General features: G+C 70.8%; 52 protein-coding genes (2 of these 52 only partly in view). 23 read left to right on the top strand and 29 right to left on the bottom strand.

The features are described from left to right. Both SANBI_RS00775 and SANBI_RS00770 read right to left on the bottom strand, forming a co-directional pair. Positions 1-236: the 5' portion of a GNAT family N-acetyltransferase gene (locus SANBI_RS00775; protein WP_056135101.1), read on the bottom strand. The gene continues 85 nt to the left of window position 1, outside the view; 236 of the gene's 321 nt are visible here — the first part of the coding sequence; its start codon is at positions 234-236; the stop codon falls past the left edge of the window. A gap of 58 nt (positions 237-294) precedes the next feature. Next, on the bottom strand, positions 295-1026 hold the full coding sequence (locus SANBI_RS00770; protein ID WP_319158026.1) for a hypothetical protein: 732 nt from the start codon (positions 1024-1026) through the stop codon (positions 295-297). A gap of 213 nt (positions 1027-1239) precedes the next feature. Here SANBI_RS00770 and SANBI_RS00765 point away from each other — a divergent pair, with 213 nt between their 5' ends. After that, positions 1240-2685: a glycosyltransferase family 2 protein gene (locus SANBI_RS00765; protein WP_319158024.1), complete on the top strand. Its 1446-nt coding sequence runs from the start codon at positions 1240-1242 to the stop codon at positions 2683-2685. Then, positions 2685-3095 (top strand): hypothetical protein, encoded by a 411-nt coding sequence (locus SANBI_RS00760; RefSeq protein WP_319158022.1) that lies wholly within the window; start codon positions 2685-2687, stop codon positions 3093-3095. The genes SANBI_RS00765 and SANBI_RS00760 overlap by 1 nt, the downstream gene beginning before the upstream one ends. A gap of 45 nt (positions 3096-3140) precedes the next feature. Here the strand turns inward: SANBI_RS00760 and SANBI_RS00755 are convergent, their stop codons facing one another. Together SANBI_RS00755 and SANBI_RS00750 are read right to left on the bottom strand one after the other, a co-directional pair. Next, a complete protein-coding gene (locus SANBI_RS00755) occupies positions 3141-4058 on the bottom strand; it encodes a response regulator transcription factor (RefSeq protein WP_319158020.1) in 918 nt (305 codons plus the stop codon). A 70-nt stretch (positions 4059-4128) separates the two neighbouring features. After that, a complete protein-coding gene (locus SANBI_RS00750; protein ID WP_319158017.1) occupies positions 4129-5376 on the bottom strand; it encodes a glycoside hydrolase family 6 protein in 1248 nt (415 codons plus the stop codon). 112 nt (positions 5377-5488) lie between these two features. On the opposite strand from SANBI_RS00750, the gene SANBI_RS00745 reads away from it, so the two are divergent. Next, positions 5489-6751 (top strand): MFS transporter, encoded by a 1263-nt coding sequence (locus SANBI_RS00745; RefSeq protein ID WP_056135085.1) that lies wholly within the window; start codon positions 5489-5491, stop codon positions 6749-6751. Positions 6752-6796: 45 nt separating this feature from the next. Here the strand turns inward: SANBI_RS00745 and SANBI_RS00740 are convergent, their stop codons facing one another. Then, complete coding sequence (locus SANBI_RS00740; RefSeq protein WP_319158014.1) at positions 6797-7582, bottom strand: putative protein N(5)-glutamine methyltransferase; 786 nt, start codon at positions 7580-7582, stop codon at positions 6797-6799. A gap of 231 nt (positions 7583-7813) precedes the next feature. Between SANBI_RS00740 and SANBI_RS00735 the strand changes: the two genes are divergently transcribed. Continuing rightward, entirely contained in the window at positions 7814-9589 is a 1776-nt protein-coding gene (locus SANBI_RS00735) for a pyruvate dehydrogenase (RefSeq protein WP_319158012.1), read from the top strand. Between the two features lie 95 nt (positions 9590-9684). Further along, a complete protein-coding gene (locus SANBI_RS00730) occupies positions 9685-10767 on the top strand; it encodes a phosphotransferase family protein (RefSeq protein WP_319158010.1) in 1083 nt (360 codons plus the stop codon). 106 nt (positions 10768-10873) lie between these two features. Here SANBI_RS00730 and SANBI_RS00725 read toward each other — a convergent pair whose 3' ends face one another. Continuing rightward, positions 10874-12295 carry an MFS transporter gene (locus SANBI_RS00725; protein WP_319158008.1) on the bottom strand — a complete coding sequence of 474 codons (1422 nt, stop codon included), beginning with the start codon at positions 12293-12295 and terminating at the stop codon, positions 10874-10876. Positions 12296-12372: 77 nt separating this feature from the next. On the opposite strand from SANBI_RS00725, the gene SANBI_RS00720 reads away from it, so the two are divergent. Then, entirely contained in the window at positions 12373-13011 is a 639-nt protein-coding gene (locus tag SANBI_RS00720) for a TetR-like C-terminal domain-containing protein (RefSeq protein ID WP_319158006.1), read from the top strand. 166 nt (positions 13012-13177) lie between these two features. Here SANBI_RS00720 and SANBI_RS00715 read toward each other — a convergent pair whose 3' ends face one another. Continuing rightward, on the bottom strand, positions 13178-13615 hold the full coding sequence (locus SANBI_RS00715) for a DoxX family protein (protein ID WP_319158004.1): 438 nt from the start codon (positions 13613-13615) through the stop codon (positions 13178-13180). 139 nt (positions 13616-13754) lie between these two features. On the opposite strand from SANBI_RS00715, the gene SANBI_RS00710 reads away from it, so the two are divergent. From SANBI_RS00710 to SANBI_RS00700, 3 genes are all read left to right on the top strand, one after another. Then, a complete protein-coding gene (locus SANBI_RS00710; protein WP_179912079.1) occupies positions 13755-14255 on the top strand; it encodes an NfeD family protein in 501 nt (166 codons plus the stop codon). Positions 14256-14361: 106 nt separating this feature from the next. Continuing rightward, the gene (locus SANBI_RS00705; protein ID WP_319158001.1) at positions 14362-15840 is read left to right on the top strand and encodes a flotillin family protein; all 1479 of its coding nucleotides are present in this window, start codon (positions 14362-14364) and stop codon (positions 15838-15840) included. A 413-nt stretch (positions 15841-16253) separates the two neighbouring features. After that, positions 16254-17219 carry an alpha/beta hydrolase gene (locus SANBI_RS00700; RefSeq protein ID WP_319157999.1) on the top strand — a complete coding sequence of 322 codons (966 nt, stop codon included), beginning with the start codon at positions 16254-16256 and terminating at the stop codon, positions 17217-17219. Here the strand turns inward: SANBI_RS00700 and SANBI_RS00695 are convergent. Further along, complete coding sequence (locus SANBI_RS00695; protein WP_319157997.1) at positions 17176-18186, bottom strand: EamA family transporter; 1011 nt, start codon at positions 18184-18186, stop codon at positions 17176-17178. The two genes, SANBI_RS00700 and SANBI_RS00695, sit on opposite strands and share 44 nt — an antisense overlap. A gap of 231 nt (positions 18187-18417) precedes the next feature. Between SANBI_RS00695 and SANBI_RS00690 the strand changes: the two genes are divergently transcribed. After that, on the top strand, positions 18418-18732 hold the full coding sequence (locus SANBI_RS00690; RefSeq protein WP_319157995.1) for a DivIVA domain-containing protein: 315 nt from the start codon (positions 18418-18420) through the stop codon (positions 18730-18732). 112 nt (positions 18733-18844) lie between these two features. On the opposite strand, the gene SANBI_RS00685 is transcribed toward SANBI_RS00690, so the two are convergent. Beyond that, complete coding sequence (locus tag SANBI_RS00685; RefSeq protein WP_319157993.1) at positions 18845-19468, bottom strand: superoxide dismutase; 624 nt, start codon at positions 19466-19468, stop codon at positions 18845-18847. 199 nt (positions 19469-19667) lie between these two features. Between SANBI_RS00685 and SANBI_RS00680 the strand changes: the two genes are divergently transcribed. Further along, on the top strand, positions 19668-21161 hold the full coding sequence (locus tag SANBI_RS00680) for an FAD-dependent oxidoreductase (RefSeq protein WP_319157991.1): 1494 nt from the start codon (positions 19668-19670) through the stop codon (positions 21159-21161). Here SANBI_RS00680 and SANBI_RS00675 read toward each other — a convergent pair. Continuing rightward, positions 21063-22157, bottom strand: a complete 1095-nt coding sequence (locus tag SANBI_RS00675; RefSeq protein ID WP_319157989.1) for a VIT1/CCC1 transporter family protein — start codon at positions 22155-22157, stop codon at positions 21063-21065. The two genes, SANBI_RS00680 and SANBI_RS00675, sit on opposite strands and share 99 nt — an antisense overlap. A 157-nt stretch (positions 22158-22314) precedes the next feature. Here SANBI_RS00675 and SANBI_RS00670 point away from each other — a divergent pair, with 157 nt between their 5' ends. Continuing rightward, on the top strand, positions 22315-22920 hold the full coding sequence (locus SANBI_RS00670; RefSeq protein ID WP_056135045.1) for a class I SAM-dependent methyltransferase: 606 nt from the start codon (positions 22315-22317) through the stop codon (positions 22918-22920). A gap of 39 nt (positions 22921-22959) precedes the next feature. On the opposite strand, the gene SANBI_RS00665 is transcribed toward SANBI_RS00670, so the two are convergent. The 6 genes from SANBI_RS00665 to SANBI_RS00640 form a co-directional block, all read right to left on the bottom strand. After that, positions 22960-23130 carry a methionine/alanine import family NSS transporter small subunit gene (locus SANBI_RS00665; RefSeq protein ID WP_319157986.1) on the bottom strand — a complete coding sequence of 57 codons (171 nt, stop codon included), beginning with the start codon at positions 23128-23130 and terminating at the stop codon, positions 22960-22962. After that, positions 23127-24689 carry a sodium-dependent transporter gene (locus tag SANBI_RS00660; RefSeq protein ID WP_319157985.1) on the bottom strand — a complete coding sequence of 521 codons (1563 nt, stop codon included), beginning with the start codon at positions 24687-24689 and terminating at the stop codon, positions 23127-23129. Before SANBI_RS00660 ends, SANBI_RS00665 begins: the two co-directional genes overlap by 4 nt. 220 nt (positions 24690-24909) lie before the next feature. Next, complete coding sequence (locus SANBI_RS00655; protein ID WP_319157983.1) at positions 24910-25488, bottom strand: CG0192-related protein; 579 nt, start codon at positions 25486-25488, stop codon at positions 24910-24912. A 25-nt stretch (positions 25489-25513) separates the two neighbouring features. Continuing rightward, positions 25514-28702 (bottom strand): AAA family ATPase, encoded by a 3189-nt coding sequence (locus tag SANBI_RS00650; RefSeq protein ID WP_319157980.1) that lies wholly within the window; start codon positions 28700-28702, stop codon positions 25514-25516. Between the two features lies 1 nt (position 28703). Continuing rightward, positions 28704-29888, bottom strand: a complete 1185-nt coding sequence (locus SANBI_RS00645) for an exonuclease SbcCD subunit D (protein WP_319157978.1) — start codon at positions 29886-29888, stop codon at positions 28704-28706. Positions 29889-29975: 87 nt separating this feature from the next. Then, positions 29976-30353 carry an STAS domain-containing protein gene (locus tag SANBI_RS00640; protein ID WP_056135029.1) on the bottom strand — a complete coding sequence of 126 codons (378 nt, stop codon included), beginning with the start codon at positions 30351-30353 and terminating at the stop codon, positions 29976-29978. 260 nt (positions 30354-30613) lie between these two features. Between SANBI_RS00640 and SANBI_RS00635 the strand changes: the two genes are divergently transcribed. Next, positions 30614-31111: a hypothetical protein gene (locus tag SANBI_RS00635; protein ID WP_179912067.1), complete on the top strand. Its 498-nt coding sequence runs from the start codon at positions 30614-30616 to the stop codon at positions 31109-31111. A 71-nt stretch (positions 31112-31182) separates the two neighbouring features. Here the strand turns inward: SANBI_RS00635 and SANBI_RS00630 are convergent, their stop codons facing one another. Then, positions 31183-32139: an acetylxylan esterase gene (locus SANBI_RS00630; protein ID WP_319157974.1), complete on the bottom strand. Its 957-nt coding sequence runs from the start codon at positions 32137-32139 to the stop codon at positions 31183-31185. 188 nt (positions 32140-32327) lie between these two features. Continuing rightward, positions 32328-33008: an NUDIX domain-containing protein gene (locus tag SANBI_RS00625; RefSeq protein ID WP_319157973.1), complete on the bottom strand. Its 681-nt coding sequence runs from the start codon at positions 33006-33008 to the stop codon at positions 32328-32330. 48 nt (positions 33009-33056) lie between these two features. Between SANBI_RS00625 and SANBI_RS00620 the strand changes: the two genes are divergently transcribed. After that, positions 33057-33809, top strand: coding sequence for a DeoR/GlpR family DNA-binding transcription regulator (locus SANBI_RS00620; RefSeq protein ID WP_319157971.1), 753 nt, complete (start codon positions 33057-33059; stop codon positions 33807-33809). A 552-nt stretch (positions 33810-34361) separates the two neighbouring features. After that, positions 34362-34742, top strand: coding sequence for a DUF4913 domain-containing protein (locus SANBI_RS18780; RefSeq protein ID WP_408669749.1), 381 nt, complete (start codon positions 34362-34364; stop codon positions 34740-34742). Positions 34743-34849: 107 nt separating this feature from the next. On the opposite strand, the gene SANBI_RS00615 is transcribed toward SANBI_RS18780, so the two are convergent. The 4 genes from SANBI_RS00615 to SANBI_RS00600 form a co-directional block, all read right to left on the bottom strand. Next, on the bottom strand, positions 34850-35167 hold the full coding sequence (locus tag SANBI_RS00615) for a hypothetical protein (protein ID WP_319157969.1): 318 nt from the start codon (positions 35165-35167) through the stop codon (positions 34850-34852). Beyond that, a complete protein-coding gene (locus SANBI_RS00610; protein ID WP_319157967.1) occupies positions 35164-41136 on the bottom strand; it encodes a DUF6531 domain-containing protein in 5973 nt (1990 codons plus the stop codon). Before SANBI_RS00610 ends, SANBI_RS00615 begins: the two co-directional genes overlap by 4 nt. Before the next feature lie 1054 nt (positions 41137-42190). Continuing rightward, positions 42191-42712 (bottom strand): hypothetical protein, encoded by a 522-nt coding sequence (locus SANBI_RS00605; protein WP_319157965.1) that lies wholly within the window; start codon positions 42710-42712, stop codon positions 42191-42193. Between the two features lie 171 nt (positions 42713-42883). Then, the gene (locus SANBI_RS00600) at positions 42884-44653 is read right to left on the bottom strand and encodes an ABC-F family ATP-binding cassette domain-containing protein (protein ID WP_319157963.1); all 1770 of its coding nucleotides are present in this window, start codon (positions 44651-44653) and stop codon (positions 42884-42886) included. A gap of 449 nt (positions 44654-45102) precedes the next feature. Here SANBI_RS00600 and SANBI_RS00595 point away from each other — a divergent pair, with 449 nt between their 5' ends. The 4 genes from SANBI_RS00595 to SANBI_RS00580 all read left to right on the top strand — a co-directional run bounded on the left by SANBI_RS00595 (position 45103) and on the right by SANBI_RS00580 (position 47227). After that, positions 45103-45468 carry a hypothetical protein gene (locus SANBI_RS00595; RefSeq protein WP_056134996.1) on the top strand — a complete coding sequence of 122 codons (366 nt, stop codon included), beginning with the start codon at positions 45103-45105 and terminating at the stop codon, positions 45466-45468. 85 nt (positions 45469-45553) lie between these two features. Beyond that, entirely contained in the window at positions 45554-46129 is a 576-nt protein-coding gene (locus SANBI_RS00590; protein WP_179912058.1) for a GTP-binding protein, read from the top strand. After that, on the top strand, positions 46126-46575 hold the full coding sequence (locus tag SANBI_RS00585) for a roadblock/LC7 domain-containing protein (protein WP_319157959.1): 450 nt from the start codon (positions 46126-46128) through the stop codon (positions 46573-46575). The genes SANBI_RS00590 and SANBI_RS00585 overlap by 4 nt, the downstream gene beginning before the upstream one ends. A gap of 172 nt (positions 46576-46747) precedes the next feature. Then, complete coding sequence (locus tag SANBI_RS00580) at positions 46748-47227, top strand: hypothetical protein (protein ID WP_319157958.1); 480 nt, start codon at positions 46748-46750, stop codon at positions 47225-47227. Between the two features lie 11 nt (positions 47228-47238). Here the strand turns inward: SANBI_RS00580 and SANBI_RS00575 are convergent, their stop codons facing one another. Further along, positions 47239-47700 (bottom strand): aminoacyl-tRNA deacylase, encoded by a 462-nt coding sequence (locus SANBI_RS00575; RefSeq protein ID WP_319157956.1) that lies wholly within the window; start codon positions 47698-47700, stop codon positions 47239-47241. Positions 47701-47899: 199 nt separating this feature from the next. Here SANBI_RS00575 and SANBI_RS00570 point away from each other — a divergent pair, with 199 nt between their 5' ends. Further along, entirely contained in the window at positions 47900-48445 is a 546-nt protein-coding gene (locus SANBI_RS00570) for a DUF1990 family protein (protein ID WP_319157954.1), read from the top strand. A gap of 25 nt (positions 48446-48470) precedes the next feature. On the opposite strand, the gene rbsD is transcribed toward SANBI_RS00570, so the two are convergent. From rbsD to SANBI_RS00540, 6 genes are all read right to left on the bottom strand, one after another. Beyond that, positions 48471-48854: a D-ribose pyranase gene (gene rbsD / locus SANBI_RS00565; protein WP_056134982.1), complete on the bottom strand. Its 384-nt coding sequence runs from the start codon at positions 48852-48854 to the stop codon at positions 48471-48473. After that, on the bottom strand, positions 48851-50086 hold the full coding sequence (locus SANBI_RS00560; RefSeq protein ID WP_319157950.1) for a ribokinase: 1236 nt from the start codon (positions 50084-50086) through the stop codon (positions 48851-48853). Before SANBI_RS00560 ends, rbsD begins: the two co-directional genes overlap by 4 nt. Then, complete coding sequence (locus tag SANBI_RS00555; protein WP_319157947.1) at positions 50083-51042, bottom strand: substrate-binding domain-containing protein; 960 nt, start codon at positions 51040-51042, stop codon at positions 50083-50085. Before SANBI_RS00555 ends, SANBI_RS00560 begins: the two co-directional genes overlap by 4 nt. Positions 51043-51148: 106 nt before the next feature. Continuing rightward, positions 51149-52150 (bottom strand): ABC transporter permease, encoded by a 1002-nt coding sequence (locus SANBI_RS00550; RefSeq protein WP_179912053.1) that lies wholly within the window; start codon positions 52148-52150, stop codon positions 51149-51151. Further along, positions 52147-53745 (bottom strand): sugar ABC transporter ATP-binding protein, encoded by a 1599-nt coding sequence (locus SANBI_RS00545; RefSeq protein WP_156382825.1) that lies wholly within the window; start codon positions 53743-53745, stop codon positions 52147-52149. The genes SANBI_RS00550 and SANBI_RS00545 overlap by 4 nt, the downstream gene beginning before the upstream one ends. Further along, the gene (locus SANBI_RS00540) at positions 53742-54752 is read right to left on the bottom strand and encodes a LacI family DNA-binding transcriptional regulator (RefSeq protein WP_179912051.1); all 1011 of its coding nucleotides are present in this window, start codon (positions 54750-54752) and stop codon (positions 53742-53744) included. Before SANBI_RS00540 ends, SANBI_RS00545 begins: the two co-directional genes overlap by 4 nt. A gap of 208 nt (positions 54753-54960) precedes the next feature. Between SANBI_RS00540 and SANBI_RS00535 the strand changes: the two genes are divergently transcribed. The 3 genes from SANBI_RS00535 to SANBI_RS00525 form a co-directional block, all read left to right on the top strand. Continuing rightward, positions 54961-55338, top strand: coding sequence for a hypothetical protein (locus SANBI_RS00535; RefSeq protein ID WP_319157942.1), 378 nt, complete (start codon positions 54961-54963; stop codon positions 55336-55338). A 122-nt stretch (positions 55339-55460) separates the two neighbouring features. Continuing rightward, positions 55461-55625, top strand: coding sequence for a hypothetical protein (locus tag SANBI_RS00530; RefSeq protein ID WP_179912050.1), 165 nt, complete (start codon positions 55461-55463; stop codon positions 55623-55625). A 201-nt stretch (positions 55626-55826) separates the two neighbouring features. Continuing rightward, positions 55827-57500: the start of a DUF3418 domain-containing protein gene (locus SANBI_RS00525; protein WP_319157940.1), read on the top strand. Its footprint extends 3159 nt past the window's final position; the window shows 1674 of its 4833 coding nt (coding positions 1-1674); the start codon lies at positions 55827-55829; its stop codon lies off the right edge, out of view.

Raw genomic sequence — 57500 nt, 5'->3', positions numbered from 1 at the left:
TCCTGGGCGTAGTCGAGGAACACCCGGGCGAGGCTCGACCCCACGCCGCGGCCCTCGAAGTGCGGCTGGACGATGGTGTGGGTCGCGACGAGGGTGCCGCGGCCGCCGGCACTCTTGGCCTCGACCCGGTCGTAGGTGAGGAAGCCTGCCAGCTCGCCGTCGGGCGTCGTCGCCTCGAGGCGGTGCCCCTCCTCGTCGTGGGTGACCTGGGGCTCGGGTGCGGTGTCGTCGCTCATCTCTTCATCATGCACCCGGTCCTCCGTAGCGGCTCGGGGACCGGTCAGGACCAGGCCCTCACGACGTCGCGGTCACGTTTGCGGCCGGCTCCCCGGAGGCGTCGGGCGTCGCCGCGTCGGTCGCCTCCGCCGGGGGCTGCGCGATCGCGACGGTGAGCGTGTCCACGGCCGACTGCTTGGCGTAGTCCTCAGACGTCGGGGTCGTCTGGATGAGCACCTCGTAGGTGAGCGTGAAGGTCACCGAGGCGGCACGGTCGTCGACGGGGGGCACCACGAAGGTCTGGTTGTAGCTGTAGGGCGCGGTGATCGCGTAGCCCGGCTCGACGCTCGCGTCGTCCGTGACGACGGCGGGGCTCGGCAGCGCGTTGCCGTCGGCGTCCTTGACGTCGGCCGAGAGGCTGACGCGCGACAGGTACAGACCCTGGCCGTCGTCGGGGACGAGGGAGCCGGAGATCGACAGGCTGAGCGGCTTGCTCGCACCCGAGACCCACTGGTCCATGCTGAGCGTCGACCAGTACGTGACGCCGAGCGACGCCGCGCCCGCCGTGAGCGTGCGCTGGGCGTTGCCGGCGGCGAGGTCGTTCTGGATCACCTGGATCGTCTCGACGGGGGCGGGCTGGGGCTCGGTCGTCGGGGTGGCCTGGGCTGCATCCGCGGCTGAGGCGTCGGCAGCCGCGCTCGACCCTGTCGTCTCGGGGTCGTCCCAGGGCGCCGTGCCGCACGCGGTCAGCGCGAAGAGCATCCCGGCGGCGAGCAGCGCGGCTGGTCGGAAGGGTCGGCGGGCAGTCATGGGTTCCCCCTGGGTCGTGGTGATGGCACGACACTAGGGCCCAGATCCGCCGGATCAAGGCGATCTTGAGGGACCGACGACATCCTGAGCACATCTTGAGGTGATGCTGAGGCTGCGCTGCGCCGACGCTGCGGGAGGCCGGGAAGACTGCTCTCAGACACAGCAGACGCCGGTCCGACCGGCCGACCCGCACGATCCTCCAGGAGGCACACCGTGGCACATTTCGACGACGACGTGATCATCGACCACGAGACCTTCGGGGAGATCGAGAAGTACGCGAACGAGTTCATCGAGAGCGTCGAGGCGCTCACGACGGCCCGCCCGACGATCGGCTGCATCATCCCGGCGTACAACGAAGAAGAGTCGATCGGCTCGGTCATCGAGTCGCTGCTCGCCCAGACGCGACTGCCTGACGTCATCCACGTGATCGTCAACAACACGACCGACAAGACCGTCGAGGTCGCGGCCGGCTATGCCGGGGCGCACTCCTCGGTGGTCGACGGTGTCGAGCAGTTCACCGAGGTCTACGTCCACGACATCGGCAAGAACCCCGACAAGAAGGTCGGTGCGCTCAACTACGGCTTCACGCTCATCGAGGGCATGGACTACCTGCTCGGCGTCGACGGCGACACCGTCGCGAGCGAGAAGGCCGTCGAGCAGCTCGAGGAGGAGATCGTCTCGGACAGCCGCATCGGCGGCATCTCCGCGATCTACACGATCGACCCGGACCCGATCCAGGGCACGGTCGCCAAGTTCCTCATCTCCGGGCAGCGGGCGCAGTTCGCGGCCTTCAACATGCAGAACATGCTCCGCGGCCGGAACATGGCGGTCCTCGGCGGCCAGTACTCGATCTTCGCGACCAAGGCGCTGCGCGACGCGATGACCCAGAACCACCAGACCACGCCGTGGGTCAAGGACTCCGAGGTCGAGGACTCGCTCCTGTCGCTGCAGATCAAGAGCGCCGGGTACCTCACCAAGATCAGCGCCCGGGCCCGCGCCGACGTCGGCGGCATGACCACCCTGCGCGGCCTCGACGCCCAGCAGGTCAAGTGGAACTACGGTGCGATCGAGCTCATGTGGCCCGGCCAGCGTGGCGACACCAAGGGTCAGCCCTTCCACCCGAACCTGCGCCTTCGCTGGCTCGAGAACGCGTCGATGGCGATCAACGCCGTCGCCCGCGTCATGTTCATCCTGCTGGTCGTCGCAGCCGTCTCGATCGACGCCTTCGTGTTCAGCCCCGTCTGGCTCGTCCCGCCGGTCGTCGCCGCGGCGCTCAACGTGCGCATCGCGATGTCGATGCAGGGACGCACGAGGCGAGACATCCTCTTCGCGGCGCTGATCGTTCCCGCCGAGATGTACATGTGGGTCCGCATCGGCCACTTCCTGCGGGCCTGGACCAAGTTCGCGAGCAAGAAGCAGGTCGACAACTGGGCTGCCCAGGCGAAGGCCGAGCGCGGTGCCGGCAACGCGTACCTCACCCCGCTGCTCATCACCGTCGCCGTGATGATCGCCCTGGCCGCCGTGTGGGTCCAGCTGTCGATCGTCGTCCAGTCGACGATCCTCTGGGTCGCGTGGCCCGTGCTGGGCACCATCGCGGTCCTGCAGACCCTCGGCATGTTCGGCAAGCTGGTACGACGTCACCACGGCTACCAGGCGTGATGACCGCCAGGGGGCCGGAGACCGTGGACGTGGTCGACCGCAGGGTCCTCGAGGAGCTCCTCGAGGACCTGCTCGGCAACGTCCAGACCTTCGAGAGGTTCGTGGCCGACTACGTCGCGCTGTGGTCAGGTCGCATGACGACCCTCGACGCCGCGCTCGCCCGCACCGACCTCGCGGCGGCCGACACCGGTGTGCTGAGCATCCGCTCGAGCAGCATCATGCTCGGGTGCGCGTACGTCGCCACCATCTCGGACAGCATGCTCGCCGCCGTCCGCCGTGCCGACTGCCTGTCGGCGCAAGCCTGGCTGCCCGAGCTCGATGCCGCCGGGACCGAGGCCTGCCACGAGCTGTCGCTCCTCCTCGTGGAGGAGACGCACCGCAGCTGGGGCGAGCCCGAGCAGCACCCCTGACGGCCCTCCCCGACGTCTCTCGGTGCTCTCGGGCTCCCCTCGCCCTCAGCTCTCGTCGACCGAGGTGAGCCTGTAGCCGACCCCGCGCACGGTCTCGATCCAGCGCGGGGAGGTCGCGGTGTCGGTCAGCTTGCGACGCAGGTTGGCCATGTGGACCTCGATCGCCCGCTTGTCGGCCTCGCTCACGTAGTACGACGTCACGTAGCTCTCGCCGCGGAGCAGCAGCGCGAGGTCCGCCTTGCCGCGCACCCGCCGACCCGTCTCCATGAGAGCGGCGAGCAGGTCGAACTCGCTGCGGGTCAGCACGATCTCGTCCTGACCGTGACGCACCAGGCGCATGTCCGGGTTGAGGCGCAGCCCGCGGTGGACGAGCCAGCCCTCGCCCTCGTCGACGAGGTCGGCCGGCTCTGCGGCTGCTGGCGCGGGCGCGGGCGCGGTGCCACCTGGCTGCGTCGCGGCGGGCTCGACCAGCGAGGCAGGCAAACCCTCTGCCGGCAGGAGCGACGGGTCTGGCACTGCGAACGCCGGGGCGGTGGGGGCCGCCGCCTGGGCCGGCTGCCCTGCTGCGGGGTCGACCCCGACCACCCGGGGCCGGCGCAGCATCGCGTCGATGCGCGCACGGAGCTCGCGGGGCCTGAAGGGCTTGGTCAGGTAGTCGTCGGCGCCGGCGTCGAGGGCCTGGAGCGTGTCGATCTCCTCGCTGCGGGCCGAGACGATGACGAGGTAGGTCTGGCTGAACTGGCGGATGCGGCGCGCGGTCTCGAGACCGTCGATCCCGGGCATGCCCATGTCGAGGGTGGTGACGATCGGGTCGTAGGCCTTGACCGCCTGGACCCCGTCGAGACCGTTCCCCGTGGCGATCGTGTGGAAGCCGGCGTCGGAGAGCACAGCCTCGAGGAGGTGCCGGATGTCGGCGTCGTCCTCGATGATGACTGCGGTGCGGCGTTCCTCGTCCGGTGCCACGGTGCCTCCTTCGGTGAACCTCACGGTGCGCGCACCCGACCAGACGTGTCGAGCGTGCTCCGAAGAAGGATCAGGCCCTGTCCTCGGCGACGAGGCTGAGTGCCCGGTCAACCCACCATTCTCCGGCAACGGGGCCTCCGCCGCACGTCCCGTCGCTCTCACCTGGAGGTTTCACCCACAGGTTGGCGTCCAGCCCCTCGGCCTCGAGGGTCAGCGGTCGGGCGCCCAGCGCGGCACCCGGAGGGTTGCACCAGGTGCCGTCCGACCCGTTCCCGTTGCGCCCGGTGTCCACCACGAAGGGGGCTCCGTCGAGCTGGGCGCTCAGCCGCTGGGCGTAGGCGAGCTCGGAGGCGTCGTCGTTGTAGTTCGACACGTTCGTCGCGAAGCCGTGCACACCGGCGATCCCGGCCCGGCGCAGCAGGTCCGCGGTCTCCTGGACGGAGTGCCAGTTGGAGTGACCACCGTCGAGGTAGACCGTCGCCCCGGCGTCGGTGAGGGTCGCGCCCGCGGTGCTGACGAGGCTCAGGCGCCCCTCGACGTCGCCGCACTGCTCGGCGAGGGAGATGCTGTCAGGCTCGAGGATCACGGGAGTCTCGGTCCCGTCGAGAGCCGCGGCGATCTCGCGGACCCACACCTCGTAGCCCTCGACGCTCGTCCCGCCGGCGGAGAACTGCCCGCAGTCGCGGTCCGGGACGCCGTAGACCACGAAGAGCGGCAGCGTGTCCTGCGCAGCCGCGTCGGCCACGACCTGCGCGACGAACGGGCCGACCTCGCCGGCCGGGTACTTCTCGGGGGTGAGCCAGATCCCCGTCGGCTGGTCCGCGATGGTGAGGAAGGCGTCGCGCGTCGCGGAGTCGGTCGCGGAGTCGACGGCACGGATCGCCTGGGAGTCCGGGTCGACGTAGAGGTCGCGCCCCGTGAAGGGGTTGTCACCGTCGAGCAGACCGCTGCGGACGACGACCACGGCGGCGACAGCTGCGACGACCACCAGCACGCCGAGGGCGATCAGCCAGCGGGCTGCCCGCGAGCGGCGGCGGCGCGGCGGGCGAGGACCACGGGCCGCGGGTGCTGCCGGGCTCGCCTGGACCGCCGGTCGTGGAGCCTCAGCGGCACCCTGCGTCGTAGGCACCTCCGCGGAGGACCCCGCGCGGATCACGTAGTCGCTCGCCGGCCGCGCCTCGGGTGCGTCGGTGCGCCCACCACGGACCGGGAGGACCTCGGGTTCCTCAGGGCTCTCGTCGGCGGGCACGCGGATGACGTAGCGAGGGTCGCGCGGCCCCAGCGGGGCGTCGGGCTCGTCGCTGCTCGTGCGTGCCATGCGAAGCCCTCCCGAGCTCGTCCGTCAGACTCGGGTCAGCCTACGCGCCAGACCACGGCGACGGCGGTCGAGGAACCGCTCGCGCGCCGTCCCAGATGAGAGACTGGGAGACGTGCCAGACGAACCCGGGACGACCCCCGAACCAGCCCCCGCGAAGGCCTCACGCAACCCCTACGGAGCGCTCCTCGCGATCCCCGGCACCAAGCAGTTCTCCGGGTCGGGCGCCCTCGCCCGCCTCCCCATGTCGATGGTGGGCATCGGCATCGTCCTGATGATCCAGCAGACGACAGGCTCCTACGGGCTGGCCGGGCGGGTCAGCGCCGCGTACATCGTCGCGCAGGCGATCTGCTCGCCGCAGATCGCCAAGCTCGTCGACCGCAAGGGCCAGGCCCGGGTCATGCGGCCGATGTTCGTCGTCACGTCGCTCTCGCTCCTCGGGCTCATCCTCTCGACAGCCCTCGGCGCACCCGAGGCCTTCCTCTACCTCTTCGCGGTGCTCACGGGGGCGTCGGTCGGCTCGGTCGGGTCGATGGTCCGGGCCCGCTGGTCGAACCTGCTCGCCGACCCGCGCAAGCTGCACAGCGCGTACTCCTTCGAGTCGGCCGTCGACGAGCTGTGCTTCGTCGTCGGACCGATGCTCGCCACGATCCTCGCGACCTCCGTGGCCCCGACCGCCGGGCTGATCGTCCCCCTCGTCGCCGTGGTCGTCGGCGGCTTCTGGTTCTTGTCGCTGCGCGAGACCGAGCCGCCGGTGTCGATCCCGGTCGAGGGCGTGAAGAACCGCTCCGTCCTGCTCAACGGCGGCATGCTCGCCGTCATCGCCGTGTTCATCGGCATGGGCGCCGTGTTCGGTGCGACAGACGTCGCGACCATCGCCTTCGCCAAGGAGGCCGGGCACGAGGCCATGGCCGGCGTCATCCTCGGGGTGTTCGCGGCCGGCTCGCTGATCTCCGGCCTGCTCTACGGCGCCAAGCACTGGCTCTCACCCCTGTGGAAGCGCTTCGCCGTCGGCATGCTCGCCCTCGCCGTCGGGGTGACGCTGTTCTTCTTCGTCACGTCGCTGCCGATCCTCGCCGCGGTGATGTTCGTCGCCGGCTTCGCGATCTCGCCGACCCTCATCAACGGCAACAACCTCGTCCAGCTGCTCGTGCCGCCCTCGCAGCTCACCGAGGGGCTGACCTGGGTCGGCACGGCCCTCGGTGTCGGCGTCTCGGTCGGGACGTCGGTCGCCGGCGCCCGGATCGACGAGGCCGGGTCCCACGCCGGGTTCACGGTGGTCGTGGTCGCCGCCGGGATCGCCGTCCTCGTCATGCTCGCCTCGCTGACGACCCTGCGCTCGCGGACTGCGGGGTCGACGGTCACCGAGGGGCACTGACCTCACGGCTCGGGCAGGTCAGGAGGAGGAGCGGTCGCGCCGGGGTCAGCGACTGGCGACGACCACCGTCGCGTCGGCCTCGTCGGACCGCACCACGCGTGCTGCCAGGCCCGCCGCCGTGAGCAGCGCGGCGGTCGCGGGCGCCTGCCGCTCGCTGGTCTCGACGAGGACATGCCCTCCCCCGGACAACCACTCAGCGGCGTCGCTGGCGACGCGGCGCTGGATCTCGAGACCGTCCGTACCGCCGTCGAGCGCGACCAGGTGCTCGTGGAGGCGAGCCTCCGGGGGCATGAGGGCGACGGCGTCGGTCGGGACGTAGGGCGCGTTGACGACGAGCACGTCGACCCGGCCGCGCAGGCCTGCGGGCAGCGCGGAGAAGAGGTCGCCCTCGTAGACCGGTCCCCGCGAGCCCAGGTTGCCGCGAGCGCAGGCGACGGCCGACGGGTCGACGTCGGAGGCGTGCAGCTCGACGCCGGGCACGGCGGCAGCGACCGCGAGGCCGACGGCACCGGTCCCGCAGCACAGGTCGACGACCACGCTGCCGGCGTCCGCGAGCGCAGCGGCCTCCTCGACGAGCAGCCGGGTGCGCTGACGCGGGACGAAGACCCCCGGGGCGACGGCGACCCGCACCCCGGCGAGCTCGGCCCACCCGAGGATCAGCTCGAGGGGTTCACCGGCGACCCGGCGCCGGACCAGCGCGTCGAGCGACGCATCGTCCGTGGCAGCCTCGAGCAGCAGCCGGGCCTCGTCCTCCGCGAAGACGCAGCCCGCGGCCCGCAGGGCTGCCACGGTCCTGACGGTGCTGTCGGACTCTTCTCGTGCAGCGCTCATCACCTTCAGTGTGCCGCACCCGCCGCAGGCTGTCCGCTGGAGCCACCAGTCGTGGCCCGAGCACCCGAGCCGGGGTGCCCAGAGAACCGTGTGTGGTGGACGAGACATCCCAGATGTCCGGCTCTGCCGTGCGAGCAACCACGAACCGGAGCAGGGTGGAGGGGAGCGGGACGCCTCCGCCAGACCCACGCGGGGCTCCCGGACACCCGTCGCCCACCGGAGGTACCCATCGTGGCCAAGTCGAAGACCCGCGGCCGATCAGTCGCAGACCTGCTCGTCGCCCAGATCGTCGAGGCAGGAGCCAAGCGCATCTACGGGATCGTGGGCGACAGCCTCAACCCCGTGGTCGACGCCGTGCGCCGTGCCGCGAACGAGGGCGTCGACATCGAGTGGGTGCACGTGCGCCACGAGGAGGCCGCAGCCTTCGCCGCGGCCGCCGAGGCGGAGGTCACCGGGAACCTCGCGGTCTGCGCGGGCTCGTGCGGGCCGGGCAACCTGCACCTCATCAACGGTCTCTACGACGCCAACCGCTCGAAGGTCCCGGTCCTCGCGATCGCGAGCCACATCCCGAGCAAGCAGATCGGCACGAGCTTCTTCCAGGAGACCCACCCGGACCGGCTGTTCAACGAGTGCTCCGTGTACTCCGAGATGATCTCGTCGGCCGAGCAGGCGCCGCGGGTCATCAACTCCGCGATCCACCACGCCTACGGCGCCCCGGGGGTCGCAGTCCTGACCATCCCGGGGGACGTCGCCGACTTCGACGCCCCGGCGGCCGTCTCCGACGTCTCGACCCGCCCGCCCAAGCCGCGCGTCATCCCGGCCGACGAGTCGCTGCGCGAGCTGGCCGAGGCGATCGACGAGGCCAAGAAGGTGACGATCTTCGCGGGGGTCGGGGTGCGCGGGGCGCACGACGACGTCATCGCGCTGGCCGACAAGATCGCTGCGCCGATCGGTCACTCGCTGCGCGGCAAGGAATGGATCCAGTACGACAACCCCTTCGACGTGGGCATGTCCGGTCTGCTCGGCTACGGCTCCTGCTACGACGCGACCCAGGAGGCCGACCTGCTGATCCTGCTGGGTACGGACTTCCCCTACGACCAGTTCTTGCCGGAGTCTGTCCGCACGGTCCAGGTGGACATCGACCCGAAGAACCTCGGACGCCGCACCCGACTCGACCTCGCGGTCGTCGGTGACGTGGGCGAGACGGTCCGGGCGCTCCTGCCGATGGTCAAGCCCGCCAGGTCGCGGCGCTTCCTCGACTCCATGGTCAAGAAGCACGAGAAGGCCATGAACGGTGTGGTCGGCGCGTACTCGGGCGGCAAGAAGGCCGAGTCCATGACGCCGATCCACCCCGAGTACGTGGCGGACGTCCTCGACCAGGAGGCGGCGGAGGACGCTGTCTTCACCGTCGACACCGGCATGTGCAACGTGTGGGCCGCCCGCTACATCAGCCCGAACGGCAAGCGCCGCGTGATCGGGTCGTTCCTGCACGGGTCGATGGCCAACGCGATGCCGCACGCGATCGGTGTCGCCGCGTCGCAGCCGGGCCGTCAGGTCGTCGCGATGTCGGGCGACGGCGGGCTGGCGATGCTGCTCGGCGAGCTCGTGACGATCAAGCACTACGACCTGCCGGTCAAGATCGTGCTCTTCGACAACGCGACGCTCGGCATGGTCCGTCTCGAGATGCTCGTCGACGGGCTGCCGGCCTTCGGCACCGACTCCCCCGTGGTCGACTACGCGGCCGTCGCGCGAGCAGTCGGCATCCCCGCGGTCCGGGTCGAAGACCCGAAGGACCTGCGCAAGGCGCTGCGGGGTGCGCTCGACCGTCCGGGTCCGGCGCTGATCGACGTGGTGACCGACCCGCACGCGCTGTCGATCCCGCCGACCATCACCGCGGGCCAGGTGCGCGGCTTCGCGGCCGCGATGAGCAAAGAGGTGCTCGGCGGTGGCCTGGGCGAGGTCGTCTCGATGGCCCGCTCCAACCTGCGCAACGTCCCGCGGCCCTGAGGGCCTCGTACGCCCGGTCCCGGGGCGCCCGCTGGCGGGACACCCCGGGACCTCCGGTGCTGGTCTGCAGGTCAGGGCGGTGCCAGGATGGTCGGGTGCCTACCGAGACCACGCCTGCCGCCGCACTGCCCCACGCCGTCATCCCGGAGGCCGCGCGTCCGCCGGCAGTCCTGCCGACCGACGCGGACGGGGTCGTCGGGGCGCTCGCCGCAGTCGTCGCGCCGCTCGTGGCCGAGCTCGGCGAGGTCGTGGCGACGGACAAGCTCGACGGCGGGATGTTCGCCACGACCTACAGGATCACCTTCGCCCGGGGCGGGAGGGTCGTCGCGAAGATGGCCCCGACCGCCGTCGAGAAGCTCATGACCTACGAGAAGGACATCCTCTCGACCGAGGCGGCCGTGTACAGGCTCGCCGCCGAGCACCCCGACCTGCTCATGCCACAGGTGCTGCTCTTCGACACCTCGCACGAGCACGTCGCCTCCGACGTCCTGGTCGCCTCGTACCTCGACGGGGTCCCGTGGCACACGCTCACCGACCTCACCTCCGAGCAGCGCCTCGAGGTCGAGGGTCGGCTCGGTGCGTACATGACCCGTCTCCACGCCGTCACGGGTGAGGCCTTCGGGTATCCGGCATCGCCGTCCCTCCAGGCGCCGACCTGGCGCGAGGCCTTCGGGCGCATGGTCTCAGGTGTCCTCGACGACGCCGCCACCTGGGGTGTCGACCTCCCCGCAGGCCGCATGACCGAGGCTCTCGAGCGGCACGGGCACGAGCTCGACGTGGTGCGGACGCCGACGCTCGTGCACACCGACCTGTGGGAGGGGAACATCTTCCTCGACCCAGACTCCCTCGAGATCGTCGGGGTCATCGACACCGAGCGCGCGATCTTCGCCGACCCGCTCTACGAGCTCGTCGGCGCCAGCCAGTTCGGCGACGGCGGTGCCCCCGCGCCGATCGCCGCGGGGTACGTGGCGGCGGGCGGGCACCTGGACACCTCGGAGTCGCTCGCCTCCGGCAACCTCACCTCGGACGACGTCCGCATCCTGCTGTACCGCTGCTACATGTACTCGATCCTGCTCGTCGAGCCCGCGCCGCGCGGCTATGAGGGCGAGTGGGTCGAGACCAACCGCATCACTCTGCTGGCCAAGCTGGGCACGACGCTCGACCTGCTGCTGGACTGACGCTCCGGGCTGTCCGGAGCCCGACGGCGAGCGGGCACACCAGCCTCGTCGAACCCTCCGCGGGTCGGTCGTGACCTCGGACCCGCCCGCTCGGCCCTCACCTGGCTCACGACGTACCCGACCGGCGTCCCGGCCTCTCGTCCAGCCGCCCCGCGAGCACGGCACCCACGAGGCCGAGCGCCGCGGTCAGACCGAAGACCGCGAGGAATGCGGGCGTCGTGGTCCCGAGGCCGGCGACGAGCGCGCCGCCGACCCCGGCGACGACAGCCGTCGCGAGCGTCTGGGCGAGCTGCAGGCTGGCGCTGATGCCGCCCGCTGAGCCCGCCGGTGTCAGCGCCATGGTCGCGGCTGTCGCGGCGTTGAACGCCACCCCCATGCCGACACCGGCGATCGTCCAGCCGACGACGGCCCAGCCGGGCCAGGCGCCCGGCAGCGCGACGGCGAGCCCCATGACGACCTCACCGGCCAGGAGCGCGAGCAGCCCGACCCGCGCCGACCGGGCCCGAGTACCCGGGCGTGCGGCGTCGACGCGCGCCTGGACGAAGGAGCCGGCCGTCCAGGCGAGCGCACCTGCCGCGAGGCCGAGCCCCGCGAGCGTGACGTCGAGGCCGTGGACGCTCGTGAGGCCGAGCGGGAGGAAGGCCTCCGAGCCGAAGTACACGCCGCACAGGATGAACCTGATGACGATGCCGGCCGGTGCCCCCCGACGAGCCGAGAGCGTCCCCGCCGGCACGATGCGTCGCAGCGCGAGGACGCTGCCGGCCAGTCCGGTGACGACGAGGACGACGAGCACCGGGAGGGCGTCGACCTCGAGGCCGAGCAGGAGGGCACCTGTCGCCACGGCGAGCAGGATCGAGAACCAGACGGGTGCGGGGACCCGCCGACCGGCACGCGGCGTCGGGGCCGACGTCCGGCGTGCGCCGGGGAGCACGAGGGGCAGCAGGAGCAGGGGGACCGGTGCGATGGCCCAGAAGACGACACGCCAGTCCAGGACGTCCGTGACCGCACCTGCGAAGACCGGGCCCAGGAGCGACGGGATCGTCCAGGCCGAGGACAGGAAGGCGAACATCACGGCCTGCAGGCGCGCCGGGTAGGCGATGCCGACGAGGCTGTACGCGTAGGCCATGATCGCCCCCACCCCGAGCCCTTGGAGCGCGCGGGCGGCGACGAAGACTCCCCACCCCGGGGCGAGCCCGGCGAGCAGGCACCCGGCGGCGAAGACGAGGCTGCCGACCAGGACAGACCGCGCCGGTCCTCGCCGGTCGATGTCGGTCCCCGCCACGACGGTGCCGACGATGTTGGCCAGCATGAGCGCGGAGAGTCCCCAGCCGTATCCCGACAGGCCGCCGAGCTCTTCGGCCACGGCGGGCAGGATCGTCGCGACGCCGAGCGACTCGAAGGCCACAGCCCCGACGCTCGCGAGGATGCCGACGGTGAACCCACGCAGCCGCGGGGAGAAGACTCCCCCGGGGTCCGGATCAGCACCTGCCGCGCCCGTGGCCAGCTGCTCTGTCGCGTCCTGCGTCATACCCGCTCCTCTGACATATCCGCTCCTCGATTTATGTTCCACGGCGGAACGGAATGAATCTACGATAGGGTTGCACGATGGCGCAAGCAGAGCAGGGCGGGGCAGCGGGGCCGACCAGGGCAGCACAAGGCCGCCCCCGTGACACGACCATCGACGCGCGGGCGACCGAGGCCGTCGTCCAGCTGCTCAGCACGCTCCCCTACAGCGCACTGACGCTCGAGGGCGTCGCGACGGCCGCGGGGACGAGCAAGCCAGCGCTGCGTAGGCGCTGGAAGAGCCTGCCCGGTGTGGTCGTCCACACCTTCATCTCGGTCTTGGGCACGACGCCGACCCCCGACACCGGGTGCGTCCACTGCGACCTGGTGCACGGCATCACGAACCTCGCCGAGGTGTTCGAGGACTCCCCCATCACCCGAGCCCTGCCCGGTCTGCTGTCAGACCTCGAGGCAGACCCGGGGCTGCGGGCGGACTTCTTGCGGGACTACTTCGAGGCGCGTCGCGCGACCTCTCGCACGGTCCTCGAGCACGCGGTCGAGCGCGGCGAGATCCAGGACGGGCTCGACATGGAGCTCGCCCTCGACCTCCTCGCCGCGCCGCTCTACTACAGGGCCTTCTTCGGCCACCAGCCGATCGACGCCGGGCTCGCCGAGAGGACCGTGCAGAGCGTCCTCAACGGCATCGCGACACCCGAGTGGCGACGCCACCACGAGCCCTAGGCCGGGCCCTCTCCCCGGAGCCGGGCCTCGACCCCACCCGCAGGCCGGGCCTCGGCACCTCCCCGAGGACCGACCTCGGCCCCACCCGCAGGCCGGGCACTCGAGGGAGCGGGCCTCGTGGACGGCATGGGACGGGCCATGGACGGCACTCGCCCTGGACCGGCGATCAGCCGCGGCGCCACGCCCTCCACGCACCTGTCGACCACAGCGCCCAGAGCACGAGGACGGGCTGGAACAGCAGACGCCCGGCGCGCTTCTGGTCGGAGTCGAGACCGAAGGCGTCGGTGTGCGTGACGAGCTGAGAGATGTTGCCGGGGAAGATCGCGACGAAGAACGCCGCGACGATCCACCCGACAGGGACCTTCTTGTGCGGGAGGACGAGCAGCGCGCCACCGAGGGAGATCTCGACGACCCCGGAGACGAGGACGACGGTGTCCTCGGACAACGGCACCCACGCGGGGACCTGCGCCCGGAACTCTTCGCGCGCGACGGTCAGGTGCGTGATCCCGGCGAAGAGCAGGAACGCGCCGAGAGCCAGCCGCCCGACCGTCCGCGAGGTCGAGGTGGGGCTGTCGGCGAGCCGTGAGGCGAGGTCGTGATCCATCCCCCAAGTCTCGTCCGCGCGGATGTCACCGCAAGCCGGAGTGGGATTTCTCTCCCTGTGAATATCCTCTGAAACACCTGCGAATAAGGTATCGTGATGGCAAAGAAATGGTCTCGGCACTGACGACGAGAGGTGACGCATGCTGGCATTCATCATCATCGGGGCGGTCGGCCTCGCGCTGCTCGTCCTCTCGATGCTCCTCGGTGAGCTCTTCGACCTCGGGGATGGGCTGGTCTCCGGCACCTCCCTCGGCGTCGGCGGCGTCGTGTTCGGCGCCCTCGGGGCGATCGCCACCACCAACGACCTGCCCCCGTGGACCACCTACGCAGGCTCGGCCGTCGTCGCGATCGCCGTGATGCTCTTCGTCAGGCGCGTGATCCGCGGGCTGGCGAGCTCCGAGGACGGCGCCGCCCGCGACCTCGTCGGCATGCAGGGCGCCGTGACCTCGACCATCACCGGCGGCCACGGAGAGGTCTCGCTCGACGCCGAGCTCGAGCGCCGTCTCGCGTGGGCCGACCAGGTGATCACCGAGGGCACCCGGATCGTCGTCCTCGACGAGGCCGCCGGCCGTGTCCGCGTCACCCCGTACTGGCCCACGCACGGCTCGACCGAGCCGCGCCGCTGGCCGCAGTCCACCTGACCTCTCGCGCACCGGACGACCCTCGCGGGTCACCCGGCGCCGCGACCCACCGCCCGCACCAGCCCACCTCACGGAAGGAGCCACCCCTGCCCGGGGTGCACCCCTCATGACAGACCAGACGATCACCGTCATCGCCGTCGTGGCACTGGTCATCGCGTTCTTCGCGGTGCTCATCTTCATCGCCAACCGGATCCGCCGCGTCCCGCCGAACGAGGCCCTCATCATCGTGGGTCGTGGCGCAGGCAAGAAGGCCTCCGCCGAGGAGGGCGGGCAGCGCGTCATCGTCGGCGGACGCGTGTTCGTCTGGCCGATCCTCCAGCAGGGCTTCTCGATCTCCCTCGAGCAGCGCCAGATCGGCATCACCGTCGAGGGCGTCGACAAGAACCGCATCAAGATCGCCATCAAGGCGTCGATCAACTTCAAGGTCCGCGGCGACGAAGAAGGCGTCCGCCGGGCGGGGCAGCGCTTCCTGTCCCAGCAGGGCACTCTGACCGAGATCATCAAGGAGTCCCTCGAGGGCTCGCTCAGGTCCATCGTCGGCGACATGACGATCGAGCAGATCATCTCCGACCGCAAGGGCCTGTCCGACCGCGTCGTCGACTCGACCAAGCTGGACCTCGCCGAGCAGGGCCTCCAGGTCGACCTGCTCAACATCTCCGACATCTCCACGCCGGGATCCGACTACCTCGCGAACCTCGGCCGTGCCGAGAACGCCCGTGCCCGTCAGGTCGCGGAGATCTCCGAGGCCGAGGCGCAGCGCGCCTCCGACTTCGCAGCGATCGAGGCGCAGGAGCAGGTCGCCGAGCGTCGCAAGGCCTTCGAGCTCAAGCAGGCCGCCATCAAGGCGCAGACCGACAAGGCCAACGCCGAGGCGAACGCCGCCGGTCAGCTGGCCCGCGCCGAGCAGGACCGCCTCGTCGCGACGCAGCAGCGCGACGCGCTCGCCGAGCAGGCGAAGGTGACCGAGGAAGAGCTCGACATCTCCGTCCGCAAGCCCGCCGAGGCCGACGCCTACGCCTCCGTCCAGCGCGCCAACGCCGAGCGTGACGCCGCGAACGCGGCCACCGAGGCAGACGCGTACAAGCGCACCACGATCGCCCAGGCCAACAAGACCGCAGCGATCCAGGACGCCGAGGCCAACGCCGAGGCCGTCCGCCGCACAGGTGAGGCCGAGCGTGACCGCCAGGTCGCTCTCGCAGCAGGTGTCCGTGCCGAGGGCGAGGCCCGGGCAGCCGCGGCCGAGGCCGAAGGTCGCGCCGAGGCCATCGCTCTCGACCTCAAGGCCGAGGCTCTCAAGAAGTACGGCGAGGCCGCTCTCGTCCAGGAGCTCATCGAGCGCCTGCCCGAGATCGTCCGTGCCGCAGCGGAGCCCATCGGCAACATCCAGGGCATGACCGTCATCTCGACCGACGGCGCCTCCGCGATCACCAAGAACGTCGCCTCGGTCCTCGGTGAGGGCCAGGGCGTCATCAAGCAGCTCACAGGCCTGGACCTCACGGAGATCCTCGCCAACCTCACGGGGACCAGCAGCCCGGCACCGGCAGCAACGACGCCGTCAGCTGCGTCGGCACCGACCGCGCCGTGACACCCCGGGCTGCGTGACCAGGGCTCGGTGACGCAGGCCCGACCCCGACACGAGCCGTCCCCGACGAGCCGACCGCCCGAAACTGGGTGGTCGGCTCGTCGCCGTCCACAGGACCATCGGCGCACCACCTCCGCGAGGCAGCGCTGCGGCACACTGGTCCTGTGCCCTCCGACACCAGCCCCGCCACAGTGGTCAGCAGCGCCGGTCGCCCTGCTCGCGCCAGTCGTCTCGAGCGGCTCAGCCGGGCTGGTCGGTTCAGCAAAGCTGGTCAGTTCAGCACAGCTGGTCGGTCCAGCCCAGCTGGTCGGTCCAGCCAGCTCAGCCGGGCCGGTCGTCCCGGTCGGCTCAGCCGGCCCGGTGTCCGAGCCCTCGGCTGGTCCGCCGGGATCATCGGCGCCGCCGCAGCGGTCACCGTGCTCGCCCTGACGCAGCGCGTCCGGGCTCGAGCACTCGTGGTCCGCGCGGCCTTCGACCGCGGTTCGCGGGCGACCACGACCGCGCTGCTGCCCTTCGCTCCTGCACCGGGCGGGGTCACCGTCCAGGCTGGTCTGCGCTACAGGCCAGACGACCCCGACGCGCTCTTCGACCTGTATGCCCCAGCAGGACGCGGCGACGAACCGCTGCCGACGATCGTCTGGGTGCACGGCGGCGGCTGGCTCTCCGGAGCCCGCGCCGGGCTCGCGACCTGGGCGCAGATCCTCGCCGCCCGGGGATTCACGGTCGTCGTCCCGGGCTACACCCTCGCCCCCGCGGCGCCCTATCCGCAGCAGCTCCAGCAGGTGCTCGACGCACTCGCCCACCTGCGCACCTCGCCACCGCCCGGTGTCGACCCCGCGCGGCTGTTCCTCGCCGGAGACTCCGCGGGCGCGAGCCTGGTCGCCCAGGTCGCGACGGTCGTGACCCACCCGGCCTACGGGGAGACCGTCGGTGTGTCGTGCGACCTCCCGCCCGACGCCGCCGCAGGGCTCCTGCTGTGCTGCGGGCCCTACGACCTCAGTCTGATCTCCGGCGCGCGCGGGCTGCTCGGCTGGGCGTCGACGACCATCGGCTGGGCGTACCTGGGCACGAGGGCCTTCGCCGCAGACCCGCGCAGCGCGACCCTCAGCCTCGTCGACCACGTCCACCCAGGCTTCCCGCCCACCTACCTGACGGGCGGCAACGGCGACCCTCTGACCCGCGGGGCCCGGGTCTACGCCGAGCGGCTCGCCGCCGCCGGCACGCACGTGGAGACGCTGTTCTTCGACGAGGACTACACCGAGCGCGGCGCTCCGCTCGGCCACGAGTACCAGTTCGACCTCCGGCTCGCGGCCGCGCGGAGCGCCCTCGACGAGATGGTCAGCTTCGTGACGCGCCGCTCGGCGGAGCTGGCTCAGGGCTGACCGTCTGCGCAGGAGCAGGCAGGCTCGTGGGGGGAACCGCGGGGACGACTCCGGGGACCACCCCTGCTGCGGGAGGCGCCTGGTCGGCACCCGGCTCAGCAGCCCGACGGCCGGCCAGCCAGATGACAGCGGCCCCCGACCCCACGACGAGCACGATCCCCAGGACCACGCCTGCGCTCAGCGTCTGACCGAGCGCGACGGCGCCGACCAGCGCCCCCATCACCGGGTCGACCGCGAAGAGCGTGCCGACCACCCGCACCGAGGTGATCCGGACGGCGAGGAAGTCGAGGCTGAAGGCCACGACCACCCCGAGGACCGCCGAGACCGCGAGGACACCCCAGCCACCGCCGTCGACCCGCGGGGCGGCATGCACCGAGAACGGCGAGAGCAGGACCGCGCCGACCAGGACCGACAGGGCGAGCCCGTCCAGCCCCTCGGTGTCGCCACCGACCCGCCCGGCGAGCACCGTGTACCCGCCGAAGGCGACCGCCGCCCCGAGGCCGAAGACGAGACCGAGCAGCGTGAGCCCGCCGCCGGGGCTGCTCACCAGCAGCACGCCGACGAGGGTGAGAGCCGGGAGCAGCAGCTCACGCCGCCGGGTGGTCGCGACGGCCGCGACGGTCAGCGGCCCGAGGAACTCGAGCGTCACCGCGATGCCGAGCGGCAGGTGCGCGACAGCGTTGTAGAAGAGCACGTTCATCGCGGCCATCGCGACGCCGTAGAGGACGATCCCGGTCCAGGCGCGCCGCGACCGGCCGCGCACCGAGGGGCGGACGAGGACGAGCAGCACGACGGCGGCGACAGCCATCCTCAGCCCGCTGACCCCGAGGGTCCCGACGGTGTCGAAGAGGTCGGAGGCGACAGCCGCCGAGAGCTGGATGCTGAGCGACCCGACCAGCACGAAGAGACCGCCGAGGAGCGGCGCGAGGTGCGGGTGGGCAGCACGAAGAGGACGAGCGAGTGTCATGAGTGGTCCAGAGGTGAGCGTGCCGGCACAGCCGGCGAGGAGCGGTGGTCAGCGGAGACGCTGTCCGACCAGGCGTGGTGCCGGGTCAGGCAGACGTGCGACGACGCTCGACGGACGGTCCTCTGCGAGGCGCACACCCGTAGCTGCTCATGGGATCCATGGAGGGAGGATATCTCGCCGACGGGGCAGGTCCGGCGAGCGTCTCACCACGGGGATGACTACCGTATGGCCATGACGACGTCACACGATGTGCTCGAGTCGCGGTTCCACCCGACCAGGTTGCGCCCGGGCTACTCGGTCGACGAGGTCGACGACTTCCTCGACAGGTGCCGTGCCACGCTCGACCACTACGAGACGGGCGGCACCGCTGCGGCGGTCAGCCTGACCAAGACGTCGGAGACCGGCGGTCTGCTGACCGCCGCAGAGGTGCGCACGGTGACGTTCCCGACCACCCGCTGGCGCGAGGGCTACGCCATGGAAGAGGTCGACGACCTGCTGGACCAGGTCGACAGCGCGCTCGTCCGCTGGGAGACCGTCGCGCGCTGACAGGTCCTCGCGGCGGCGACAGGTCCTCGCGCCGGCCGCGCGCAGGCCGGACCCGCGCGCCCAGACGCTCTCTGCTCCGCGCAGCCCCCGCGCACCGCTCGTCACGCCAGAGTCAGGCGGGCAGCAGGAGCGTCCCCGCAGCACGGGCCCGTGCCAGGCGCGCAGCGACGTCTGACCAGTCGACGATCGTCCAGAAGGCTGCCACGTAGTCGGCGCGCACGTTCTGGTAGTCGAGGTAGTACGCGTGCTCCCACACGTCGAGCATCAGCAGCGGGACGACGCCCGCGGGCAGGTTGCCCTGCTGGTCGTAGAGCTGGACGATGATCGGCCTCGAGCCGAGGGCGTCCCACGCGAGGACAGACCAGCCCGAGCCCTGGACACCGAGGGCGACGGCCGTGAAGTGCGCCTTGAAGGCCTCGAAGGAGCCGAACTCCTCGTCGATCGTCGTCGCGAGGTCACCCTCGGGACCACCGTCGGCACCGGGTGCGAGATTGGTCCAGAAGATCGAGTGGTTGACGTGGCCGCCGAGGTTGAAGGCCAGGTCCTTCTCGAGCTTGTTGACGTTCCCGAGGTTCCCCGTCGCGCGCGCCTCGGCGAGCTGCTCGAGGGCGGTGTTCGCGCCAGTGACGTAGGCCTGGTGGTGCTTGCTGTGGTGAAGCTCCATGATCCGGCCGCTGATGGCGGGCTCGAGCGCGGAGTAGTCGTAGGCGAGGTCGGGCAGCGTGTACAGGGGCATGGAGGGGTCCTCTCGTAGGCGGAGCAGCCACGCTATGACCTCAACTGCGCTTGAGGTCAAGCACGAGATCCGTGAGCCGGTGAGCCCGGCCCGGGCCGTTCGATCCGGTCCGGGATGGTCCGGGCCGCGCACCTTGACCTCAACCTCGGTCGAGGTCCTAGCGTCACGTCGACCTCGTCCTCGACCCTGGGAGCTCTCCGTGCCCGACACCGCACCACGCCTGCCCGTCCCGCAGCCCCGCACCCTGCACGTCGCCGTGGTCGGTGCCGGCCCGGCCGGGATCTACGCAGCCGACACGCTCCGGACGCAGGCCCCCGGGACCCGCGTCGACCTCTTCGAGAGGCTGCCCGCCCCCTACGGGCTGGTCCGCTACGGGGTCGCACCTGACCACCCGGCGATCAAGAGGATCGTCGACTCGCTCCACGTCATGCTCGACGGGTCGGACGTCAGGGTCTTCGGCGGGGTGCACGTCGGCGTGGACATCACGCTCGACAGGCTGGCCGCCCACTACGACGCCGTCGTCGTCGCGACGGGTGCGGACACCGACGCCGTCCTCGACGTCCCCGGGGTCGACCTGCCCGGCTCCTTCGGGGCTGCGGACTTCGTCTCCTGGTACGACGGTCACCCCGACGCCCCACCGACCTGGCCGCTGACCGCGCGGGAGATCGCCGTGGTCGGGGCCGGCAACGTCGCGCTCGACCTCGTGCGCATGCTGGTCAAGCATCCCGACGACCTGCTGAGCACCGACATCCACGACGAGGCCCTCGACGCGCTGCGGACCAACCAGGCCCGCACCGTGCACCTCTTCGCGCGGCGCGGGCCCGCAGACACCCGGTTCTCGGCCAAAGAGCTCCGCGAGCTGGGCCAGCAGACCGGCGTCGAGGTCGTCGTCGACCCGGCAGACGTCGTCCTCGACGCGCACGCCGAGAGGGTCATGACCCAGAGCGCGCAGCGTCGCCTCACGGCGGAGACTCTCGTCGGCTGGTCGCGCCAGACACCCGACCCGGACGCCGCCCGCCGCATCCACATCCACCTCTTCGAGGCCCCGAGCGAGATCCTCGGGTCGGACCAGGTCGAGGCCTTCCGCACCGAGCGCACGGTCCCGGACGGCCTGGGGCACGTGACGGGCTCGGGCACGTACCGGACCTATCCCGTCCAGGCGGTCTACCGCGCCGTCGGGTACCGGAGCACCCCGGTCGACGGGCTGCCCTTCGACCCGGAGAAGAACGTCGTGCCGAGCCTCGCAGGCCGGGTGATCGACGAGCAGGGCCGCCCTGTCCCCGGCAGGTACGTCACCGGGTGGGTCCGCCGAGGCCCTGTCGGGCTCATCGGCTCGACCCGCTCCGACGCCGCGCAGACCGTCGCCTCGCTGCTCGCCGACCACGCGACCGGCGGAGCCTGCGCGCACCGGGACCCTGCCGCCGTCGAGGGGCTGCTCAGGGCACGCGGAGTCACACCGGTCGACTGGGCCGGCTGGCTCCGGATCGACGCGGCCGAGCGGGCGGCCGGGGAGGCGGCTGGCCGGGACCGGGTCAAGATCTCCACCTGGTCAGGGCTCACCGAGGCGGCCGAGACCACCGCCCCGGACGGACGGTCAGCCGACGGTGGCCCCGAAGAGCAGACCGAGCGCGTACGTCGCCGCGGCGGCGCCGAAGCCGATCGCGAGCTGACGCAGCGCACGGCGGACCGGTGACGCACCGGAGAGCACCCCGACCGTCGCCCCCGTGAAGCACAGCGCCACCCCGACGAGGACAGAGCCCACGGCGATGGCCGCGAGCCCTTCCATGCCGACGAGGTAGGGCAGCACCGGGATGAGCGCACCCGAGGCGAAGAAGCAGAAGCTCGAGGCCGCAGCCCCGAGGGCCGTGCCGATCTCCTCGTGGGCGTCCGACTCGCTTGCCGGCGCGATCTCTCGGGAGCCTGCGGCTGAGGCGAGCACGGCATCGGCCCGCGCCTGGGCCTCGCCCGCGTCCAGCCCGCGCGCCCTGTAGACGAGGGCCAGCTCGTTGGCGTCGACGTCGAGGTGCCCGAGTGCGGCCGAGGCCGCGGGGCTCGGGTCGGAGGCGGCCAGGAGCTCCCGCTGAGAGCTGACCGACACGTACTCACCGGCCGCCATCGAGAGGGCACCGGCGAGCAGGCCGGCGAGCCCGGTGACGAGGATCGTCTGCGGGGCGACGCCCGAGGCCCCGACGCCGAGGATGAGCGCGAGGTTCGAGACCAGCCCGTCGTTCGCGCCGAAGACCGCCGCACGGAACGTGCCGGAGATCCGCGTGCGCCCACGCGTCGCGAGACCGCGCACGACCTCGCCGTGGATCCGCTCGTCGGCGGCCATCGCGGCGGTCGCGTCGACGTCGGCGTCGTAGGCCGAGCGCGACTCGGCCTGCTGGGCGAGGGCGAGCACGAAGACTCCGCCGAAGCGGCGCGCGAGCACCGCGAGGAACCGGGTGCGCCACTGGCCGCGGAGCGGACGACCCACGTCGTCGCCGAGCAGCTCGAGCCAGTGCGTCTCGTGCCGCTGCTCGGCCTCGGCGAGCGCCACGAGGATCTCGCGCTCCTCGCCGGAGCGTCGCGCCGCGAGCTCGCGGTACACGGCCGCCTCCGCGCGCTCGTCGGCCAGGTAGCGGCGCCAGCGACGGACGTCGCGCGGCGTCCGTGCGCGGTCGCTGGCGGGGGTGGGGTCGGTCGTCATGGTGACAGTGTGCCGCGACCGCGCGGATCTGGACTTCGCAGGCCCGAAGCCTCGTGCGCGGGTGCCCGGACCCGGGTCAGACGGAGGTCCCGACGCCGGCCCTCCCCGCGACGATAGGGTCGACTCGTCCTGCACCCTCGTCGAAAGGTCGTCACCGATGCGCACTCCGTCCCTCTGGGAGGACATGGTCGCCCAGCGTCCCGAGCACTCCGTCTGGTACGCGACCCGGATGCGCACGATGGCCGCGGAGGGCGCAGACCTCGCGGGCGAGGCGCGCTTCGTCGACGCCATGGTGCCGCGCGGCGCACGGATCCTCGACGCGGGCTGCGGCCCGGGACGCGTCGCAGCAGCTCTGACAGCCGTCGGGCACACGGCCGTCGGCGTGGACGTCGACCCCGTGCTGATCGAGGCCGCCCGTGAGGACCACCCCGACGGCACCTGGGTGGTCGGCGACCTCGCCGAGCTCGACCTCGCCGCCCACGAGATCACCGACCCCTTCGACGTGATCGTCTGCGCGGGCAACGTCATGACCTTCCTCGGGCACGGGACGCACACCTCCGCGCTCGAGCGCATGCGCGCGCACCTGGCGCCCGAGGGCCGGATCGCCGTGGGCTTCGGGACGTCCCGCGGCTACGAGCCCGAGGCCTTCTTCGCCGACGTCGAGGCGGCCGGTCTGCGCACCGACGTGCGCTTCTCCACCTGGGACCTGCGCCCGTACGCCGACGGGTCAGACTTCCTCGTCGCGATCCTCAGCGCCGCCTGACGCCGGAGGGCGCGACGGCTCCCGTCGCGCCCTTCGGCGTCAGCGGCTCCCGGCCGGACCGGACCCGTCGCCCGCGAGCGGCTGGTCGGTCTCCGGCTCGTCGTCGTCAGGGTCGACAGGGGCCCTGCGGAGGTTGAGGATCGCCAGCGCGAGCCCTCCCCAGACGACGGTGAGCGCGAGGACGAGCACGACGATCGCCGTGGGGGTCATGAGCGGTCTCCACTCTTGGTCAAGCCGCCGGTCGGCAGCGGGGGCCAGGGGACGAAGTCGTCAGGGTCCTTGACCCACCGGACCTTGGTCATGATCACGGCGAAGACGACCATGAAGGCGATGGCACCCCAACCGAAGACGAGCCTGAACCACAGCGGATAGCCGCCATAGCCCTCGGTGACGAGCATCCACACCCCCGAGACGAGCATGTAGCCGATGACGAGCGGCACGACGATCCCTACGACGTACTGCCACCAGGGTCCGATGCGCGTCGACGACACCTGGTTGAGGTGCCACCGGAGCTGGGGCAGCAGCCGCAGACGCCAGGCGACCAAGATCGTCATGACGACGGCCGAGGTGATGACACCGACCTCGTTGGCCCACTTGTCGAGGGTGTCGAGCACGTGCAGCGCGGTCGTGGTCGAGAACAGCAGGATCGACACGACAGCCGCGACGCCGCCGACGCGCAGCGCCGCCTGACGCGGGTCCCAGCCGAACTTCTCCTGGAAGGCCGCAGACACCACCTGCAGCAGCGAGAGCAACGAGGTGAGACCGGCCACCGCGAGCGAGACGAAGAACAGCACACCGAAGACGGACCCACCGGGCATCGCCGAGATGATCTGCGGGAAGGTGCTGAACGACAGGGTCGGGCCCGTGAGGCCCTCCAGCTCGGAGACCTCGACGCCCTGCTGGTTGGCCATGAAGCCCAGGGTCGCGAAGACACCGACACCCGCGAGGATCTCGAAGGACGAGTTGGAGAACGCGACCACGAGCCCCGACGACGTGAGGTTGGAACGCCGCTTGAGGTAGGACGAGTACGTCACCATGATGCCGAAGGCGATCGACAGGGAGAAGAAGATGTGCGCGACGGCCGCGATCCACACGCCGGGGTGCAGCAGCGCAGACCAGTCGGGGGTGAAGAAGGCGTTGAGCCCGTCGGCAGCGCCGTCGAGGAACAGCGCGCGCACGACGAGGGCTGCGAAGAGCACGACGAGCATCGGCAGGAAGATGATGTTCGAGCGCTCGAGGCCCTTCTGCACGCCGAGGGCCAGGATCACGAGCGTGACGACCCAGGTGCCGACGAGCGGCCAGAAGACCCCGGGGACGATGTCGAGGCTGACACCGGCCTCGGGCGTCGTGCGCAGGTAGTCGTTGGTGAAGAAGCTGGCGGCGTCGTCGCCCCAGGTCTGACCGACGGAGAACCAGACAAAGCTCAGCGCCCACGCGATGATCACCGTGTAGTACAAGATGATGACGATCGAGATGCCGACCTGGAACCAGCCGAGAGACTCGGCGCGCCGGGTCAGACGCCTGAACACCGTCGGTGCGGACCCGCGGAACCTGTGCCCGAGCGCGTAGTCGAAGAACAGCACCGGGATGCCGATGACCAGCAGCGCGATCACGTAGGGGACGAGGAACGCTCCCCCACCGTTCTCGTAGGCGACGCCGGGGAAGCGCCAGATGTTGCCGAGGCCGACGGCCGAGCCGACTGCGGCCAGGATGAAGCCGGTCTGCCCAGACCACTGCTCCCGTTCGGGTGAGGTCGACGCGCGTGCCATGCGGGAGATCCGATCCGGAGAAGGTGCTGGGACCCGGACCACCCTAGGAGGGCCGGGCCGAGTCCGCACGCCGGTCCAGCATGTGTCGTTGTCGGACTTGTCGGACGCGTCCGGGCGGCGCGGTGGCTGCGGTCCCGGCCGTCGACACCGTCAGCCCTGCCCGATGCGGCTGGGGCGTCCAGACCGTTCGTGCTGCTCAGGCTGGTCGGCCCTCCGGGCGTCAGACGGTCGGGGGTACCAGGTATGCCAGCACGGCCGGCTCGTCCTGGCCTGTCCACGTGCCGGTGAGCGTGTGCTCGCTCGGGACGACCGCGTCAGCCGACGGGAAGCGGACCACGACGATCTCGGGTTCCCCCTCCTGGCCGGCGGCGCTCCCGCTGCCGCGGACGAAGGCTGTCGGCTCGCGCTCGACGGGACCGTCGGGGGTCTCGACCATGAGGCGCACGTGCGTCCCGCCCTCGCGGACGACGCGGGTCAGCTCGGCCCTGTAGACCGGGTCGCCCACGGCGTCGTAGACCCACCGGGTCCCGAGGACCGAGTGCTCCATCGTCCCGACGAGCCACTCGTCCCCGCCCGGCAGCGGCGCGCCCCGGTAGGTCACGGGGACGTGCACGGTGCGGCCACCGACCTCGACGAAGAACGCCTCCATGCCGACCTCGCCGGCCGGGTCGTCGAAGCGGTAGGCGGCGACGGGCACGGTGACCTCCGCGGTCCCGCCGAACCACGGCTGGGACGACAGCCAGGTCGCGAGGGTCTCGGCCTTGGACGGGGTCAGTGTCGCCTGGTGGATGATCGCCATGCCGCTCAATGTAGCGGTGCTCGCCCTACCCGGCGCGGACGGTCAGGGTGCTGGACCCGTCAGGGAGCCTGCGCACGCTGATGCCGTCGGCGATGGTCTGCTTGAGGGCCTCGACGTGCGAGACCACACCGACCACGCGACCTCCGGCTCGCAGCCCGCCGAGGACCCCCAGCACCGAGTCGAGGGTCTCAGGGTCGAGCGAGCCGAAGCCTTCGTCGACGAAGAGCGTGCCGAGGTCGATGCCCCCGGCCTCTGCAGTCACCACGTCGGCCATGCCGAGCGCCAGGCACAGCGACACGTAGAAGGTCTCCCCGCCGGAGAGCGTCCGCGGGTCGCGGGCCGTCTCCGTGCTGTGGTCGAGGACCCGCATCGCCAGACCGGTCTTGCGGGTGCTCACGTCTTCGCGGTCGTCGCTGCGGACCAGCTCGTAGCGGCCGTCCGACATGGTCGCGAGCCTGTCGTTCGCCGCGGCCACCACGTCCTCGAAACGGCGCATGAGCACGAAGGTCGTCAGGGTGAGCGACCGGGTGTTGTCCGAGGACGCACCCGTCGCGAGGTTGGCCATGCGGATCACCGGCTCGGTCGAGTCGCGCACGGTGTCCAGGGCGACGACGGCGTCGGCGACATGCTGTGCCCCGCGCTCCATGTCGGCGGCCCGCTGAGCGACGACAGCCGCACGGGTGGTGGCCTCGTGCGCGATCGCCTCGGCCTCGGTGACCGCTGCGCGGAGCGCGTCGAGGTCGACCTCGACGGTCTCCGGCAGCGCGACGAGCGAGGGCTCCGCCAACCCCGCAGCGACGCGGTCCTGGGCGGACCTGTGCTCCGATACGCGAGCCTCGACGGCGGCAAGCTCACGCCTGTCGAGCCAGGCCTCTCGGACGGCCTGGACCGTGGGGAAGTCGTGGTCGTCGAGAGCACGCACCCGCTCCGTCTCGCGCTCGGCGAGCGACTGCACGGCTGAGGCGTGCGAGGCGCAGACCTCGAGGACCGACGTGATCGCGGAGACCCGACGCTCGAGGACGGCGACGATCTCCGAGATCGTCGCGACCTCGGTGGGCTGTCCGGCGTCCCCGGCGAGAGCGTCGACGACCTCAGGAGCCTCGGTGACGACGTCTCGGTGCGCCGCACGTGCCGTCTCGACCTCGGTCTCGTCTGCGGTGATCGCGGCACCGTCGTGCTCGAGACGGGCCTCGGCGGCTGCCACCTGCTCGGCGAGACGGGACCGGCGCGACTCGGCTGCGAGGGTCTCGGCGTCGAAGTCGACGACAGCGCGCTCGGCGGCCTGGACGGCGGTACCCGCAGCCTCGGCCTCGCGCAGACGGGTCCTGACGGCCTCCATCTCTGTGGCGGCGGCTGCCGTGTCGACCCCGTCGAGGAGAGCCTCGTGCGCCGCGACCCTCTCGGCCAGCCCGGTGACGCTCGCGTGCCGCGCCGTGAGCTCGCGCTCGGCCTCCTGGCGCGCGGCCTCGGCCTGCTCGACGCGCTCCTTGCCGACGTGATCGTCTCCGACAGTCGCGGGGGCTGGGTGCTCGTGGCCACCGCAGACCGGGCAGGGCTCGCCGGGGCGGAGGTCACCGGCGATCTCCCCGGCGATGCCCTCGATCCAGCGTCGGCGCAGCTCGCGCTCCTGGTCGGCAGCCTGCTGGGCCCGGCCGGCCGCGACCGTCAGCGCCGACTCGGACTGCCCGAGCTCGGTCCGCAGGGTGTCGAGCCGCGCGATCGTCTCTGTCGTCGTGGCAGCACGCCGCTCCTGCTCACGCAGGGCGTCGACCTGGGCGGCGAGAGCACGGGCAGCGTCCCGCTCGGTCTCGAGGGCGGCGCGCCGGGCGGGCCGCTCGGCGAGGACATCAGCCGCAGCCGCCAGCTCGACTCGCGTGGCGTCGAGCGCGACCCTGGCCTCCTCGAGGCGGGCACGCCGGGCCAGCAGACCAGCTTCGAGACGGGCGACGCGGTCGAGCAGCACGACCTGCGCGGTGTCGGCGGTGCGGCGCTCGACGAGGCTGGCGACAGCGGTCTCGACGGCGGCACGTGCGGCCAGCACGTCGTCGTCCGGGTGGGCGGCGGACCTGTCGCTCCAGTCGAGACGCGCGAGCGCGTCGATGCTCGACAGGTCGCCGACGACAGGTCCCTGCGCCTCGACTGCGGCAGCGAGGCCAGCAGCCGCTCGGGTGAGCCCGTCGCGCGCGGCGACCTCGGCGTCGACGGTGGGCAGCACGACGCTCGCCCGGCGGGCGGCGTCGAGCCTGTCGGCCAGGCCACGGACCTCGTCGGCCGCCTCGGCGAGCCGAGCAGACTCGACCCGCAGGGCGTCACGACGGGCGACGGCGTCGAGGGTCGCCCTGCCCACATCGAGAACCTGCCGACGGCTGCCGAGCACCTCGCGTGCTGCCGCGGCGTCGACCTCGAGGTGCTTGGCCGTCTCGGCGAGCTCGTGCGCGTGCTCTGCGGCGAGCTTGCCGAGGTGCTCGGGGCGGGCGGCTCGGAGGGTCTCGGCGTCCTCAGGGTCGAGGGCCGACGTCGCGAGGAAGGTCTCGAGCGACACCTGGACGCCTCCCTGGGCGGCCTTGAGCTGCTGGTCCGCCGTCTTGCGCATGGTGACGAGCGCGGCCTCGGCACGGTCGTAGACCTCGGTCCCGAAGACCTTCTGCAGCAGCCCCTTGCGGTCTTCGGGCTTGGAGCGGAGGAAGCTCGCGAACTCACCCTGCGGGAGCACGATCGTCTGGACGAACTGGGCGCGGTCGAGGCCGACGGCCCGCTGGATCTCGAGGCCGACCTCGTCGAGGCGGGTCGAGGTGAGCTCGCCGACGTCGCCGGGCTCCCCCAGTCCGGTCCCCGAGGTGACAGCATCGCTCGGCAGGCGCCACAGCTTGACGGTGGCCTGCTGCTTGGTGGTGCCCTCGCCGCGCTTCTTGGCGCGCTGGCGCTCGGGGGTCCGCAGCACCCTGAACACCCCGGCGGCCGTCTCGAAGGTGAGGTCGACGAAGGAGTCTGTCGCGTCGTCGGCGTAGGCGGACCGGAGCCTGTCGTCGCTCGTCGAGGCGGAGGCGACCTTGCCGTAGAGGGCGAAGACGACGGCGTCGATGAGCGTCGACTTTCCGGCGCCTGTGGGGCCCTCGAGCAGGAAGATCCCCGACGCGGCGAGCGCCGAGAAGTCGACCGTGTGGCGCCCTGCGAAGGGGCCCACGGCCTGGAGCGTCATCGAGTGCAGCTGCATGTCAGGCGCTCCGCTCTGCGGCGTTCGCGGTCTCGAAGGCGAGGCGCAGCGCGGCGGTCTCACGGACGTCGGGCTGGTCGCCGGTGACGTGCTGGACGAAGTCGGAGGCCACCACCAGGGGGTCGCTCGCCGTGGTGACGGCGAGGGTGAGGGACTCTCGCAGGCCGCGGTCGGGTGGGCGGTGCGTCATGACGAGGGCGTGCGGGAAGCGCTCCTTGATGCGGGCGTTCATCTCGCGCGGGCGGGCGGGGTCGGTCACCGTCACGCGCACCCAGTCGTCGGCGTGCGGCTCGCCGGCTGCGCCGAGGAGCTCGTCGAGGGTGCCGCTGACCTCGCTCAGCCGACGCGGGACCGGCGCGGGCACGAGCTCGGGCGTCCCGACGACGCCGTCGGGCCCGAGGTCGATCAGGACTGTCGACTTGTGCTGACGCATCTCGGAGAAGGAGTAGGCGAGCGGCGACCCGGAGTACCGGGCGACGGTCCCCTCGCCCGTCGAGACGCGCTGGGCTCCGTGCAGGTGCCCGAGCGCGACGTAGTCCACTCCGTCGAGGACGGCTGCCGGGACTGTGTCGACACCGCCGACCCGGATGTCGCGCTCGGACTCTGACGCCTCACCACCCACGACGAAGGCGTGCGCGACGAGGAGGGAGCGCGGACGGGCGGTCGCTGCCGCCGACCGAGCGGCGAGGTCTGCCCGGACGCGGCGCATGGCCGCGCCGGTGACGGCCTCGTGCGAGCGGGCGAGCGGGGCCTCGTCTTCCTCGCGCAGGACAGTCCGTGCGGCGTCAGGGTCGAGGTAGGGCAACGCGTAGACCAGGGCCGGGGCACCGTCGGTCGTGACGAGCTCGACGGGCCGGCCGACGTCGGCGACCTTGGCGCGCACGTGCACGCCGTCGCGCCACAGCTCGGCACCAAAACCGAGGCGCGTCGCGGAGTCGTGGTTGCCCGGGGTGACGACCACCTGGGTGATCTCGGCGAGGCGGGCGAGCGTGCTGGACAGCAGGGTCACGGCCTCGACGGGCGGGATCGCGCGGTCGTAGACGTCTCCGGCGACCACGACGGCGTCGACGCCCTCGCTGCGGGTCAGCTCGACGAGGTGGTCGAGGTACGCGGCCTGGTGCTCCAGGAGGTCTACCCCGTGCAGAGTCCTGCCGAGGTGCCAGTCAGAGGTGTGCAGGATCCGCATGCCTCGACGGTAACGGCCGCCACCGACACCGAGGAGGCGCCACGGCGGTGGCCTCTGTCACGGTCAGACGGGAGCCTCGACGCAGTGTCAGGCTCCGGCGGCCAGCGAGTCGGACGACTCGGAACGGCGGACGCGGAACTGGTCGCCCATGCCCAGCACCTCGATGAGCTCGAGCAGGTTGTCCGAGGGGTCGAGGAGCTCGAGGTCGAGCGCGCTCTCGGAGCACAGCCTGTGCAGCTGCACGAGGAAGGCCAGCCCTGAGGAGTCGATGAAGGACACGGCACCGACGTCGATGACGACGGGAGCGTTCTGCACGACGACAGTCACCATGGCCTCGCCGGCCTGGTCGCGGAGCGCCGCGTCGATCTCGCCGCGGAGGGTGACGACGGTCTTCCCGCCGTCGGGACCGCAGGTGATGCTCGACTCTGTCCGGTCGAAGGGGGTGCTGGGGTGGGTGTCGTTCATGGTCTTCCTGCCTCGTCCTGCTGTGCTGGGCGCACCGCAGCACTGAGGGTCAGCGCCGTCGGAATCCCCGAGCAAGGGTGTCACACGACGATAACGACCACCACCGACGGTCGCACGCGGATCGGCGCGCAGACAGAGAACCCTCACGTGACCTGCGCGTTCTCTCGCGACGGGCTCAGAAGTCGCAGATCGACCGGGCGGTGGGTGAAGGTTCGGTGCGGTCCCAGGCTCTTCTCAGCGAGATGATGCAGAATCGTGACATGACGTCGAAGACGACGCGGATCGCAGCCGCCAGCCTCCTTGCGCTCACCCTGCCACTGGTGCAGGGCACAGCCGCCCACGCCGAGGTGCGCACGTCCACCATCGTCCCGGTCCGCTCTCAGACCGAGGTCGTCACCCGTGACATCACCCTCGCCGCCGTCGTGAGCCTGTCGCTGCCCGCCACCGTCCGCGCCCAGGTCGACAGCGCGATCATGTCCGCGCAGGCCGCGACCACTGCGGCGCAGTCGGCCATCACCGCGGTCGACACCGCCGACGCCTTCTCGCTGTGGACGGCCCAGACCTCGCTCCACGACGCCCGCACCGCCCTCGACGCCGCGTCGGCCGAGCTGCGGCACGTGACCTCCGCGGTCCAGGGTGTCGACCCGGACGTCACCGCTGCGCTCGACGCGCTCCAGACCGACATCGACGTGCTCCGCGGCGTCGGCTCGGTCGACGTCGGCTCGGTCGACGTCGGGAACCCTGTCGCCGTCGCCTAGGCAGCACGACCGCCAGCACATCCGGCGGCCCACCTGGTCGGCCCTCGCTCCCGAGAACGGTCCTCCTGCCGTCAGTCGCGCAGCCACTCCACGTAGGCGGCGCGCATCAGCCGCGCCTCGCGCTCCTGCTCGGGGTACTCCATGTGCCCGGCGGTGAGCAGCAGCAGCGACCTGGGACCCCCGAGACCCGAGAACACCGACACCTGCCCGACGGGCGGGACGACAGGGTCTTCGCGCGCCGCAGAGACCAGCACGGGCTGGCGGATGCGCCCGGCCGCGGTCGCCGCGTCGAAGTAGGCGACGACCTCGCGGACGCCCGGGTCGTCGAGCGCCGCGAGCCGCACGGACTCCCCGCTGCCGGCGCACGGCGTCTCGAGGCGCACGGGGTGGTTGCCGAAGCTCGGGACGTCGAGGCAGGCCGCCGTGACCCTGGTCTCGAGGGGCAGCGCGAGCGCGCCGATCCCCCCGCCGAAGCTCACGCCCGTGAGGTCGACGCGCTCGGCCCCGGGCACGAGCAGGAGCGCTGCGGTGACCGCCACCCAGGCGTCTTGGACGCAGCCGCGGTGCACGTAGGTGTCGCGGTGCTCGATGCCGTGCAGCACGTGCAGGTCGCCTGTCGACGGGATTCCCTCGACGAGGCCGAGCGTCGGCAGCCCGCGCAGGACCGGCGTGAGCTCGGCCGTGGCCTCGAGACCGAGGGGGTCGTGCGGGCCTTCGGCGCCGCCGTAGCCGTGCAGCCGGACGAGCACCCTGCGCACAGGGCCCTCGGCGGGCTCACTGAGCCAGCCTCCGAGCTCGATCCCGTCGGTCGTGCGCAACGAGACCCGCGTGACGACCCGGCCGCCCTCGCGCGAGACCACCTCAAGGCGCTCGGGCGCAGGGTCCACGGCGAGCGCCTCGTCCCGGGCGACCTGCCAGAACGCGTCGAAGTCGTCGGGTCCGCGACGGACCTCCTCGCTCAGCGGGACGACGAGGGCAGAGTCTGCGGTCAGGTCGAGAGCGGTCGTGGCGGGGGAGGTCGTGGGCACGGGTTCTCCTGCTGGACGGGGTCGGAGGGGCGATCTCCATGCTGCCACTGAGGGCGCGAGTGGCCAGCACCGCAGCGACCAGTCTCCCGTCGCGGCCCGGCGCAGACCTCGCGAGGTACGCAGCCGAGGTGCCGTCTGCGTCGTGCGGGTCGGCGGCTCTTCGTCGCCGGCGCCGGGAGCGCCGACCCTCAGCCGCCGAAGAGGTTGAGCTGCGCCCACTGGAGCAGGATCACCGTCTTGCCGTCGACGATCTCGCCGGACTCGATCATCTCGAGCGCCCGCGCGAAGGGCAGCGCGAGCACCTCGATGTCTTCGCCTTCTTCGACAACTCCGCCGCCCTCCCCGGTCCTGGTGTCCGCCGTGAAGGGCGCCACGTAGAAGTGCAGCCGCTCGGTGACCGACCCGGGGCTCATGTAGAGGTCGAAGACGTGGGTGAGCTCGCCGACCTCGACGCCGAGCTCTTCGGCTGCCTCGCGGCGGATCGCGACGTCGGGGGCGTCGTCGTCGAGCAGCCCCGCGGCGGCCTCGACGAGCATGCCGTCGGGGTGGTCGTTGACGTAGGCGGGGTAGCGCAGCTGACGGGTGAGCAGGACGGTCTGGGCCGCGAGGTCGTAGAGCAGGATGGTCGCGCCGTTCCCGCGGTCGTAGGTCTCGCGCTGCTGCGTGGTCCACGTGCCGTCGGCCCGGCGGTAGTCGAAGGTGGTGCGGCGCAGCACGTGCCACCCGTCCGAGGTGACCTCGACGTCGCGGACCACGACGTCAGGGTTGCGGTCGAGGTCGCGGCCGACCTGGTCGAGGCCTATGCGTCCGCGCGAGTCAGGAACGTCGACGCCGGGGCGGGGGGCGGTCTGCTCTTCGAGTGTCGTCATCGCGCTAGACTACGACAGAAACGTGCAAAACTCGGAAGGAACGTGCACATGCTGGTCGCTGAACGACATGCTCTGCTGCTCGACCGCCTCGCCCGCGACGGGCGGGTCGTCGCACGCTCGCTCGCCTCCGAGCTGGGGCTCTCCGAGGACACGGTCCGCCGGGATCTGCGAGAGCTCGCGGCAGCGGGGCTGTGCCAGCGCGTGTACGGCGGCGCTGTCGCCTCGTCGCCGGCCGTCGCTGACTACACGGCCCGGACGACGGTCTCCCCCGAGAGCAAGGACCGCGTCGGCGCCCGCGCCGCACGGCTGGTCGAACCCGGAATGACCGTGATGCTCGACGGCGGGACCACGTCGCTCGCCGTCGTCCGCGCTCTGCCTGCGGACCTGCGCTGCACGGTGATCACGCACAGCCCGACCGTCGCCGTCGCGCTGCTGCCCTACGAGGGCGTGGAGGTGCTGATCCTCGGTGGGCGGCTGTTCAGGCACTCGGCCGTGACGAGCGGCGCGGCCGCCGTCGAGGCTGCTGCGGGAGTCTCGGCCGACCTCTTCCTGCTGGGCGTCACCGGGGTGCACCCCGACGAGGGGCTCACCACCGGCGACGCCGACGAGGCCGCGATGAAGCGTGCGCTGTCACGGCGCAGTGCCGAGACAGTCGCCCTCGCGAGCGAGGAGAAGATCGGGGCCGTGTCGAGATTCCGCGTGCTGCCTCTCGACGAGGTGACGACTGTCGTCGCCGACACGACTGACAGCACGGCGACAGCGCGGCTGCGGGAGCGCGGGGTGATTGTTCTGGACGCCTGAGGGTCGCCGCAGGGCGGTAACAGTCGTCAGATCGCCGACGTGGCCGTCGGCGGGGCAGCCGGTGACTTCACGGCCATGCCCAAGACCGAGCCGTCGCACTGCCCTTCGGGTCGCACTCCACGCTCATCAAGACCCAGCCGTGGATGACCGGTAAATACGCCGACGCGGTCAAGGCGTCCATAGCAGTGCACGGCCCGCAGGCCGCCACTACCATTCGCGAGGCGGAGAAGAAAGCCGCTGTCGTGGGCGCCACCGACAGTGCAGTGGAGGGGTCGTGAGTGAGTGGGGCGCGGACTACGACGACCTGCCCGCCGCCCCACCACCACCGGCCCCCGAAGCAGCAACGTCGCTCGGTAAGAGTCTGGACGGCATTGCCGATGAGCTCATCGGCCAGGCGGTCCAGGCCGCTGTACGTCAGCAGGCCGCCCAGATCGCCAAGACCACCGTCGAAGAAGCCCTGACCCTGCAGCTGCTCGAGCAGCTGCGGACCACGGCGGTGGAGACCGCTGCTCAAACGACTACCGCGGTGCCCGAGTCCTCGGCCGGCCCTGCATTTGGACCCGAGGGGGCGAGGAGGCGCCGTCGACGCTCTACTTCGAGTATGTCGATGAGTTCGTCCGTGAGTATCTCATTCACCATTACAAGCGCCCCTCTCCGACCGCGGCACATCAGCGGTGTGGGCACCGGAATGGTGGCGCTACCAAGAAGCGATCGACCGATCAGAAGATCTCTAGGCGAGCCTGGGATTTCCTACGACTGGACCCTTCGACCGGGATGAGCCTGTGGTGGCGTGACCACGCCGAACACCACATAGTCACCCTGCCCGGCCCTGGCGGACCGTTCCGCGGAGCCTCTGGCAAGAGCGACCGCGGCGAGCCGCTGCCCTACACCGCCCATCCCGCAGGCTTTTTCAGCAACATCTGCGAGGGATAGGACTTCAGACGCGCTCCACCCGCGATTGGACCAGGTCCTCCGCAGGCCGCACCAACCCCGCGACCTTCTCCTCAGTCAGACGCAGCGGGAGAAGGAGCGCGTGGCCTCTAGTGCGTTTCACCTTCTCTTCGACGGTACACCCATCGCTCGCCCGATTCGAGCTCACGCTCTACTTCTCCTGGCAGCGCGACGGCGGTGAATCGAATGTCAACAGGTGGAAGAAAATCAGCAATGACGTACGCCCCCACCTCGTCAACAATCTCCTGCTCTTCATCGCTCACAACTTCGTAAATAAACCTAGCTTCGATGAGCGGATACGACGGCTTGACCGCAATCGCACGCAGCGTCGGTGTAACCATGTCCCAGAGAGCTCGCTGAAAGGACAGCAATACCTCTATCAGAAAAGAATTTGGATCGGTTGTCACTGGGACCTCCCTGGAACTATGTGAATGCTTCCATTCGCGCGGTAGTGGAGGATCCCGACCGTGGTCGGGCTGCTCGCTCCGACCTCCGGGGCGTAGGTTCCGATGTCATAGCCGAAGTCTATACGCTCCCTGAATCCTGCGTATCCTCTCGGAACATTTCCCACGGGCGTTCCAGTGCCAGCGCGCTGAAGGAGAAGCTCTGGATTGGCCGTGAGGGTGCTGCGCCCCGGCATGTAGCTTCGATGACCAGGGATGTGTTTTTCCTGTTGACCCCAGTGCACCGTCGGCGGTCCGGCGATGGGCCTCGAGCCTCCGGCTGGCGCCGGGGCGGGAGCAGGGACCTTATTGCCGGTCTTGGGTATTTTAGCCAGTGTCGTGCCGGCCCGGGCGGTCCCGGTCCCCAAACTGGCTGCTCCGGCGAGGCCTAGAGTCGCGTGGGTGGCACTCCTCCCAGCTTCGGTGAAGCAGCCTGCGTTCGCCGCGTCGGAAGCTGCGGCACCGTCCATGAGGACGTGGTACATCGGGTTGTAGAACATGCCGGCCTGGTAAAGCCCACCTTCGGCCATGTCCGCATTCCACTGATCCTTGATGCCTTGGACTGTCTGCCTGGGGTGCCGGACCGTCTGCCACGCACCGGTGGCCGTGTCCGCGATTCCCTGGCCAATCCCCTTGGTGCTGTCTACCCAGAGTGTCTTGTACTCGTCCCAGCTAGGGAGGTCAGGCCATCCCCACTGGCCGGTGACATCTGTGAAAACGAGGGGGTTGTTGAAGGAGTAGGCGTGGCCATTGTCGGCGGGGTCGCCGTTGGCGGCTCGCATCGGGTCGGCGCTGAGGAACTGGCCGGTACGTGGGTCGTAGTCACAGGCTCGCATGTCGTATAGGCCGGTGAGGCCGTCTTGGTACTGGCCATCGAAGGCGATCGTCGGGGAAGAGGTCATGGGATCGAGGACACGGCCGAACAGGTCGGGGTCCCAAGCCTCTAGCAGAGTCGTTCCATCGGCTTTGGCTTCGGCGACGACGTTGCCGAACGGGTCGGCAAGCAGCCAGGACGTGAGTCCGTTGGAATCCGCTGACGCGAGGAGCCCTCCGGTTGCAGAGGTGGGATCGGACAACCATGCGGTGGTGAGGTTGCCGTTCGCGTCGTACTCGCCGTTGCGAACGGGCACTTCTCCGGTGGTGGCCCAGGTCCACGAGGTATCCAGGACACCGTCGATTGTGCGGGCGGTTCGGTTTCCGTTCGGGTCGTAGCCATACTGCAGTTCACGGTCGTCTTCGAGCTCCACCTGGGCGAGCCGGCCGTCGGGGCTGAACGAGTACGACCGTGCACCGTCGGGCGTGGCACTGGTCTCGAGGCTGCCGTCAATGCTCCAAGTGTTCGACAGAGACGGGACGTCATCCGTGGTGACTGTGAGCAGCTGGTTCGCGGCGTCGTAGGCGTAGGCATCGAGTGACGGCTGTGCGCCCGAGTCGGTGACGATGGTGCGCGAGGAGCGGTTCCCGAGGGCGTCATACGCGTAGGTGTTTTGATGCGAGGTGCCATCGCACGGACCTGAGTCCGTGTCGCACTCGTTCGTCACTCGTCCGGCAAGGTCATAGGTGTACGTCGTTGCGGTGGGCGCGAGGGGATCGAGTCCGTTGCGGTCGTCGGTGACGCTCACTGGGAAGCCGCGGCCGTCACGGTCGACCTGGTACGACGTGAGCACTGTCGAGCCGACCGAGTCTGATTGGGCCGTCAGGCGACCTGCCCGGTCGTAGGCGTAGGTTGTCGTAGCCGGGACGAGCGAATTCCTCGACACTGCGGTCGGTCTACCGGAGGCGTCGTACTCGAATGACACGTCAGAATCCGGTCCGGTGCCCTCCGCTGTGGCCTTTGAGACGCGACCCGCCGGATTGTAGTAGTAGAAGGCACTACTTCCCGTCGACTGGGCTGCACTTTCGAGGCGACCACCGCCGGTGTAGGTATACGTCGTCGACATGGGCGTGGTCGCCTGGGAGTCGACGGTCACGGTGCGTCCGAGGCCGTCGTAGCCGTAGGTCGTTGATGTGGCGGCGATGCCGTCATCGGCCCGGGTTGCGGTGAGGAGGCGCCCGGCGGGGGAGTAGGTGTAGGCCACCGCCGGGGAGGTGTCGCTGTAGGTGATGGAGCTCTTGCGGCCGGCGGTGTCATAGCCGAAAGACGTAGTCACGCCAGAGGGAGCGGTTGAGGAGACCAATCGCCCAGCAGAGTCGTAGGCAGCTGCGGTCGTACGCGCGAGAGGGTCGGTCTGGGTGAGGAGATTCCCTGACAGGTCGTAGGTGTACTGGGTGGTGTTGCCCAATGCGTTGGTCACTGCGGTGAGGTTGCTCGCAAGGTCATAGGTGAAGTGGGTCTCAGCGTTCATCTGGTCGATCGCTGTGACCACGTTGCCGGCCGGGTCGTAGACCTTCGTGACGGTGCCGCCTGCTGGGTCGGTGACGGTGGTCGGCCGCCCCAGTGCGTCGTATGCGGTGGATGAGATGTTTCCCAGGGCATCAGTGGTGGTGGTCAGCTGGCCGTCGGCGTTATAGGCGAACGTCGTGGTGAAGTCGCCAGGATCGGCGCCGTCGATGTTTCCGCGCGGGTCCACGACAGAGATCCTGCGGCCGTCGAGGTCGTAAGTCATCGTCTGGCGCTCGCTCGCACGGTCGTAGGACGCGCTCTGGGTCTCCACCGCAACCAGCTGGTCAGCCGCGTCGTACACGTAGCTCGTGAAGACACCGTCACCGTCTCCCCGCCACAGAAGCTGCCCCGTCCCCGAGAACCAGCTCGGCGTTCTTCCGGCGGTCCCGGTCTGCGTGACCACGTTGCCGCGGCCGTCATACTCGTACTGCTCGACCACACCGTCGGGATCCACCATCTCGGTGACGCGTCCTGAGGTGTCGTACGAGAAGGACGACACTCCGCCGCCCGGATCAGTCTGGGTGGCGACGCGCCCTTGCGCGTCGTAGGTCATGGTTGTCTTGCCGCCCGTCGCGTCAAGGGTGCTGATAGGTCGCCCCGCGGAGTCGTACTCGTACTCGGTCACACCCCCCAGTGGATTCGTCTGGGCGATAACCCGACCGGCCTCGTCGTACTCGCTGGTGGTCGTAGCACCGGAGGACGTTTGCGTGCTGATGACGCGGCCCGCCGCGTCATAGGTGTACTCCGTCCACCGGCCCGCGCTGTCTTCTTGACGGTTCAAGCGACCCGCAGCGTCGTACTCGGACTCCCAGACCCCGCCGACCGCGTCCGTCTGGGTCAGCTGGCGACCAGCAGTGTCGTAGGTGTACGACGTAACTGCGCCCATGGGGCTCGTTACCGACGTCCTTCGGTGCGCACCGTCGTAGGTATATGCAGTTACAGCACCGGACGGGTTGGTGACGCTCACGAGGTCACCCACAGTGCTGTAGGCATACGTGGTCGTGCGGCCCAGCCCGTCGGTGGATGTTGCGAGCAGCCCACCTACGCCACCATCGGCCGCGGTGGTGTAGGTGAATGTGCTCTCGGTCGTGTCTGTAGTCAGGCGCACCATCTGCGCGGCAGAGTCGTACTCGTAGTGCTCGCAGAAGGAGTCGGCGTCGCAATACGACGTCAAAAGGTCGTTGTCGTCGTACTCCCATCGCTCAGTCAGGAAGGCCGGTGCTGGCCCCACGCGCTGTACGAGACGGTCGCGATCGTCGTAGTCCTCGCGGACGTAGTCATCCGACGGTTGAACGAAAGCCGAGGCGTTGTTGTCACCGTCGTAGAGGATCTCTGTCGACACCCCGGCGCCGTCGATCTGCTCAACCAGGTTGAGGCCGCTGTAGACGTCCTGGCGCGTGACGCCCGTAGGGTCGGTGACAGTGGCTGTCTGAGCTGTCTCGTCCCAGGTGAAGGTGGTCACGCCGCCGGTCTGGTCCGTCTGGCTCGTGATCCGACCTGTCGCCGCGTCATACGTGTTCTGGGCGCGAACGTTGCCGAGCGGGTCAAGGATCTGGGAGATTCCGCCGGTGGCCGAGTCGTACGCGAAGGTTGTCGTCGCACCGGCGATGTCCTTTACGGTCGTGAGTCGGCGCGAGCCAGCGGTATCGGTGTATCCGTACTCGACGCGGCGACCGTCGCTCGAGTCGACCGAAACCAACCGAGCGTCGCCGCCAGTCGCGTCCCATCCCAAGGTCGCGGTCTGGCCGAGGGAATCGGTGATCTGAGTAAGGGTGCCGGCGGTGTAGGCGAAAGAGAGCCCCTTACCGTAACGATCCGCGGAGGTGACCAGCTGACCGGCAGCATCGAAAGTGAGGGTCTCGCCGTTGAGGTTCCGCAGGACCCGGCTCCCGCCATCGCCATCCGTGAGGTCCGCCGAGATCGCGGGGTCGAGCGGCGCATACTCGCCTCCCACCAGGGGTGCGAACCGCATCTGGGTGCCAGAGCCGTCCCGGAAGACGAGGTTGTTCTCGTCGTCGGGCGTCAGAGTCATACCGTAGGCGAATGACCAACCGGGCCCGAACGGACCGGACGCCGGGTCCAGGCTGTTGTAGGTCCGCTGGATGTCGATTTGCTGGCCGACGCTTCTGATGAGGAGGTCGTCGTACTGCTCGACCATTGAACCTGTCGCCGTGTTGATGGGGTCCGCTGCCAGAGCCTGATTGCCCGTCGAGGTCCCTCCCCAACAGTCGCATCCAAAGGTCTGCTCAAGCCGGAGCGGGCGGGGAACTGGATACCTCTCGTAGACCAGCCGAAGGCCTGGAGGAGAAATGTATGCTCCATAGTCAGGGCCATCGGGATCGACCTCATATTCGGTGTAGGAGCGCTTCTCGTGCCCGATAGCGAAACCGACGAAGGTGCCCGTCGGACCCTCTCCCGCGACAGCCGCCTGGACAGAGTCGGTGACGTCCGACCACCAGGGGTCGTAGTGGTTCACTGCCCCGCGCGAGCCTATGAGGTAGGGAGCTTCGGTGTACTTCGGGGCACCGCAGCGCGCTGCCGCCAGATCTGCCCCGGTGCTCGATGAATCGATGCGCGCGCACAGATCGTGTGTCTCCGGCGCGCGCCAGTAGTCGTTCCCAATTACCGTCACGTCGGAGACCTGGCGACCGACAAGACTGCTCATATCCGCGCCGACGTACGTCAGGTAGTAGCCCAGGTCAGTTGGTGAATCCTCCCACTCCTGTGGATCCCCGATGATCGTCGAGCCGTCGACCGGGCCCGCCAGCAGGCACGGTCCACCGCCACAGGTCGTGGCGCCGATCGGCGCGAACGCCACCTCGAGTTCGAACTCGTCTGTCCAGGTCTCGTCCACCCATACGATTGCGGGGTCAAGTACCACCGGGAACTGTGCGGTCGCGGCCCAGGTTGGGTCGAGTGACAGGTCAATCGTGTACCCGCCGTCGATCGTCTCCACGATCTGATGGGCGCTTCCGGCGATGCCAGTACCGCCGTCCGCGCCGACCGACCACGCTGCGGGAGCCGGCAGGCTCAGCGACGACTCGAACGCCACGTTCGAGGCGAACGACCAGGACTCGTCCTCGCCAGCGACCGGCGCGCCCAGCACGCCGGCGGTGTCGGTGATGACGAACTCGAATGACTGTTGCACGGAAGAGTCCGCAAGGATGAAACGCTTCCCAAGACGCCCTCCCTCAGTCCTCAGCTCCAGATCAACCCCCGGGTATAGGCCGGTGTAGACCACGGCCCCGTCAGCTCCGAGGGTCGGCGCGGAGACCTGGGCGCCAGGCAGCGAGAAGACGATCTCGCCACCCAAGCCATCGACCGTCACGAGGCGCTCGGCCGTCGTGCCGAAGTGGACAGGATTGACCAGCCCGAGGGCCTCGAAGGCCCACTCGCCCGTGCCAGCGGTGATTGTCGGGTCGACGGACTCCCACCCATCGGCAGACCGTTTGAAGGCGGGCTGGGCGAACACCTCCATCGTCGTGGACTCACCATCACTGGTGGTGTGTGTGCTCGGCGTCCACGACTCCATGGAGAGCGCCTCGGGCACCTGAGGAGTCGTCGGGTCTGGCGGCTGGGGCTGCGCAGGCGCGGCATGCGGCGCAGGTGATGCTGGGGCTGTTTGCGCTTGAGCGGGTGCGACCAGAGAAGAACCCAGAACCGACAACGCAGCCGCACACGCAGCTACGCGCAATCTCGCTGTCCGAAAACGCCGACCCGCGTGAAACGACATGAAGTCTCCCCCTGGACACCGGTACCACATCCTTATCCGGACACATCGGCATTGATCGCTGGAAACTTGAGCTTCAAGCGTTCAGCACCTGACGCACACAGCTGACACCTGCTTCCACGATCGCCTCACGCTGGAAGTCCTGGTCGAACCTCGCCGCGGGCCAGGATCGTCCTCCTCGTTCGGACGGGCCCGAGGGGAGAGGTGAATGGGGGTCCCGTCGTGCCCCTGAGGTCGGGTGGAGCGGCGAAGCGATTGGGCTCAGACCGTCCACAGGTGCGCGAGAGGCATACCCAGCCCACGGGTGGCCTCTGGTCCCACCCTTCCAATGCTCCAGCGACCTCGCACCGCTGGGCGCCCTCGCGTACGCCAGAGGAGGCACCAACGACTCTCTGCTGTGTCAGCACCCGCCCCTGCCCACGTGTGGACGGCTTGAGGTAGATCCTTCGGGTTCATCCCGACCAAACGTGGACAGCGGGACCCACCAGGCCCGCCCGCACACGGGACGCACCCTCACCATCCGCGTGTCTCTCGCGTCGGAGGGAGTGCGTCCTGTGCACGGCCTCCAACACCTGAACTCATCTCACAACCAAGACCCGCAAAGCCCCCAGCACAACGCCGCCCGCGCGAGCTCGACCGGGCCTGATTTGCACTGATGTTCCGGCTTCGGAACATCAGTGCCAACCGCTCGCTGGCGGGTACAGATCCGTTCGCAAGTTCGTGCGCTCTAGGGCCCGCAGCACGCAGCCGGCCGCCGACCATGTGGACGATCAAGTGCTGTTGCCGTGCTGGTCATCAAGGCGACGCGCTGACCCTCGCCACCTGCTGGACGGCGGTGCCCCGCCCCGGGGCGTGACTGCCGACCCTGCCGCGGTCAGCCCTGGGACGGTCCGAGCACCATCGCCGACCACGCGCCGTCTCGGTCGGCACCCGAGACGCTGAAGCCGACTCCCGTCACACCATCGGCCTCGAGGGCGAGCTCGGTGTCCTCCCCGCACGGCAGAGCCCGGAACGTCGTCGCCGTCGTCTCAGTGCCTGCCCCGTCGGAGGTGGTCGACAGGTGGACCGTCAGGTCCACAGTGCTCTCGCCGAAACAGGATGCGAGAACACCCCGGACAGCAACCTGTCCTTGACCGAGCTCCACGGCGACCGACTGCTGCGCCGCCTGCTCGTCGTCGAGCTCCTCGGTGGGGACGACGACCCCGGACGCCGACCCGAGGCTGTCCTCTGTGACCACCCCGGCGAAGGGCCGGTTCATCCATTCCTGGATCTCCTCCGAAGGTCCCCCTACGGGCGTCTCCTCGGAGGTCGCCCCGTCGGACGACGAGCACGCGCCGAGGATGAAGGCGACGGCAAGGACTGGAGCCCATCGGACGACAGTGCTGGTCGAGATCATCCGAGGAGCCTAGCTCCGCGGGGGTGTCCGAGGACACCATCACACGCACGGCCCTCACGACCCCAGCGGTAGGAGCCAGCGCTCCCTCTCCCCGCGTGCCCTGCCCAGTCCACGCCCACAGGACGACTCAGCCCGATCAGCCCAACCCTGCCGCACAGACCAGCAAGCACCTCACCCCAGCGCCAGCGTCGACCCCTTCCACGTCCTGCGGAACCACCGGTCGTGCGACGCCACGACGATCGTCCCCAACGCCGTCTTCACGGCCTCGCCGAGCTCTTCGGCGAGGCTGAGCGAGATGTGGTTGGTCGGCTCGTCGAGCAGCAGCACCTCGGGCGCCTGGGCGACGAGCATCCCGAGGACCACGCGCCGGCGCTGACCCGTGCTCAGCTCGCGCAGCGGTCTGTCGAGGTCGTGGCGTCCGACGAGGCCGAAGTCCGCGAGGGCCTCGGAGGCGCCGAGCAGCGTGAAGAGCTCGCGCGGAGAGCGGACGTCGTCCTGCAGGTAGATGTCCTGCTCGAGCAGGCCCACCCCGACACCGGGGGCCTGGGTGACGGTCCCGCTCGCAGGCACCACGTCACCCGCGAGGACCGAGAGCAGGGTCGACTTGCCGGAGCCGTTGGGGCCCGTGACGAGCAGCTTCGTCCCGGCGACGAGGTCGAGCGACGCGATCTCGAGCCGTCCGGGAACCACTACATCGCGCAGCGACATCACGACGCCGCGCCCTCCCTCTGCTGCCATGCCGTAGCTGCTGGGGCTGAAGACGAGCAGGCGTGGCGGGCGCCGGACCTGAGCGGCGCTCAGCGTGTCGATGCGCTGCTGCACGTTCCGAACGCGCCGTGACACCTGCGACTGGACCCTGTCACCGCGTCGGCCGTAGGCCATCTTGTTGTTGTCGGTCGCGTCGCGTGAGTGCGAGACCTTCCGGGCCGTCGTCCCGATCGACTCGCGCAGGTCGGCGAGCTCCTCCTGCTCCTGCGCGTACTGGCGCTCCCACGCAGCCCGCTCGTCACGCTTGGCCTTGCGGTACTCGCTGTACGCACCGCCGTAGAGCGTCCCGCTCGTGCCCTCTGCGGTCGGGTCGAGGTCGAAGATCTCCGTGCAGACCTCGTCGAGGAAGTCGCGGTCGTGGCTCGCGAGGACCACGGCTCCGGGGATCGCGGCGACGGCCGAGGCGAGGAACTTGGCCGCGTCGTCGTCGAGGTGGTTGGTCGGCTCGTCGAGCAGGAGCGCGGCGGGCTGACGGATGAGCAGGGCCGCGAGGCCGAGCCGTGTCCGCTCGCCACCGGACATCTGGGCGACGGTCCGCCCGCGGACGTGCTCGATGCCCAGGCCCGCGAGGGTGATCTCGGCTCGGCGGTCGGCGTCCCAGACCTCGGCGGCGTCACTGCGCGCGAGGGCCGTCGCGTAGGCGGCCTCGGCCTGCTCCCGCGCCTCGCGAACGAGGGTGCGGGAGTCCACGGTGTCGCCGTCGCTTCCTGCACCTCCGGTGCTCGCTCCCCCGTCGGTGCCGTCGTCGACGACCGACGGCAGCGCCGCGAGCGCGGCGGCGGCCGACGCGAGGTCAGCCTCGACCGCTCGGACCTCCGCGAGGGCGTCCGCGACGACCTGCTCGACCGTCGCGGTCAGCGGGTACGGGGTCTCCTGGTGGAGGAAGCCGAGGTCGTCGGGGCGGACGACCGAGCCACGGTCGGGCTCCTGCTGCCCGGCGAGGAGGCGGAGCAGCGTCGACTTGCCGACGCCGTTCTCGCCGACGAGCCCGACCCTGTGGCCGGGTGGGACGTCGAGGTCGACGCCGTCGAGGACTGTGCGGTCGCCGTAGGCGAAGGTCACGTCGAGGGCGCGCAGCGCGACGGCGCCGGGCTCACCCTCGGCGAGAGCTGCCGCGTCGGCTGCGGCGGTGAGGTCGTGCTGAGGACTCGGGGTGCTGTGCTGGTGGATCATGGAGCTCCTACCCGCTGCGCGGTGCTCGTCCGTGCTCGTCTGTCCTCGTCGGGCGCTCGTCGACCACGGTCGGGAGGCTCAGCAGGGGTCGGCACGTGTCGGCACTGCGGTCGGGTGCGTCGGTCGGACTGGTCCGGGGCGGCTCACATCCACATGCGACCAGTCTGCCCTGCCGGGCGGGCGGTCCGCGACGTGATTGATCGCCGGGGCGCGGTCCCCGACCGGTCCCGCGAGCGCGCGCACGGGTCGTCAGCAGAGCAGGACCGAAGGCGGAGCGGGGACGGAGCAGAGCGGGCGGGACCAGGTGTGGTCGGTCGCAGAGACACAGATCACCCGAGATTCAATCGGATTCAACTAACGCTCGGCCTCGCGCGTCCCGATGAACCTCGTGGACGGGCGCCCGGACCGCGGCCCCTGCTCTCCCCCACCACCTCGCAAGGACGTTCATCGTGACCACAGTCGACCAGACCCTCCAGGCCGCCCTCGGGATCGACGGCGCGCTCGCCACAGCGCTCGTCGACTACGAGAGCGGCATGTCCCTCGGCCAGGCCGGCTCGGGCATCGACCTCGACATCGCCGCCGCCGGCAACACCGACGTCGTGCGCGCCAAGATCCGCACCATGCAGCACCTCGGCCTCAGCGGGAAGATCGAGGACATCCTCATCACCCTCGACACCCAGATCCACCTCATCCGCCTGCTGCAGAGCCAGTCCGGCAGCGGCCTGTTCCTCTACCTGGTGCTCGACAAGTCGCGCTCCAACCTCGCGATGGCCCGCCGCCAGCTGCTCAACCTCGAGCGCGACCTCGACATCTGAAGTCCCGTCGACCCACGCCCGACCCTGGGACGGACCGGCCCACGGCCGGCCGCCTCCCGCTCCCCCGACGGACCGAGGACCTGACGTGACCGCGAGCGCCCCGACCAAGATCGTCGTCACCGGACCCTTCGGTGCCGGCAAGACGACTTTCGTGTCGACCCTGTCCCAGGACCCGGTGGTCTCGACCGAGCGGGCGGTGAGTGACGCGACGGTCGCGGTCAAGACGTCGACGACCGTCGCGATGGACCACGGCGGCCTGCACGTGACGCCGCCGCCGGGGGCCTCGTGGGGCGCGCACCGCGTCGGGCTCTTCGGCACCCCCGGGCAGCAGCGCTTCTCCTTCATGTGGACGATGCTGGCCCGCGACATGGACGGGTACGTCGTCCTCGTCGACGCGAGCCGCAGCGAGAGCGTCGCCCAGGCGCGGGACATCGTCGCGGCCTTCGCAGACCTCGCCCCCTACGTCCCGCGCCTCGTGCTGGTGAGCCGCTGGGCCGACCCTGCGGGGACACGCGCCGAGCTGGCCGCGGCGCTCGGCACGCCGGTCCAGTCCCTCATGCCCTGCGACCCGCGCGACCTCGCCGACGCGACAGCCGCGCTCCACGTGCTCCTCGACGGGGTGCAGACCCTCTCCGGACGAAAGAAGCAGCAGACCCCATGATCGTCAGACAGCACGCGCTCGGCGTCGCCGCCACGCTCCGCAGCGAGATCCCCGGCATCCGCCGTGTCCTCGTGGCGCGGACCGACGGCCTGCCCTTCTACGACGACGGTGATCCTGCGCTGCACGACAGCTCGGCCGCCGTGGTCGCGACGGTCCTGGGGATCGCCCAGCAGTCCGGCATGGCCTTCGGGCTCGAGGGCCTCGAGATGACCACGGTGCGCGGGCCTGCGGGGTCGATGGTCGTGTACGCGGTCGACGACCACCACCTGCTCGCCGTCGTGACCGAGCCGAAGGTCAACCTCGTGCTGCTCGACAGGGTGGTGCTCCGGCTGATCGCCGGGATGGTCGGCGCGGGGCCGCAGGGGGCTGGGTCTCGGGGGTCCGGGTCTCAGGGTGCCGGGTCTCTGGGTGCCGTTCTCCCACGGCAGGCGGCGCACGCGCTCTGACGCCGCAGTCCGGCGACGGAGGCGCGGGTACCGGCCGTCGTGCTGAGCACGCCCGACGACCGGCCGGTGCGGGACGCTCGCCGACTCCGCTGTGCGGGACGTTCGCCGAACCCTCACCGACTACCGACCGGTCGTCCCCCGACCGGGGTCACGTGTCGGTCACACTTGAGCCATGCTCCGATTCAAGCGCCCCACCCGTGCAGCCGTCGCAGCCCTCGGGCTGACCACAGCGCTGACCCTGTCTGCGTGCTCCGACCTCCCCGAGGTCAACATCACGACGGAGCAGCTCACGCAGTTCGTCGACGACGCCAAGGCGCAGGTGCAGACGATCGCCGCCGACGCGAAGACCATCGGCGCCAGCATCGGCGACCTGCCCGAGTCGGTCCGCTCGACCGCCCAGGACGCCATCACCTCCGCGCAGTCCGCCGCAGGCAAGGCCACAGGCGCCCTGGAGGACGCCCAGGCCGAGGGCAGCGACGCGCGCCAGAAGCTCGACGAGGCGAAGACAGCCCTCGACGACGCGACCACCAAGCTCACCGAGCTCAAGGACGCCGCGGGCGAGAACATCACCCCCGAGGTCCAGACGGCCATCGACGGTCTGCAGACCGAGGTCGACAGCCTCAAGGAGAAGGTCGCCGACGCGACAGCCTGACCCGAGGTGGGTCAGGCCGGGTCGGTGACGTCGGCGACCTGGGCACCGAGGGCCTCGGCGGCGGCGCGCCCGTCGACGGTGATGCCGACGCCGTGGGTCCCGGACCCGAGCGACACCGGGCCGACGACCCGCTCGTCGGCGACGACGGGCCACGGGTGCGTCGACCCGAAGGGTGTGATGGTCCCGCGCTCGTAGCCGGTGACGGCCTTGGCGACCGAGGCGTCGGGCATGGACATCCGCTGGACGCCGAGCAGCGCGCGGAGCTTGGGCCACGAGATGGTGCGGTCGCCGGGGACCAGCACGAAGAGGTAGTCGTCCTCGGCCCGTCGGACCACGAGGGTCTTGACGATCCCGGCCGGCTCGACGCCCAGCGCCGCGGCGGCCTCGGCGAGCGAGGACACCTTCCCGATCGTACGGACGGTGTGCTCCAGCCCAGCAGCCTCGAGGGCCGCGACAGCGCGCTCAGCAGTCATCTCTCCACCCTACGACCCGGGACAGGACCCAGCCTTCCGCACTGCCCGACTCCGCGCAGGGCCCAGCGTTCAGTCTTGCCGGACCTCGGGCACGACACGGTGCGTCGTCCTAGCATCAGAAGACCAGCCCGTACCGCGGCTGGTGCCCCGACCCCCGGACCGCCGTGATCGCCCCCTCCTCCCCACAGCAGGCAACGCCGTGAACCGTCATGACGCCCCCGTGCCGCCCCTGCCCGCCCGGACCGAGGCCAGGCTCCGCGCTGCGCAGGTCACCGCGCCACCCGGGCTGGCCGTTGACGCGGTCCCTCCACCCGGGTTCCGTCGCTTCTCGCACGCGGTCACCCTCGGCCGCCGCGACCTCGACGCCGCCGCAGCCGAGCTGTTCTCCTGGCAGGTGCAGCGCCGTGCGGGTCTGCGCGTGCAGTCGTCCGACGCCGTGCTCGTCGTCGGGACCGTCGTCCTCCTGCACCTGGGCCTCGGCAGGGCTGCGGTCCGGATCCCGTGCCGGGTGGTCGAGGTCGTCGACGAGCCAGGCCTGAAGAGCTTCACCTACGCGACGCTCCCCGAGCACCCGGAGCGCGGTCTGGAGAAGTTCGCGCTGTCGTCCACCGACGACGGTCGGGTGAGGTTCACGGTCTCGGCCGTCTCGCAGCCTGCGACCCGGCTGGCGAGGATGGGCGGGCCGCTCACCCGCGCCGCCCAAGACTTCATGACCCGTCGCTACCTCGCAGCGCTCCGCACCTGACCTTCGTCGGGGTCGCTCTGATCCCTCAGAACGGCACGCCGCATCGCAGCGCCACGTTGGCCCAGGCCGTCGCCTCACCCGTGCGGACGACGAGCGCGGCGCCGGGCAAGAGAGCCTTGAGGTCCTCGTGCGGGACGAGCTGCGGGTTCAGGCCGCGCTCCTCCAACCAGTCGGTCACGACAGTCCCGGCCGACTCGCTCGCCGCGACGGACCCCTCGACGACGATCTCGTCGAGCACGGCGTCGAGCACCTGAACGAAGCTCGGCACCCCGGCGACGACAGTGACGTCGACGACCCGCGCACCCGGTGGGATCGGCGTCCCGCAGTCGACGACGAGCACGAGGTGCCCGTGGCCGAGACGCGCGACACCAGCGGCGAGGTCGGGGTTCAGCAGCCCGGTGCGCTTCACCGTCGGTCGTCCTTCGGCTCGTGGTGGTCGGCTCCCGCGCGGGTCGCACCCACGGCTGCCTGCGCCGCGGAGGTCGCGGCGGACGCTGCACGGGCTGCGCACTGCGCAATGGTCTCGGGCAACGGGTCGCCGGCCCAGGGGTAGGACGGCTGCGCACCGCTCCCCCGGACGGCGTACGCGCCGACACGGGCAGCGAGCCGGGCGGCCTCGACGAGGCCGTCACCCTCGGAGAGCCTGTAGGCGAGCGCACCGACGAAGGCGTCTCCTGCGCCGGTCGTGTCGACGGCCTCGACTCGCGGAGACGGGACGAGGGTGGTCCCCGACCCGTCCACGACGAGCGCGCCACGAGCCCCGACAGTCAGGACGACCGACGGCACGCCATGGGCGAGCAGCGCGTCGACGACACGCTGCTCGTCGTCCGCCGTGCCACGGTCGGTCTCGACCGCGGTGTCCTCAGGCTCGGTCTCCTCGGGCGCGCTGCCCGTGGTCGCCTTGCCCGTGGTTGAGCTGCCTGTGGCCACGCCGTCCGGGACCTCTGCCCCAGACGAGGGCGTACCCGAGGAAGCCGCCTCGACCGGACCGGACGACGCGTCGAGCATCGCGAGCACCAGGGCAGCCTCGTGCTCGTTGACGACGAGCGGGTCGGCCGCCAGGAGCACCTCGCGGTCCACGTCGACGACCGGCGCGAGGTTCACGACGAGACGCCCCTGGGTGTGCCGGGCTGCGGCCTCGATGCCCGTCCGCGGGATCTCCCCCTGGACGACCACGACGGCCGCCCCGCCGACGAGCTCGGCGTAGGCGTCGACGACCACGTCGTCCACGGATGCGTTGGCACCCGGGATCACGACGATGGCGTTCTCCCCGTCTGCCGAGACCGTCACCTGCGCGACGCCTGTGGACCCCTCGACCGCCGTCACGGCCCCGAGGTCGACCCCGGCGGCCTGCAGGCCGGCCAGCGCCGGCTCGGCGAACTGGTCGGAGCCGACGGCGCCGACGAGGGCGGTCTGCGCGCCCAGCTGAGCGGCTGCGACAGCCTGGTTGGCGCCCTTGCCGCCGGGCAGCACGTCGAGGGTGCGCCCGAGGACGGTCTCACCGGGGCGCGGGTGCTGGTCGACCGTGGTGAGCAGGTCGGCGTTGACCGACCCGACGACCACCACACCGGTCCGGCCGTGCGCTGCGGGTGGTCCCCCGGCCACCTCGGGCCGGGGGACGGTGCGGGTGTGCTGGTTCACGACTGGTAGTCCCCCACGTTGTCCTTCGTCACGGTCTCGACGGCCACGGGGACCTCGCTGTCGACAGTCTCCCCTGCGAGGACGTCGGCCATGAGCTCGACGGACTGGCGACCGAGCTCGCGGGGCTGCTGCGCGATCGTCGCCTCGAGGGTCCCGGACTCGACGGCTGCGAGGCCGTCGTCGGTGCCGTCGAAGCCGACCACGTGGACGTCGTCACCGGCGCGTGCGCCGAGCGCCTGGATGGCACCGAGGGCCATCTCGTCGTTCTCGGCGAAGATGCCGACCACGTCGGGGTTGGCCTGGAGCAGGTTGGTCGCGACGTCGAGGGCCTGCGCCCTGTCGAAGTTCGCGGTCTGCATGGCGACGACCTCGATGCCCGGGTAGGCAGCGATGCCCTCGGTGAAGCCCGCACCGCGGTCGCGGCTGGCGGAGGTGCCCGGCTGGCCCTGGAGCACGATGACCTTGCCCTGCTCGCCGATGGCCTTGGCCAGGGCGTCGGCGGCCTGGCTGCCACCGGCGACGTTGTCGCTCGAGACGAGCGAGGTGATCTCGGCGCCGTTGACCGTCCTGTCGACACCGATGACGGGCAGGTCGCCCGACAGTGCCGGGGCGACGGCAGCCGCCGCGGCGTCGGAGTCGACGGCATTGATGAGCAGCCCCTCGGTGCCCGAGGACACCGCCGAGGCGATCTGGTCGGTCTGGGCTGTCGAGTCGTTCTGGGCGTCGACGACGGTGAGGTCGATGCCGAGCTCGTCGGCCGCCTCCTGGGCGCCGTCGCGGACGTCGACGAAGAACGGGTTGTTGAGGGTCGACAGCGACAGGGTCACGGACTTCCCGGACCCTTCGCCAGAGCCGCCGCCGTCGGTGTCGCCGCGGCCGCAGGCTGCGGTGCCGCCGAGGACGAGGGAGGTGGTCAGGACTACGGCGGCGAGGCGGCCGCGGGTGGTGAACGTCATCGTTCGCTCCTTGAGGTGGGGGTGGGGAACTGCGGAGGGATGTGGGAACTGGAGAGATGGGTGGCGGCGGAGGGCGCGGAGGCGTCCCGGCCCGAGGCCCGGACGGTCAGCTGCGGGTGCCGCGGCGGCGCAGCACGTCGACGAAGACGGCGAGCGCGATGACCAGTCCGATGACGACCTGCTGCCAGAAGGACGAGACGCCCAGGACGTTGAGGCCGTTGCGGATGACGGCGAGGATCAGGGCCCCGACGAGGGTCCCTGAGGCCCGCCCGACACCGCCGGAGAGCGACGCCCCGCCGATGACGACAGCGGCGATCGCGTCGAGCTCGTAGCCCGAGGCGGCCTGCGGCTGCGCGGAGTCGAGGCGCCCGGCGATGAGCATCCCAGCGAGGGCCGCGAACAGCCCGGACAGGGCGAAGACGGTGACCAGGACGCGCTTGACCGGGATGCCGGACAGGCGCGCGGCCTCTTCGTTGCCGCCGACCGCGTACATCGAGCGACCGATGACCGTCCTGTTGAGGATCACGGCCGTGACGATGCCCGCGACGGCCAGCACGATGATCGGCACGGGGACGCCCAGGACGTCGCTGCCGAGCCAGGAGACGGCGGGCGAGGTGCGGATGGGGCGCCCGTCCGAGATCACGAGGGTGAGACCCCGGGCCACCGACAGCATGGCGAGGGTCGCGATGAAGGCCGGGAGCCTGCCGTAGGCGACCGCGAAGCCGGAGACCGCACCGGCCACCAGACCCGTGAGCAGCCCGCCGACGAGGGCGAGCCAGCCGGGGAGGTCGGCCGTGGCGAACATCCAGGCCGACAGCATCCCGGAGAGCGCGGCGACCGAGCCGACCGACAGGTCGATGCCCCCGGCCACGATGACGAAGGTCATGCCGAAGGCCATCACCGCGATGGTCGAGGCCTGCACGCCGACGTTGAGCAGGTTGCCGTAGGTGAGGAAGTTCGGCGTGAGGATGAACAGGACGAGGCAGAGGACGAGCAGCCCGATGAAGGGCAGCAGCGTCGTGGCCAGCTGGCCGGAGAGGCCGGGCAGCCGCAGCCGCCGCTCCTGGGTCGAGGGCTTGGTGGGGGCGATGGTGCTCGAGCCGCTCATGAGGGGCTCCCTTCGGGTCCGTGGGAGGGGGCGACGTGGTCGTCGTCGTCCGCGTGCTTGACGGCCAGGGCCATCACCTGGTCCTGGGTGGCGGTCGAGGCGGGCAGCTCGCCGGTGAGCCGGCCGCCGCTCATCACCAGGACCCTGTCGCTGACGCCGAGCACCTCGGGGAGGTCGCTCGACACCAGCAGGACGGCGCCGCCCGCAGCGGCGACGGCGTTGATGAGCTCGTAGATCTCGACGCGGGCACCGACGTCGACGCCGCGGGTGGGCTCGTCGAGCAGCAGCACCCGCGAGCCGGCGAGCACCCAGCGGCCGAAGACGATCTTCTGCTGGTTGCCGCCGGACAGGTCGCGGGCCGCCTGGTCGACGTCCCGCATGCGGATGCGCAGGCGGGTGGCGACCTCTTGCGCGCGGCTGCGCTGGCCGCTGCGGTCGGCAAACCCTGCGCGCGAGGTCGCGGCGAGCGTCGCGTAGCCGAGGTTCTCGGCGACCGAGGCGTCGAGCACGAGGCCCTGGCCCTTGCGGTCCTCGGGGACGTGGCCGATGCCCGCCGCGACGGCGCTGCCGACAGAGCGCGGCGCGAGACGCTGGCCGTCGACGTGCACGGTCCCGGAGTCGTAGGGGTCGGCGCCGGCGATCGCGCGCAGCATCTCGGTCCGGCCTGCGCCCACCAGCCCGGCGACACCGACGACCTCGCCGGCCCGGACCTGGACGTCGATGCCGTGGAGCACACCCGTCCGGGTCAGGCCGCGGACGTCGAGCAGCACCTCGTCGCCCGGGGTGTGGGTGCGGCGCGGGTACTGCTCGGTGATGTCGCGGCCGACCATGAGGCGGACGAGCTCGTCCTCGGGGGTCGAGGCGGGGACCTCGGCGACGAGGGCGCCGTCGCGCAGCACGCTCACCTCGTCGCCGATCGCGGCGATCTCCTCGAGGTGGTGGCTGATGAACACCATCGCGACGTCGTCGCGCCGGAGCTCTTCGACGACGCCGAACAGCACCTCGGTCTCGCTCCCGGTGAGCGCGGCCGTCGGCTCGTCGAGGATGAGCACGCGGGCGTTGAGGCTGAGCGCCTTGGCGATCTCGACGAGCTGCTGGCGGGCGATGCCGAGCTGGCCGACGGGGGTGTCGAGGTCGACGTCGAGACGCACCCTGTCGAGGGCCTCGCGGGCGAGCCTCCGGGTGGTCCGCCGCGACACAAAACCACCGCGCGAGGGCAGCCGGCCCATGAGCACGTTCTCGGCCACAGTCATGCTGGGGACGAGGTTGAGCTCTTGGTGGATGGTCGCGATGCCCAGACGTTCGGCGTCGCGGACGCTGCCCAGGTGCACGGCCTTGCCGTCGACGACCACCCGGCCACCGTCAGGCTGGTAGATGCCGGACATCATCTTGATGAGCGTGGACTTGCCCGCGCCGTTCTCGCCGAGCAGCACCTGCACGCGGCCGGGGCGGACGTGGACGGTGATGTCCTTGAGGACGTCGACAGGCCCGAAGGACTTGGAGACGGAGTCGAGGGTGAGCACAGGTGCGGGAGCCGGGACGGAGGTGCGGCTGCGCGACGGCTCGCTTGCGGGGACGGGGGCTGCGGCGGTCATGCGCTCCTCCTGGCGGGTCCGGTCGAGGCGCGCTCGACGAGGTTCGAGGCCAGCACGGCCGAGGTGACGGGCTCACCCGCGAGCAGGTCGCGGATCATGGCGACGGCGAGGGCCCCCATGCGTGCGGGGTCGTGCGCGATCACGGTGACCGGCGGGTTGACGAGTCTGAAGGAGTCGATGTCGTCGTAGCCGATCACCGAGACCTCGTCGCCGATGCGCACACCGCGGTCCTGGCACTCCTGGAGGACGCCGAAGGTCATGAGCGAGTCGGCCGCCACGAGGGCTGTCGGGGCGTCGTCGAGGTCGAGCAGGGCACGCGCCCCGGCGACGCCTGAGGCGACGCGGAAGTCGCCCTGGTAGACGAGGGCCGGGTCGGTGTCGAGGCCCGCCGCGGCGATCGCCTCGCGGTAGGCGACGAGGCGCTCGCGCCCTGTGGAGGTCTCCTGCGGTCCGGCGACAAAGCCGATCCTGCGGTGACCGAGGGCCGCGAGGTGCTCGACGGCGGCTGTCACGCCCGACCGGTTGTCGGAGGTGACGCTCGGGACGTCGACCCCGTCGATCACCCGGTCGACGAAGACCACCGGGAGGCCGAGCTTGAGCACGTCGCGCAGCGAGCCGGAGCCGTCGCCCTGCGGCGTGACGATGATGCCGTCGACGCGCTGGGAGACGAGGAGGTCGAGGGCGTGGTCCTGCTGCTCGGTCGACTCGTCGGCGTTGCACAGCAGCGTCGCGATGTCCGAGGCCAGGGCGGTCTGGGCGACGGTGTGCGCGATCTCGGCGAAGAAGGGGTTGCGGACGTCGGAGAGCAGGACGCCGATGGTGTCGGTGCGGGTGCGGCGCAGGGAGCGCGCCTGGGCGTTGGGGCGGAAGCCCATCTCGGCCGCGGCGGCGAAGACCTTCTCGCGGGACGAGGCGGAGGTGCGGGGATCCTCGGAGAGGACGCGCGAGACTGTGGCCACCGAGACCCCTGCTCGGGCGGCGACATCGCGGATCGTCGGCGTCGACATGCGGACTCCTCGGTGAGCTCGGTCGTCTGACGCTGCGGTGCGCCAGCCGTGTAATCGTTTCCATGGAACCGATTACATGGAGAGTAGGGGCGATCGTCGGAGAGGTCAAGACCGTCGCGGAACCCGGGGTGGCCGTCGACGACGCAGCCCGAGGTGAGAGACTATGAGACCTGCAGGTCAGCGCGGTGACGAGGCGTTCGGGGGCAGCGTGCGAGGACGTAGAGCGGTCAGCAGAGCGGTCCTGGGTGCCGTCAGCACGGTCGTCGTGATCCTCGGCCTCGTCGTGGTGGTGCCCCTCGTGCTCGTGGAGATCGACGAGTCTGCGGTCCCGTCGGCCGACCAGGTCGACCTTCCCGACGGGGTGGTCGTGGACGAGAGCAGCGTCTGGTGCGCGTCGGGCGGCTGCTGGCTCGAGGTCCACCTCGACGCCTCCGACCAGCCTGAGGCCGTCCTCGACGAGCTGCGCGCGATGGATGGCACGTGCCCTGCCGTCGGTGGGCTCGACAGGCGTCGCGTGTGCATCGACAGCCTCGGCGGCGGCGTCACCTCCTTCGCGCTCTCGTACAAGAAGACGCTGGGCCTCTGACCAGACCCTGGCTCGCCAGCCGGCCTGGCCGGACCATGACTGCTGCCGCAGACCATGACCCCTGACAGGACGTCACATCCTGCTACCGTTGCCAGCAGAATCTCAGTCTTGGAGGACCCCCCATGCGTGGCATCACCTTCGTCGTCACCCTCGCCCTGTTCCTGCTCGGCATGTACCTGATGGCGCTCGCCTTCACGACGCCCGACCTCGAGTTCCTGCTCTTCGGCGGCGGCCTCCTCGCGGTGAGCCTGGCGTTCTTCGCGCCGCTCCAGCTCAGCCGGGACTGACCCGACCCGCACCAGGTCGCACCCGCTGCACCCAGGTCGTACAGACACGCCAGAACACCGCCCTCCGGGTCTGGTTCTGGCGTGCCTGTCCGACCTCGCGGTCCGGCGGGGGTGGGTCGTGCCACATGGACGGGACCTCTCGGGGGCTGTCCACGGCTCTCGGGCGAAAAGAGTTGGCAGTGCCTGGGAGGATGGTGGGTTGTGAGCACGGCACCGAACTCCCCAGACCCGCAGGACGCTCCCTCCGGTGCGCCCGCGCGCCGCGACGGCGGTCGACGCCGGCGTGGTGGACGCGGTCGAGGGACCTCGTCGACACCTCACGACGAGACGTCTGCCAGCCCGACCGGTCGCGGCGAACCGGCACAGGGCGCGATCGCACAGGGCACGAAGGCACAGGGCACACGGGCACAGGGCGCGAAGGAGGGCCGCGGCAAGGGCTCCGGCCGCCGCGGCGGCACGCCGCGCGTCGACCACGGCAAGCTCGCCCGCGCTGCCGCGGCCCGCACGGCGGTCGAGCTTCCCCCGATCACCTTCCCCGAGCAGCTGCCCGTCTCGGCCCGCCGGGAAGACATCGCCGCTGCGATCCGCGACAACCAGGTCGTCATCGTCGCGGGTGAGACCGGGTCGGGCAAGACCACGCAGCTGCCGAAGATCGCCCTCGAGCTCGGCCGCGGCCGCGCCGGGCAGATCGGCCACACCCAGCCCCGCCGCATCGCGGCGCGCACGGTCGCCGAGCGCATCGCCGAGGAGATCGGGACGCCTCTCGGGGAGATCGTCGGCTACCAGGTGCGGTTCACCGACACGTCGTCGGAGAACACCCTCGTCAAGGTCATGACCGACGGCATCCTGCTCGCGCAGATCCAGCGCGACCCGCAGCTGCTCGCCTACGACACGCTCATCATCGACGAGGCGCACGAGCGCTCCCTCAACATCGACTTCATCCTCGGGTACCTCACGCAGCTGCTGCCGCAGCGCCCGGACCTCAAGGTCATCATCACGTCGGCGACGATCGACTCCGAGAGGTTCGCCCGGCACTTCGCGCCGCGCGACGCCGCGGGTGCGCCGGCTGTCGTCAGCGCCTCGGAGGCCACCGGCTCGACGGCTCCGCAGACCGCGAGCACCGCGGACGAGGACGCGACGGTCGACGGCTACCGCCCGTCCGCGTCCCAGCGCGCTGGAGCAGGTCAGGCCTCGCAGCAGTCAGCCAGCGAGACCGTCGACGACGTCCCCATGGCCCCCGTCGTCTCGGTCACCGGCCGCACCTTCCCCGTCGAGATCCGTTACCGCCCGCTGACCCCCGAGGACTCCTCCGCCAAGAAGGGCGTCGAGCGCGACCTCATGACGGGCATCTGCGAGGCCGTCGACGAGCTGTGCGCGGCCGGTCCAGGCGACATCCTCGTGTTCCTCTCGGGCGAGCGCGAGATCCTCGACGCCCAGGACGCCCTCGCGAGCCACCTGGGTCCGCGCGTCAACGACGCCCGACGCCCCGACCACGTCGAGATCATGCCGCTCTACGCCCGCCTCTCGGCCACCGAGCAGCACCGCGTGTTCCAGGCGCACCCGGGCCGTCGTGTCGTGCTCTCGACCAACGTCGCCGAGACCTCGTTGACGGTCCCGGGCATCCGGTACGTCGTCGATCCCGGCACAGCCCGCATCTCGCGCTACTCCAAGGCGACCAAGGTGCAGCGCCTGCCGATCGAGCCGATCGCGCAGGCCTCGGCCAACCAGCGATCGGGTCGCTGCGGCCGTGTCGCCGACGGCATCGCGATCCGCCTCTACTCCGAGGACGACTTCCTCTCGCGCCCGGAGTTCACCGAACCCGAGATCCTGCGCACGTCCCTCGCCTCCGTGCTGCTGCAGATGATCTCCGTCGGC

It is taken from the genome of Sanguibacter biliveldensis (genome assembly GCF_033798665.1).
In the GTDB taxonomy this organism is placed as follows: domain Bacteria; phylum Actinomycetota; class Actinomycetes; order Actinomycetales; family Cellulomonadaceae; genus Sanguibacter; species Sanguibacter inulinus.
Note: the sequence above shows the minus strand (reverse complement) of the source record. Positions and strands in the feature narration are given on the sequence as shown.

Coding starts and splice junctions, on each gene's coding strand:
- SANBI_RS00670 (WP_056135045.1), top strand. CDS start 22,315: ATGCGCACTCCGTCCCTCTGGGAGGACATGGTCGCCCAGCGTCCCGAG.
- SANBI_RS00640 (WP_056135029.1), bottom strand. CDS start 30,353: ATGAACGACACCCACCCCAGCACCCCCTTCGACCGGACAGAGTCGAGC.
- SANBI_RS00580 (WP_319157958.1), top strand. CDS start 46,748: ATGCTCCGATTCAAGCGCCCCACCCGTGCAGCCGTCGCAGCCCTCGGG.
- SANBI_RS00750 (WP_319158017.1), bottom strand. CDS start 5,376: ATGGCACGCACGAGCAGCGACGAGCCCGACGCCCCGCTGGGGCCGCGC.
- SANBI_RS00650 (WP_319157980.1), bottom strand. CDS start 28,702: ATGCAGCTGCACTCGATGACGCTCCAGGCCGTGGGCCCCTTCGCAGGG.
- SANBI_RS00740 (WP_319158014.1), bottom strand. CDS start 7,582: ATGAGCGCTGCACGAGAAGAGTCCGACAGCACCGTCAGGACCGTGGCA.
- SANBI_RS00705 (WP_319158001.1), top strand. CDS start 14,362: ATGACAGACCAGACGATCACCGTCATCGCCGTCGTGGCACTGGTCATC.
- SANBI_RS00635 (WP_179912067.1), top strand. CDS start 30,614: ATGACGTCGAAGACGACGCGGATCGCAGCCGCCAGCCTCCTTGCGCTC.
- SANBI_RS00665 (WP_319157986.1), bottom strand. CDS start 23,130: ATGACCCCCACGGCGATCGTCGTGCTCGTCCTCGCGCTCACCGTCGTC.
- SANBI_RS00585 (WP_319157959.1), top strand. CDS start 46,126: ATGATCGTCAGACAGCACGCGCTCGGCGTCGCCGCCACGCTCCGCAGC.
- SANBI_RS00645 (WP_319157978.1), bottom strand. CDS start 29,888: ATGCGGATCCTGCACACCTCTGACTGGCACCTCGGCAGGACTCTGCAC.
- SANBI_RS00760 (WP_319158022.1), top strand. CDS start 2,685: ATGACCGCCAGGGGGCCGGAGACCGTGGACGTGGTCGACCGCAGGGTC.
- SANBI_RS00720 (WP_319158006.1), top strand. CDS start 12,373: ATGGCGCAAGCAGAGCAGGGCGGGGCAGCGGGGCCGACCAGGGCAGCA.
- SANBI_RS00550 (WP_179912053.1), bottom strand. CDS start 52,150: ATGAGCGGCTCGAGCACCATCGCCCCCACCAAGCCCTCGACCCAGGAG.
- SANBI_RS00685 (WP_319157993.1), bottom strand. CDS start 19,468: ATGCCCCTGTACACGCTGCCCGACCTCGCCTACGACTACTCCGCGCTC.
- SANBI_RS00530 (WP_179912050.1), top strand. CDS start 55,461: ATGCGTGGCATCACCTTCGTCGTCACCCTCGCCCTGTTCCTGCTCGGC.
- SANBI_RS00605 (WP_319157965.1), bottom strand. CDS start 42,712: ATGATCTCGACCAGCACTGTCGTCCGATGGGCTCCAGTCCTTGCCGTC.
- SANBI_RS00725 (WP_319158008.1), bottom strand. CDS start 12,295: ATGACGCAGGACGCGACAGAGCAGCTGGCCACGGGCGCGGCAGGTGCT.
- SANBI_RS00545 (WP_156382825.1), bottom strand. CDS start 53,745: ATGACCGCCGCAGCCCCCGTCCCCGCAAGCGAGCCGTCGCGCAGCCGC.
- SANBI_RS00655 (WP_319157983.1), bottom strand. CDS start 25,488: ATGGCGATCATCCACCAGGCGACACTGACCCCGTCCAAGGCCGAGACC.
- SANBI_RS00715 (WP_319158004.1), bottom strand. CDS start 13,615: ATGGATCACGACCTCGCCTCACGGCTCGCCGACAGCCCCACCTCGACC.
- SANBI_RS00540 (WP_179912051.1), bottom strand. CDS start 54,752: ATGTCGACGCCGACGATCCGCGATGTCGCCGCCCGAGCAGGGGTCTCG.
- SANBI_RS00600 (WP_319157963.1), bottom strand. CDS start 44,653: ATGATCCACCAGCACAGCACCCCGAGTCCTCAGCACGACCTCACCGCC.
- SANBI_RS00695 (WP_319157997.1), bottom strand. CDS start 18,186: ATGACACTCGCTCGTCCTCTTCGTGCTGCCCACCCGCACCTCGCGCCG.
- SANBI_RS00710 (WP_179912079.1), top strand. CDS start 13,755: ATGCTGGCATTCATCATCATCGGGGCGGTCGGCCTCGCGCTGCTCGTC.
- SANBI_RS00660 (WP_319157985.1), bottom strand. CDS start 24,689: ATGGCACGCGCGTCGACCTCACCCGAACGGGAGCAGTGGTCTGGGCAG.
- SANBI_RS00555 (WP_319157947.1), bottom strand. CDS start 51,042: ATGACGTTCACCACCCGCGGCCGCCTCGCCGCCGTAGTCCTGACCACC.
- SANBI_RS00690 (WP_319157995.1), top strand. CDS start 18,418: ATGACGACGTCACACGATGTGCTCGAGTCGCGGTTCCACCCGACCAGG.
- SANBI_RS00625 (WP_319157973.1), bottom strand. CDS start 33,008: ATGACGACACTCGAAGAGCAGACCGCCCCCCGCCCCGGCGTCGACGTT.
- SANBI_RS00770 (WP_319158026.1), bottom strand. CDS start 1,026: ATGACTGCCCGCCGACCCTTCCGACCAGCCGCGCTGCTCGCCGCCGGG.
- SANBI_RS00575 (WP_319157956.1), bottom strand. CDS start 47,700: ATGACTGCTGAGCGCGCTGTCGCGGCCCTCGAGGCTGCTGGGCTGGAG.
- SANBI_RS00620 (WP_319157971.1), top strand. CDS start 33,057: ATGCTGGTCGCTGAACGACATGCTCTGCTGCTCGACCGCCTCGCCCGC.
- SANBI_RS00675 (WP_319157989.1), bottom strand. CDS start 22,157: ATGACGACCGACCCCACCCCCGCCAGCGACCGCGCACGGACGCCGCGC.